This window comes from Pseudomonas sp. LjRoot277, from assembly GCF_964253845.1.
Lineage (GTDB): Bacteria > Pseudomonadota > Gammaproteobacteria > Pseudomonadales > Pseudomonadaceae > Aquipseudomonas.
Genome location: NZ_CAXURI020000001.1, coordinates 4,140,352 through 4,196,545, shown reverse-complemented (window position 1 = coordinate 4,196,545; position 56,194 = coordinate 4,140,352). Strand labels below are relative to the sequence as shown.

Annotated in this window: 53 protein-coding genes and 2 pseudogenes (2 of these 55 running past the window's edge); 22 read left to right on the top strand and 33 right to left on the bottom strand. The window is 59.1% G+C overall.

What is annotated here, in order from left to right; all coding sequences use genetic code 11:
* The 3 genes from mqo to yecR form a co-directional block, all read left to right on the top strand.
* A protein-coding gene (gene mqo, locus ACSQ87_RS19715; protein ID WP_436274172.1) for a malate dehydrogenase (quinone) crosses the window boundary here: on the top strand, window positions 1–47 show its end. 1,600 nt of this gene lie to the left of the window's left edge; 47 of the gene's 1,647 nt are visible here — the last part of the coding sequence; its start codon lies beyond the left edge, outside the window; its stop codon occupies window positions 45–47.
* A 372-nt stretch (window positions 48–419) separates the two neighbouring features.
* Window positions 420–851 carry a hypothetical protein gene (locus tag ACSQ87_RS19710; RefSeq protein ID WP_436274171.1) on the top strand — a complete coding sequence of 144 codons (432 nt, stop codon included), beginning with the start codon at window positions 420–422 and terminating at the stop codon, window positions 849–851.
* A gap of 172 nt (window positions 852–1,023) precedes the next feature.
* Window positions 1,024–1,494 (top strand): YecR family lipoprotein, encoded by a 471-nt coding sequence (gene yecR, locus ACSQ87_RS19705; RefSeq protein ID WP_436274170.1) that lies wholly within the window; start codon window positions 1,024–1,026, stop codon window positions 1,492–1,494.
* Window positions 1,495–1,761: 267 nt separating this feature from the next.
* Here the strand turns inward: yecR and ACSQ87_RS19700 are convergent, their stop codons facing one another.
* From ACSQ87_RS19700 to ACSQ87_RS19575, 26 genes are all read right to left on the bottom strand, one after another.
* Window positions 1,762–2,043 (bottom strand): hypothetical protein, encoded by a 282-nt coding sequence (locus ACSQ87_RS19700; protein ID WP_436274169.1) that lies wholly within the window; start codon window positions 2,041–2,043, stop codon window positions 1,762–1,764.
* A gap of 314 nt (window positions 2,044–2,357) precedes the next feature.
* Window positions 2,358–3,176 (bottom strand): diaminopimelate epimerase, encoded by an 819-nt coding sequence (gene dapF, locus ACSQ87_RS19695; protein WP_436274168.1) that lies wholly within the window; start codon window positions 3,174–3,176, stop codon window positions 2,358–2,360.
* A gap of 272 nt (window positions 3,177–3,448) precedes the next feature.
* The gene (locus tag ACSQ87_RS19690; RefSeq protein WP_436274167.1) at window positions 3,449–4,468 is read right to left on the bottom strand and encodes an AbrB family transcriptional regulator; all 1,020 of its coding nucleotides are present in this window, start codon (window positions 4,466–4,468) and stop codon (window positions 3,449–3,451) included.
* A gap of 152 nt (window positions 4,469–4,620) precedes the next feature.
* A complete protein-coding gene (gene katG / locus ACSQ87_RS19685; protein ID WP_436274166.1) occupies window positions 4,621–6,876 on the bottom strand; it encodes a catalase/peroxidase HPI in 2,256 nt (751 codons plus the stop codon).
* Between the two features lie 379 nt (window positions 6,877–7,255).
* Window positions 7,256–9,292 (bottom strand): LTA synthase family protein, encoded by a 2,037-nt coding sequence (locus ACSQ87_RS19680; RefSeq protein WP_436274165.1) that lies wholly within the window; start codon window positions 9,290–9,292, stop codon window positions 7,256–7,258.
* A gap of 32 nt (window positions 9,293–9,324) precedes the next feature.
* On the bottom strand, window positions 9,325–9,939 hold the full coding sequence (locus ACSQ87_RS19675) for a hypothetical protein (protein ID WP_436274164.1): 615 nt from the start codon (window positions 9,937–9,939) through the stop codon (window positions 9,325–9,327).
* A complete protein-coding gene (locus ACSQ87_RS19670; protein ID WP_436274163.1) occupies window positions 9,936–11,234 on the bottom strand; it encodes a sialidase family protein in 1,299 nt (432 codons plus the stop codon). Before ACSQ87_RS19670 ends, ACSQ87_RS19675 begins: the two co-directional genes overlap by 4 nt.
* Before the next feature lie 521 nt (window positions 11,235–11,755).
* The gene (locus tag ACSQ87_RS19665) at window positions 11,756–12,985 is read right to left on the bottom strand and encodes a hypothetical protein (RefSeq protein WP_223431399.1); all 1,230 of its coding nucleotides are present in this window, start codon (window positions 12,983–12,985) and stop codon (window positions 11,756–11,758) included.
* Window positions 12,986–13,374: 389 nt separating this feature from the next.
* Entirely contained in the window at window positions 13,375–14,334 is a 960-nt protein-coding gene (locus ACSQ87_RS19660; protein ID WP_223431400.1) for a PDR/VanB family oxidoreductase, read from the bottom strand.
* Window positions 14,335–14,337: 3 nt separating this feature from the next.
* On the bottom strand, window positions 14,338–14,775 hold the full coding sequence (locus ACSQ87_RS19655) for a Rid family hydrolase (protein ID WP_223431401.1): 438 nt from the start codon (window positions 14,773–14,775) through the stop codon (window positions 14,338–14,340).
* Complete coding sequence (locus ACSQ87_RS19650) at window positions 14,772–15,806, bottom strand: Rieske 2Fe-2S domain-containing protein (protein WP_436274162.1); 1,035 nt, start codon at window positions 15,804–15,806, stop codon at window positions 14,772–14,774. The genes ACSQ87_RS19655 and ACSQ87_RS19650 overlap by 4 nt, the downstream gene beginning before the upstream one ends.
* Window positions 15,807–15,827: 21 nt before the next feature.
* Window positions 15,828–16,055: a recombinase-like helix-turn-helix domain-containing protein gene (locus ACSQ87_RS19645; RefSeq protein WP_027923567.1), complete on the bottom strand. Its 228-nt coding sequence runs from the start codon at window positions 16,053–16,055 to the stop codon at window positions 15,828–15,830.
* A 1-nt stretch (window position 16,056) separates the two neighbouring features.
* A complete protein-coding gene (locus ACSQ87_RS19640) occupies window positions 16,057–16,374 on the bottom strand; it encodes a hypothetical protein (RefSeq protein ID WP_223431403.1) in 318 nt (105 codons plus the stop codon).
* Window positions 16,375–16,388: 14 nt separating this feature from the next.
* A complete protein-coding gene (locus ACSQ87_RS19635; RefSeq protein WP_223431404.1) occupies window positions 16,389–17,531 on the bottom strand; it encodes an FAD-dependent monooxygenase in 1,143 nt (380 codons plus the stop codon).
* A 13-nt stretch (window positions 17,532–17,544) separates the two neighbouring features.
* A complete protein-coding gene (locus ACSQ87_RS19630; protein WP_436274161.1) occupies window positions 17,545–18,510 on the bottom strand; it encodes a VOC family protein in 966 nt (321 codons plus the stop codon).
* The gene (locus ACSQ87_RS19625; protein WP_436274160.1) at window positions 18,507–20,003 is read right to left on the bottom strand and encodes an aldehyde dehydrogenase; all 1,497 of its coding nucleotides are present in this window, start codon (window positions 20,001–20,003) and stop codon (window positions 18,507–18,509) included. The genes ACSQ87_RS19630 and ACSQ87_RS19625 overlap by 4 nt, the downstream gene beginning before the upstream one ends.
* A 10-nt stretch (window positions 20,004–20,013) precedes the next feature.
* Entirely contained in the window at window positions 20,014–20,817 is an 804-nt protein-coding gene (locus tag ACSQ87_RS19620) for an aspartate dehydrogenase (protein ID WP_123368849.1), read from the bottom strand.
* A gap of 10 nt (window positions 20,818–20,827) precedes the next feature.
* Window positions 20,828–22,510: a thiamine pyrophosphate-binding protein gene (locus ACSQ87_RS19615; protein ID WP_436274159.1), complete on the bottom strand. Its 1,683-nt coding sequence runs from the start codon at window positions 22,508–22,510 to the stop codon at window positions 20,828–20,830.
* Complete coding sequence (locus ACSQ87_RS19610; protein WP_436274158.1) at window positions 22,503–23,300, bottom strand: SDR family oxidoreductase; 798 nt, start codon at window positions 23,298–23,300, stop codon at window positions 22,503–22,505. The genes ACSQ87_RS19615 and ACSQ87_RS19610 overlap by 8 nt, the downstream gene beginning before the upstream one ends.
* A gap of 1 nt (window position 23,301) precedes the next feature.
* On the bottom strand, window positions 23,302–24,138 hold the full coding sequence (locus ACSQ87_RS19605; RefSeq protein WP_436274157.1) for an IclR family transcriptional regulator: 837 nt from the start codon (window positions 24,136–24,138) through the stop codon (window positions 23,302–23,304).
* Complete coding sequence (locus tag ACSQ87_RS19600) at window positions 24,135–25,019, bottom strand: alpha/beta fold hydrolase (protein WP_436274156.1); 885 nt, start codon at window positions 25,017–25,019, stop codon at window positions 24,135–24,137. The genes ACSQ87_RS19605 and ACSQ87_RS19600 overlap by 4 nt, the downstream gene beginning before the upstream one ends.
* A gap of 4 nt (window positions 25,020–25,023) precedes the next feature.
* Window positions 25,024–25,575, bottom strand: coding sequence for a cupin domain-containing protein (locus tag ACSQ87_RS19595; RefSeq protein ID WP_436274155.1), 552 nt, complete (start codon window positions 25,573–25,575; stop codon window positions 25,024–25,026).
* Between the two features lie 14 nt (window positions 25,576–25,589).
* Window positions 25,590–26,357: an SDR family oxidoreductase gene (locus ACSQ87_RS19590; protein ID WP_436274154.1), complete on the bottom strand. Its 768-nt coding sequence runs from the start codon at window positions 26,355–26,357 to the stop codon at window positions 25,590–25,592.
* Entirely contained in the window at window positions 26,354–27,130 is a 777-nt protein-coding gene (locus ACSQ87_RS19585) for an ABC transporter permease (RefSeq protein WP_027923579.1), read from the bottom strand. The genes ACSQ87_RS19590 and ACSQ87_RS19585 overlap by 4 nt, the downstream gene beginning before the upstream one ends.
* Window positions 27,131–27,158: 28 nt before the next feature.
* Entirely contained in the window at window positions 27,159–28,160 is a 1,002-nt protein-coding gene (locus tag ACSQ87_RS19580) for an ABC transporter substrate-binding protein (RefSeq protein ID WP_223431411.1), read from the bottom strand.
* A gap of 39 nt (window positions 28,161–28,199) precedes the next feature.
* Window positions 28,200–29,036 carry an ABC transporter ATP-binding protein gene (locus ACSQ87_RS19575; RefSeq protein WP_436275107.1) on the bottom strand — a complete coding sequence of 279 codons (837 nt, stop codon included), beginning with the start codon at window positions 29,034–29,036 and terminating at the stop codon, window positions 28,200–28,202.
* Between the two features lie 396 nt (window positions 29,037–29,432).
* On the opposite strand from ACSQ87_RS19575, the gene ACSQ87_RS19570 reads away from it, so the two are divergent.
* The 3 genes from ACSQ87_RS19570 (at window position 29,433) to ACSQ87_RS19560 (ending at window position 32,060) form a co-directional block, all read left to right on the top strand.
* Entirely contained in the window at window positions 29,433–30,104 is a 672-nt protein-coding gene (locus ACSQ87_RS19570; RefSeq protein ID WP_436274153.1) for a DUF2238 domain-containing protein, read from the top strand.
* Between the two features lie 69 nt (window positions 30,105–30,173).
* Window positions 30,174–31,394: a helix-turn-helix domain-containing protein gene (locus tag ACSQ87_RS19565; RefSeq protein WP_436274152.1), complete on the top strand. Its 1,221-nt coding sequence runs from the start codon at window positions 30,174–30,176 to the stop codon at window positions 31,392–31,394.
* A gap of 36 nt (window positions 31,395–31,430) precedes the next feature.
* Window positions 31,431–32,060 carry a Vgb family protein gene (locus ACSQ87_RS19560; protein WP_436274151.1) on the top strand — a complete coding sequence of 210 codons (630 nt, stop codon included), beginning with the start codon at window positions 31,431–31,433 and terminating at the stop codon, window positions 32,058–32,060.
* Window positions 32,061–32,076: 16 nt separating this feature from the next.
* On the opposite strand, the gene ACSQ87_RS19555 is transcribed toward ACSQ87_RS19560, so the two are convergent.
* Window positions 32,077–32,937: a CAP domain-containing protein gene (locus tag ACSQ87_RS19555; protein WP_436274150.1), complete on the bottom strand. Its 861-nt coding sequence runs from the start codon at window positions 32,935–32,937 to the stop codon at window positions 32,077–32,079.
* A 173-nt stretch (window positions 32,938–33,110) separates the two neighbouring features.
* On the opposite strand from ACSQ87_RS19555, the gene ACSQ87_RS19550 reads away from it, so the two are divergent.
* The gene (locus ACSQ87_RS19550) at window positions 33,111–33,518 is read left to right on the top strand and encodes a hypothetical protein (protein ID WP_223431416.1); all 408 of its coding nucleotides are present in this window, start codon (window positions 33,111–33,113) and stop codon (window positions 33,516–33,518) included.
* Here ACSQ87_RS19550 and ACSQ87_RS19545 read toward each other — a convergent pair.
* Window positions 33,466–34,356, bottom strand: coding sequence for a DMT family transporter (locus tag ACSQ87_RS19545; RefSeq protein WP_436274149.1), 891 nt, complete (start codon window positions 34,354–34,356; stop codon window positions 33,466–33,468). The two genes, ACSQ87_RS19550 and ACSQ87_RS19545, sit on opposite strands and share 53 nt — an antisense overlap.
* 83 nt (window positions 34,357–34,439) lie before the next feature.
* On the opposite strand from ACSQ87_RS19545, the gene ACSQ87_RS19540 reads away from it, so the two are divergent.
* The 7 genes from ACSQ87_RS19540 to ACSQ87_RS19510 all read left to right on the top strand — a co-directional run bounded on the left by ACSQ87_RS19540 (window position 34,440) and on the right by ACSQ87_RS19510 (window position 42,163).
* On the top strand, window positions 34,440–35,771 hold the full coding sequence (locus tag ACSQ87_RS19540) for a PLP-dependent aminotransferase family protein (protein ID WP_436274148.1): 1,332 nt from the start codon (window positions 34,440–34,442) through the stop codon (window positions 35,769–35,771).
* Between the two features lie 256 nt (window positions 35,772–36,027).
* Window positions 36,028–37,050, top strand: a complete 1,023-nt coding sequence (locus ACSQ87_RS19535; protein ID WP_436274147.1) for an amino acid ABC transporter substrate-binding protein — start codon at window positions 36,028–36,030, stop codon at window positions 37,048–37,050.
* Between the two features lie 62 nt (window positions 37,051–37,112).
* Entirely contained in the window at window positions 37,113–38,249 is a 1,137-nt protein-coding gene (locus tag ACSQ87_RS19530) for an amino acid ABC transporter permease (RefSeq protein WP_436275106.1), read from the top strand.
* The gene (locus ACSQ87_RS19525; protein ID WP_436274146.1) at window positions 38,239–39,330 is read left to right on the top strand and encodes an amino acid ABC transporter permease; all 1,092 of its coding nucleotides are present in this window, start codon (window positions 38,239–38,241) and stop codon (window positions 39,328–39,330) included. Before ACSQ87_RS19530 ends, ACSQ87_RS19525 begins: the two co-directional genes overlap by 11 nt.
* An 11-nt stretch (window positions 39,331–39,341) precedes the next feature.
* Entirely contained in the window at window positions 39,342–39,731 is a 390-nt protein-coding gene (locus ACSQ87_RS19520; RefSeq protein ID WP_436274145.1) for a RidA family protein, read from the top strand.
* 159 nt (window positions 39,732–39,890) lie between these two features.
* The gene (locus tag ACSQ87_RS19515; protein ID WP_436274144.1) at window positions 39,891–40,847 is read left to right on the top strand and encodes an ornithine cyclodeaminase family protein; all 957 of its coding nucleotides are present in this window, start codon (window positions 39,891–39,893) and stop codon (window positions 40,845–40,847) included.
* A 203-nt stretch (window positions 40,848–41,050) separates the two neighbouring features.
* Window positions 41,051–42,163: a CapA family protein gene (locus tag ACSQ87_RS19510; protein WP_436274143.1), complete on the top strand. Its 1,113-nt coding sequence runs from the start codon at window positions 41,051–41,053 to the stop codon at window positions 42,161–42,163.
* Between the two features lie 35 nt (window positions 42,164–42,198).
* Here the strand turns inward: ACSQ87_RS19510 and ACSQ87_RS19505 are convergent, their stop codons facing one another.
* Complete coding sequence (locus ACSQ87_RS19505) at window positions 42,199–42,933, bottom strand: amino acid ABC transporter ATP-binding protein (protein ID WP_007991043.1); 735 nt, start codon at window positions 42,931–42,933, stop codon at window positions 42,199–42,201.
* A gap of 327 nt (window positions 42,934–43,260) precedes the next feature.
* Between ACSQ87_RS19505 and ACSQ87_RS19500 the strand changes: the two genes are divergently transcribed.
* Complete coding sequence (locus tag ACSQ87_RS19500) at window positions 43,261–43,953, top strand: GntR family transcriptional regulator (protein WP_008157181.1); 693 nt, start codon at window positions 43,261–43,263, stop codon at window positions 43,951–43,953.
* Window positions 43,954–44,020: 67 nt separating this feature from the next.
* Here the strand turns inward: ACSQ87_RS19500 and alr are convergent, their stop codons facing one another.
* The gene (alr, locus tag ACSQ87_RS19495) at window positions 44,021–45,259 is read right to left on the bottom strand and encodes an alanine racemase (RefSeq protein WP_436274142.1); all 1,239 of its coding nucleotides are present in this window, start codon (window positions 45,257–45,259) and stop codon (window positions 44,021–44,023) included.
* Between the two features lie 374 nt (window positions 45,260–45,633).
* Here alr and ctlX point away from each other — a divergent pair.
* From ctlX to ACSQ87_RS19475, 4 genes and pseudogenes are all read left to right on the top strand, one after another.
* Window positions 45,634–46,521, top strand: a pseudogene (gene ctlX, locus ACSQ87_RS19490) (citrulline utilization hydrolase CtlX); the annotation flags it as partial.
* Entirely contained in the window at window positions 46,516–47,766 is a 1,251-nt protein-coding gene (locus tag ACSQ87_RS19485; protein WP_436275105.1) for an aspartate aminotransferase family protein, read from the top strand. The pseudogene ctlX and the gene ACSQ87_RS19485, both read left to right, overlap by 6 nt.
* 2 nt (window positions 47,767–47,768) lie before the next feature.
* Window positions 47,769–49,658, top strand: a complete 1,890-nt coding sequence (locus tag ACSQ87_RS19480; RefSeq protein WP_436274141.1) for a methyl-accepting chemotaxis protein — start codon at window positions 47,769–47,771, stop codon at window positions 49,656–49,658.
* A gap of 217 nt (window positions 49,659–49,875) precedes the next feature.
* A pseudogene (locus ACSQ87_RS19475) lies at window positions 49,876–51,146 on the top strand (epoxide hydrolase family protein).
* 14 nt (window positions 51,147–51,160) lie between these two features.
* Here the strand turns inward: ACSQ87_RS19475 and ACSQ87_RS19470 are convergent.
* Window positions 51,161–51,949 (bottom strand): alpha/beta hydrolase, encoded by a 789-nt coding sequence (locus tag ACSQ87_RS19470; RefSeq protein WP_436274140.1) that lies wholly within the window; start codon window positions 51,947–51,949, stop codon window positions 51,161–51,163.
* Between the two features lie 428 nt (window positions 51,950–52,377).
* On the opposite strand from ACSQ87_RS19470, the gene ACSQ87_RS19465 reads away from it, so the two are divergent.
* Window positions 52,378–53,322, top strand: coding sequence for an aldo/keto reductase (locus ACSQ87_RS19465; RefSeq protein ID WP_436274139.1), 945 nt, complete (start codon window positions 52,378–52,380; stop codon window positions 53,320–53,322).
* A 5-nt stretch (window positions 53,323–53,327) separates the two neighbouring features.
* Here ACSQ87_RS19465 and ACSQ87_RS19460 read toward each other — a convergent pair whose 3' ends face one another.
* Window positions 53,328–53,990, bottom strand: coding sequence for a glutathione S-transferase family protein (locus ACSQ87_RS19460; RefSeq protein WP_436274138.1), 663 nt, complete (start codon window positions 53,988–53,990; stop codon window positions 53,328–53,330).
* A gap of 147 nt (window positions 53,991–54,137) precedes the next feature.
* On the opposite strand from ACSQ87_RS19460, the gene ACSQ87_RS19455 reads away from it, so the two are divergent.
* Window positions 54,138–54,509 carry a nuclear transport factor 2 family protein gene (locus ACSQ87_RS19455; protein WP_056745311.1) on the top strand — a complete coding sequence of 124 codons (372 nt, stop codon included), beginning with the start codon at window positions 54,138–54,140 and terminating at the stop codon, window positions 54,507–54,509.
* 44 nt (window positions 54,510–54,553) lie between these two features.
* Here ACSQ87_RS19455 and ACSQ87_RS19450 read toward each other — a convergent pair whose 3' ends face one another.
* Window positions 54,554–55,945, bottom strand: a complete 1,392-nt coding sequence (locus ACSQ87_RS19450; protein ID WP_436274137.1) for an aldehyde dehydrogenase family protein — start codon at window positions 55,943–55,945, stop codon at window positions 54,554–54,556.
* A gap of 100 nt (window positions 55,946–56,045) precedes the next feature.
* On the opposite strand from ACSQ87_RS19450, the gene ptrR reads away from it, so the two are divergent.
* Window positions 56,046–56,194 carry the 5' portion of a putrescine utilization regulator PtrR gene (ptrR, locus tag ACSQ87_RS19445; protein WP_046055497.1) on the top strand. It continues 736 nt past the right edge of the window, so the window shows 149 of its 885 coding nt (coding positions 1–149); its start codon is at window positions 56,046–56,048; the stop codon falls past the right edge of the window.

The window sequence follows — 56,194 nt, the reverse complement described above, 5'->3', positions numbered from 1 at the left end:
CGGCTAAGCCGCCGAAGGCTAATGCTGCGACTGATATGGCTCTGTAACCAGAGGCCTAATCAAAAGCCCACTGAGCCGGTGACGGTCAGTGGGCTTTTTTGTGCGTGGGTTTTGAGGACCCTACAGGCTGGCAATTTGCTCTGATCCGTATTTTCTTTAGATATCTGAACCGTATCGAAACCAAACTCCGACCCGCAATGATCCTGGGTATAGCCACGTGATTGGTCGATGGCTGCAATCGCCCCAAAACTGTCGGCCGTGGAGACTAGAAAATCTAGGGCGATTTGAGAGCGCGAATGCGCAGCGGGCGAGTACATTACTGTCGTTGTGGATGCTTGAAAGGACCGCAGTTGTGTGGGTCCGCCATTCATAGGCATAGTTAGTTTCTTTAACATGATAACTAAACAGAAAGGTGAAGCATGAAATGGAAGTCCGTGGCTTTGCTGGTCTTTTCAAGCTTTCTGCTTTCGGGGTGTGCAACTACACCTGCTTCAAGCCAATCAGCCGCCCCAATACCGCAGGAGCGCATTCTCGACCAAAGCTATCTTAAGCCTGATGCTCAGCGGAGCGTACTGGTGACAGTTATACGAGATAACGGGTTTATGGGCAGCGGCCTCCAAGTGATTTTTAAGGTCAATACCAGCCCGATTGCAGCTTTTAAGACCGGAGAGAAGGTTGAAATTTATCTTGCACCGGGGAAGTACGTTTTTGTGGCCGAGGGCAAGCCAAACCCATTCAGTGAGCCTCCGGGCGAATCGGAGGTGGAAATCATTTCTGGTCAAATGAATAAATTTAGATTGCGTTTGGTCCCCGGTGACGGGCCGAGGTATGAAAGGACGATCCAGCCCTAAGTGATCGATCGGCCATTTTTAGACAGGTTTGAACGGCTACTTCTAGCTGCTTCTAGGCCGAAAGCTGTCTTCCCTATTTAAATCGTTCGCCCATTCAATAATCGTTTTTGTAGACAGAGGTAAGGCGCATTGCCATTATCGTGCTTCTAGTAATCTGAAAGGGATTTCCTCCATGCGTAAGCTACTTTTTCTGGTCGTGCTGGCAGTTGTAGTATCAGGCTGCTCCAGCCGTAAAGACTTCTACGCAACCGGCGGGAGCCGGGCGGACGGCTCGATCGATATGGCTTACGACTTCAAAGCCTTTGAAACACCGGTTGTTGACTATAAGCAAGCTGAGTCAATTGCAAATAGTAAATGTGCGGTTTGGGGTTACGACCGTGCTGAACCTTTCGGTGGGCAAACCCAGAACTGCCAGGCCCGCGATGGCTGGGGTAACTGCAATGCCGGCCAGATGATCGTCAAATATCAATGCATCGGAAATATCACGCCAGCTAGCCAGGCTTCAGCTTCTACGCCCACGTCGGTTCCGGTTGGAATGCTGACCCCTGCTCAATACAAGGAGACGCGCGTGAAAGCATTGATGGATCAAAATCTCCCCTATACCGAGTATCAGAAGCAGTATCAGGCGATCATGGCTGAATAGTTCGGTTGATGATGCTTTACGGCGAGCCTCAATTTTTCCAAATCGCTGGCGCAAAAAATGCAATCCGGTATTGGCGGAGTTGACGGTGAATCGTGTGCTGGATCAAATAGATTCGCAGGAGTACGAGAGGGCGTTGTTCAAAATGATGAGAAGTAAAAAGCCCACTGAAACGGTGACGGTCAGTGGGCTTTTTTTGGGGGGCGGTATTTAGGTTCATCGCGAGCAAGGTTTGCATTTACCACTTATTGCGCTTCTTGAAACAGTTTTTTACTTTTTTGAATGGCTGAAGTCGCGGGGCGATGGGCTGGTAGTGTCAGGTGAGAAGCTGAAGCTGAGAAGAATGGTTAACAAAGCCTCTGCCTCTGCCTGTTCCTCTTGGGAGTAATCCTTCAGCAAGATACGAGCACCTTTCTCGTACATACGACGCGCCAAATAAGGTGCGATAGACGAGAGTAGTGGGCCGGTTTGTTCAAAGAGTGCAAATGATTCAAACGTGGCGATCTGGCCATCGCCGAGAGGATGAGGGTTCCTTGATGGATCGCGTCCCACCTAGGTCACCCGGCCATCTATACCATAGCTCCTAGGTTCTGAGCCAATACCACCCACGCCAATCACGGCGTCAAAGCTCCAATTGCGCACACGTCCCATGCAGTTGTTGATGCCAAATTGACCAGTAGGGTCAGGATCGCCGGTATGAGTTCTTTTATAAGTCAGTATTCGCATAGATCACTCATAACCTAAAGAAAAAGGGCGGATTTAATTGTAAAGACTCTAGGAGTCACTTAAAAATAAATCCGCCCCTTTGTCCTTTGTCCACTCCTTTGTCGGAGTAATTAACTCCACTGTTTATCACGATATAGCTGCTATAAAGCTTGCAATAAGCTATCCGTAATTGTTCCCGAAAAAGTTGCCTCTACCGTTCCGATAAGAAAGACAGGCCCCACGCCATCCCATTGAACCGTCACAGTTCCACCATCACATTCAACCTCAACGGAATCGTCTAACAAGCCACGACGAATTCCATTAACAACGGCGCCACAAGAGCAGGATCCTGAGCCGAGCGGAATACCACCCCAGCGCTCCCAAATGCGTAACCGAATGTGCTTTCGGTTAATGATCTGGACGAAATGCACGTTCGTCCTGAGGGGGAATAGGGGGTTGGTTTCAATTGTCGGTCCAACTGTCGCTATATCAATGGCCGTTAGATCATCCACAAAATAGGTGCAGTGCGGGTTTCCCATGCTGCAAGCTGTTGGGTCACCAGCAAGTGGCAAAACAGCAGTGTCCAGTTCCAGAGCCAGGGGAATATCCGACCAGTCGAAAAGCGGCTTTCCCATGTTGACGGAAATTGCGCCGGTCGAAGTTCGTTCGCAAGTGAGTAGGCCACGGTTGGTTCGGAGCGCTATCGAAGTGGTATTTGATTCGCGCATCAGCCTATCTGCGGCACCCCGCGTTGCGCTGCCACAAACATCCAGCGTGGAGCCATCTGCATTCCAAAACATCAAGCGCGCATCTGCATCATCGCAATCGAGCACCACCGCGAGTTGATTGAATCCGATTCCTCGGTGCCGATCACCCATTCGCCGAGCCAGGATACTTGTCATTGGATTGGCCGCGTTTCGCGAGTCGACAATAACGAAGTCATCGCCATTGGCGTGCATTTTATGAAAGCTCAATGGCATAAATAGATCCTGGTGGAATTGACGTTTAAAGGCGATCTAGCCCCGACTCGGTGTTCTGATCCGTATTTTCCTGCGCTATCTGCATCTGTAATGCACACAGCCGCCGGCTCACAATAACGGCACGCTCCGCAGTCGCGGCAACCGCTGCACCGCAAACTCATAATGTAGGAGGCCCAATGGGCAAGATGGCGATTTTCCTGGGTGGATTTCTGGTGTTGACCATTTTGATTGGTGCCTTGGCCACAATTTCTCCCACTTAGTTCTTTCTGCGATCAAACATCTTCCCGCCAGCGCCGCGCCTGAACGAGCAACGCCGGCGCAAAGTGCAGCACGACCATTCGCACCAGATGATGGGTCAGGATGAACACCACGTTCAGCCCGCCACTGAAGGCGACGAGGGCGATGGTTTCGATGGCGCCAGGCATGTACGCCAGCCACAACGACAAGGGATCGCTGCCCAGAACCCGGGCGGCCACTGCGGCAAACGCTGCTGCGATCAGCAGCATCAGGCCGACGGCCATCAGCCCGGCCCGTCCGTGGCGGACAAGTTCTGCGAGGCTGATGTCTTTGAATTTCGAGCCAATCAGCACGCCGAGGAGGACCACGGCGGTGTCGACACTCCATGACGGCAGGTGGAAGGCCTGGAGGTAGCCCAGCTTGAGGTAGACGCCGGTGACGACGATCGCGGTGAGCATGAACGGCGCCGGAACGCCAACGCGCAACAGCAAGCGGCCGAGCAAAAGGCACAAGGCGATCAGCGACAGCAGGGTCAGCGCGGTACTCAGCAGCAGCGGGCTGCTCTCTGCAAGCGCCACGTCGGTCTGTCCGGGAATGCAGAAGCTGACCAGCACGGTGATCGACAGCAGTCGCACCAGGTGCACGACGATCACTTTGCTGGACGCGCGCTCGGACTCGAGTAAATCGAACACGGCGGCGAGTGCGCCCGGATACACGGCTAACAGGGAGTCCTTCGGGTTCCATCCCGAGACCTTGAGCAGCCACACACCGGCCACGGCGCTCTGGACCGTCAGGCCCAGCAGCATGAAGCCCAGGCTCGGTAACATGGCGGCCGCCGTTTGGCTGTTCCACGAGGTGAACATCAGACCGGTCGCGATCCCCAACACGATTTGCACGTAGACAAGACTGAAGGGCAGCGCGGGAGAAAAACGCAAGTTGCTGGCGATCAACGCGGTGGCGAGTATCGAACCCAGCAACAGACCATGGGGGATACCAGCGTACTGCAGCGCGGTGCCGACGCCGGTGGCGATCAGCAAACACAGGAGGGTTTTCATGGTGTTGATGAGTCTTCCTTGATTCATGTTGAACCCAACGCTTGCATCCGGGCCACGCACGTTTTCCCATCTAACGGCGTGGAGCGTCAAGTGACAAAAAGCACAACGCCTCCACAGTGGGAGGCGTTGCAGTTTCAGCGATACCGCTCGTGTTACTTAACGTCGAAGCGATCCAGGTCCATCACTTTGGCCCAGGCGGCTACGAAGTCTTTGACGAACTTCTCCTGCGCATCAGCGGTTGCGTAGACTTCAGCCAACGCACGCAACTGCGCATTTGAGCCGAAGACGAGGTCGACGCGGGTGCCGGTCCACTTCACTTCGCCGGTTTTGCGATCGCGCCCTTCAAACTCCTCATTAGCCTCCGACACCGGTTTCCATTCCACGCCCATGTCCAGCAGGTTCTTGAAGAAGTCGTTGCTCAACGCTTCTGGCTGCTTGGTGAACACACCGTGCTTGGTTTGCCCGACGTTGGTGTTCAGCACGCGCATGCCGCCAATCAGCGCGGTCATTTCTGGCGCGGTGAGTGTCAGCAGTTGCGCCTTGTCGATCAACAGCTGCTCGGCCGCTACGCTGTATCTGCCTTTGAGGTAGTTGCGGAAACCATCGGCGATGGGTTCGAGGAAGCCGAAAGACTCCACGTCCGTCTGCTCTTGGGAGGCGTCCATCCGTCCTGGTGTGAACGGCACTGTCACGGTTTGACCGGCATTTTTCGCCGCCTGTTCGACGCCGGCGTTACCGGCCAGCACGATCAGGTCTGCCAACGAGATTTTGTTGCCGCTGTTATTGAACTCGCTTTGGATGCCTTCGAGCTTCGCCAGCACGTTCGCCAGTTGCTCAGGCTGGTTGGCCTGCCAGAACTTCTGCGGCGCCAGACGCAAACGCCCACCGTTGGCACCACCGCGTTTGTCGGAGCCACGGAAGGTCGAAGCCGCCGCCCAAGCCGTTGATACAAGCTGCGAGACGGTCAGGCCCGAGGCCAGGAGTTTGCTCTTGAGGGCGGTGACGTCACTGTCGTTGACCAGGGCATGGTCAACCGCAGGTATCGGGTCTTGCCACAGCAGCTCTTCGCTCGGCATTTCCGGGCCGAGGTAGCGGGAGAGGGGACCCATGTCGCGGTGGATCAGCTTGAACCAGGCGCGGGCGAACGCGTCGGCCAACTGGTCTGGGTTGGCCAGGAAGCGCCGCGAAATCGGTTCATAGATCGGGTCGAACCGCAGCGACAGGTCAGTGGTCAGCATGGTCGGATTACGACGTTTGGACGGGTCGTGCGCATCCGGAATGATGCCGGCGCCGGCGTTGTTCTTCGGTATCCACTGGTTCGCACCGGCCGGGCTTTTGCTCAGTTCCCACTCGAAGCCGAACAGGTTTTCCAGGTAGTTGTTGCTCCATTTCGTGGGTGTGGTGGTCCAGGTCACTTCCAGGCCGCTGGTGATGGTGTCCGCGCCTTTGCCGGTGCCGAAGCTGTTCTTCCAGCCAAAGCCCTGTGCTTCGAGGCCAGCGGCTTCGGGCTCGGCGCCGACATTGTCGGCCGGTCCGGCGCCGTGGGTCTTGCCGAAGGCGTGGCCGCCGGCGATCAGTGCCACGGTTTCTTCGTCATTCATCGCCATGCGCGCGAAGGTTTCGCGGATGTCTAACCCGGCCGCGACCGGGTCGGGGTTACCTTCCGGGCCTTCCGGGTTGACGTAGATCAGGCCCATTTGCACGGCGGCGAGCGGGTTCTCCAGGAAGCGCCCCTGGTCGGTACGGCTCTCCTCGTTTTCCCCTGGCTCAGCTACGAGTGGGCCTTCGCCAGGCTCTTGCATGGGCTCGTTTTTTTTGCCATAGCGGGTGTCGCCGCCCAGCCACTTGTTTTCCGAGCCCCAGTAGACGTCCTCATCCGGTTCCCAAACGTCCGGACGACCGCCGGAAAAGCCGAAGGTCTTGAAGCCCATGGACTCCAGCGCGACGTTGCCGGTGAGGACGATCAGATCGGCCCAGGAAATTTTACGACCGTACTTTTGCTTGATCGGCCAGAGCAGCCGGCGTGCCTTGTCGAGGCTGACGTTGTCCGGCCAACTGTTGAGCGGCGCGAAGCGTTGCTGGCCGGAACCGGCGCCACCACGACCGTCACCGGTGCGGTACGTACCGGCGGCGTGCCAGGCCATGCGAATGAAGAGTGGCCCGTAGTGACCGAAGTCCGCCGGCCACCAGTCCTGGGAATCGGTCATCAACGCAGTCAGGTCTCTTTTGACCGCTTCAAAGTCCAGGCTTTTGAATGCTTCGGCGTAGTTGAAGCCCTCGTCCATAGGGTCGGACAGGGACGAGTGCTGATGGAGGATCTTCAGATTCAGTTGGTTCGGCCACCAGTCGCGGTTTGTCGTGCCACCGCCAGCGGCGCTAATGAACGGGCATTTCGATTCGTTTGCCATGTGTGAGCTACCTTTGGTCGTATTCATCCGGCTATCCGGCCCAACGTGGGCGTTAAACAGCAACGGGCGAAACCAATGACACAGGCTGCAGGGCCAGCAGTTTGATCAACTGATTGTTTTGATCACACGGGAATTCTGAACAGCGGCAATCGAGTTGCCTGCACGGTGGCCTACGGCAGGTTTAGTCAGGCTTCTGACCCATTCCTATCTCCTTATCAGCTCTTGACCGGCCGGCTTATGGTGCCGGCGCTCGAATAAGGTTAGACCCCAGTTGGGAAGTCAGCTAATAGGGGGAGTATTGGCTCGTGATAGGCAGAGTCTTTTACGGGTATCACGGGCAGGCCCCGCGTCCATTTGAAGCATAGACGCGGGAACGCCGTTACTTGCGCACGTTCTGGTACAGCATCAACCTTGAAGTTTCATGCATGGCACGGGTCAGCTGCGACAGGCGTTTGAACTCTTCTGGGTTTTGCTCGGCGACGTTGTCCAGCGGCGTCGGTGAGGCCAGATCATGGAGACTTGGCGAGCTGCCGTCGTGCTCCATTTGCACCATGTAGTGTTGAGTCACGCCGGCAATCAGCGGGAATGTGCCTTCACGCAACACCAATGGCACTACGCGTTCGCCTTCGGGCGCGGGTTGCTGAATGTCACGGCCCATGCCGCTGTTGCGAAACTCAAGACCGGCCATGCCCGCCACGGTGGGCAGCAAGTCCACCAGACCGACCGCTTCCTTGACCTTACGCGTCCCCAGCAAACCCGGTGCGTGGATGATCATCGGCACCGCGTTGCTTTCCAGGCCCAGTTGCTCGTAGGCCGGTGCCAGGAACGGGATCTGCGCGATTCGGGTGTTGTGGTCGCCAAACAGCACGAAAATGGTGTTGTCGTACCAGCCGCCTGCTTTGGCGATTTCCATCAAGCGACCGATATTGAAGTCCAGCAAACGCACGGCGTTGTACTGCTCGACACTGCGCGACCCTGCGGCCTGAACTTCGGCCAGGGTAGGGTACTTGACCTCGAATCCATCATTGGTCTTGGGAATCGTGAAGGGACGATGGTTGCCGGCCGTCTGCACATAGGCAAAGAACGGTTTGTCCTTGGGCAGTGCCTGCAGGATCTGGTCGGTTTCCTTGAACAGGTCCAGATCGGAAATTCCCCAGACATCCACCACCGGGGACTTCCAGTCCCGCTCTTCGAACAAGCGAACGCCGTCGATGCTTTGCCGGATCAAGGCATTCATGTTGGCCCAGCCGGAGTTACCGCCGATGGTGTAGATCTTCTCGTAACCGGTGAAGGCGTTGATCAGTGTGTTTTGCTTGGTGATCAACGGATTACGCGTCGCGGTTTCCTGACGAGTTACGTCAGGCACACCACTGATGCTGGCCCAGACGGTTTTTGCGGTCCCTGTCACCGGCACATAGAAGTGCTCGAAGAACCAGCTCTGCGTGGCCAGGCGATCGATGTTCGGCGTCGGATTGATCGGGTTACCGTAGGCCCCGACGGCGCTGGTGCCCAGCGATTCGAGCATGACGAACATCACGTTCGGCGGCCGCGAGCCCGGTATTTTGTAGGGTTGTGGCGCCTGGTGACGGACGAAATCAAGGGTTTGCGGATCGGGCTTGTCTACGCCCAGGTAGTTGGCCATCACCGCGTAGTGTTCGCGCACCTGCGCTTCGTCATAGCGCGACTGGCCGACTTTGACCGTGTCGTAGAGGAACAACACCGGGTTCAGGCCCAACGCCGCGATCTGGTTATTGCCCGAGAAGAACGCATCGCTCCAGCGCAATGGGACCGGGTTTTCAAGGTTCATGTTTTCGACACGACCTAAAATGCCCAGCAGCACCGCTACGACCATCAACGCGCCACCCCATGTCGCGGAGAGCCGGCGAATGGCTTTGCGGGGGCGGTCCAGCGTTACGCGTTCCAGACGCACCAGAGCCAGTGTCACCAGCGCGACCGTTGCCAGCCAACCCAGTGAAATCCAGATCACCGGGTAAGTCTGCCAGACCATGTCACGGGATATTTGCGCATCCTCGATGAAGCGCAGCACGGTGGCGTTGATCCTCACGCCCAGGTAGGCGTAATGACCAAAATCGATGATGTAAATCAGCAGCAGGACGCTCAGGGCCGCGACCAGATACACACGTGCGATGCGGCGAAGCAGACGGCTGCCGATCAGGTTCCAGCGAGGAATCCAGGCCAGCAACGCCAACGGCAACATCGCCAGGATGGCCAGGCGCAGATCGAAACGAAAGCCGATCCCCAGGGTTTCCATGACGGTATTTTGGTCAATCAGCGCTCTGGCGTCGAAACCCGAATAGCCGAAAAAGAACATGACCCGAAGCACAGCAAACAGCGCGAACGTAATCGCTGTCGCGCCCAGCCAGTAATGTAAACGTCTCGAGTGCAGCCAACCCATCCCTGTTCCCCTGTTAATAAAGTCGTTAAATCTCAAACGGAACTGGACACATCGCCCACTGCACCACGGCGCTTGGTTGCCCGACGATACGTCCAGCGCACGGCAAGCATCAGCAGGGCCACGCAGCAATACAGACCCAGCAGCGGATCAACCAGGTAATCCCAATAGTTTTGCGAAGGTTTGATCCCGGCGATGAAGGCCAGGGTCGCGCTGGCCAGCATGACAACGGCCAGGCCGTTGCGCAGGTAAAACAGGCCCAGTGTCAGCACAGCGAGGAAAATCAACATGGGGCGCGGGCTGTAGCCAAGCCGATAGGGGTCCAGATCACTCATGCCCAAGGTTGCCGGGTACAGCACCAGGGCCATCGCGGCGAAGAGGATCAGTACGCCAGTCTTCCCCCGCGCAGGTGGCAGGAGGTCCAGCCGACGCAAGCAGCCCCACGCCATGAACACCATGGAGGTGATCGCCAGGTCATCAATGTAGCTACGCAAATAGGCGGCCAGCGATAACCCGTCCAGCGATATGAAGCTGACTGCCAGCAATGCGGCCAACAGTGCGATCCGCCAGGTCCTGGGCAAGCCGAAAGACGGCAGCACCAGGAAGATGATCATTGCGAAACTGACATGGGCTTGCCACAGGCTGATCATTTGCGACGCTCGTTGAGCCAGGCATCGTTGAAGGTGACGTGTTTGATGAAGGTGTTGTTCCAGGAATAAACCAAGTGATACATCCCGTCGGGGCTGCGGATGAAGTACGGGTATTCATATTCAAATTCACACCCTTGGCTTTTACAGACACGGTTGTCGAGGTTATCCAGGAACTGTGCCTCCAGCGGTTGGCGAAGCGCGCCGCTGGAACCGCGGAACTCCCTGCCGATGATTTCCTTGTAGGCCTCGGGAGAAAACGGAGCGCCTTCTGGATCAGGTGACTTGTCCAGGTCCCGCAACGAGCGCCAGTCGTCCATTTTTGCGTCGGTCCCATACAGACTCAGCTTGAAGCGCCCCTCCTGAAGGTCGTTGAGCGCCACCAGCAACCCATGTTCAGGCGTCGCGACGGCGGCCAACGATGAGTTCGGATTCGAGGGGTCGAGCGGATAAGGTTCGCTCCAGGTTTGACCGGCGTCATCGGTGCGGGTCGCCAGCACACGGTGGTGGGTGTCGCCGGCATAGCGCAGCAAGGCGATACCGCGCTGGCCGTCCAGCGGAACCACCGTGGGTTGCAATGAATTCATGCCGTGGCTGATGCGGAATTTGTCGATCACATTGCCGTCTGCGCTCAAGTAGAGGTATTCGGCAAACTTGCCCAGAAACTCGTGGTAGACCGGCAAACCGATGGAGCCGTCGGCATGAAACACCGGTGCCGACCGGACCAGGGTGCTGATGTTCAGAAAGGGTGAAGTGATCAGTTGGCGCGGAGCGGACCAATGTTCACCGAAGTCGTCTGAGACCATCACATTGACCGCGCTGCCGGCCCAGCCGCCCATGGACACCGACACGTAGAACAGCCACACGCGATTATCCGGCGCGAGGGCAACCACCGGATTGCCCAGCTTGCGAATGTATTTTCGCGTGCCCTGTTGGGTCGAATCCCGCGTCGCCAATACCTGTTCAGCACCCCACTCGCCGGTTTTCGGGTCGAAACGGGCGGAGCGCACCTGCACATCGGCCGCGCCTTCGCGGGAGCCGGCGAACCAGACCGTCATCAGGCTGCCGTCGGGCAAGGCGGTCACCGCCGAGGAATGCACGAAATCCACCAGCCCGGAGGAGGCGAAGCGGCTGGTATAAATGGGTTTGGCCACTTGGCCAGCCACTGCCATCACTGGACTGATCAGGGCAAAGGAAGAGTGCGTATTGGCAGGATTGAAGAACCATGCAGCAGCAAACAGGCAAGAGAGTGCAAGGTATGCACCGAGGGCAGGAACGCTGGGAAGTTTGATGCGCATAATTAAGACGTTGGCATCTCATGGCCCGATAAAGCGCTCAAGCTAACACTCGGTAGTTCATGATCGGGTTTTATGAATTTCTACTTTGTAAGCAATTGTTTGTAGCGTGCGGCCAAGTTGACGTGTAATGCTCGATTGAGAGTCGGAGACGACCGGATTAGACGGATTCTGTTGGATTGAGTGGGCGTCTCCGCCATTGGTCGCAAAAGCCGGACATGAGCAATGACTTGGCTGGTCCGGCTTGAAAAAAGAGGCTGTGTTCCTAATGCCGATCAGTTAAGCCGTAATGCAATCTGTAGCAGCTGCCGAAGGCTGCGTTCGGCTGCGCAGCAGTCGTGAATCCGGCTAACGCGGTCCATCTGACGTACCGCAGTTGCTGATTTTACGACTGCTACGCAGCCGAACGCAGCCTTCGGCAGCTGCTACAAGGACGTGCGTCGCAGCTGAATTGCTTATCTGATCAACATTAGGCTGTGTTCCCCGGGCGGCGGCGAGGAATCTGTTTTTGTGATCTTAGTGGGTCAGAAGTAGTACCCGATATTGACGTTGGTCCGGTAATACCACTGATTGCTGCCAACCGAACGGGTATTGGTAAAGCCCGTACCGTTTTCCGCACCGCCATAGGGGTTGGCGTTTTTTGCCCAGGTCAGGTCGACCCACGCCATGATCGGCATGGCCAGGAACTGCGCACCGACGGTGTACATCTGCGAGTCGTCCCAACCGCTCTTGTCTTTCATCATTCGACTGTAGTCGTTGTACAGCTTGATCTTCTTCAACTGACCCAGTTTTGGCGTGGGGATGTCATAGCCGACGTTCAGCGAGGCAATGGTGGCTTTAGAGGCGATCAGGTACGCGGGTGTCAGGCCGTTGCCGCCCATCAGCACCGAGTCGTTGCTGACACCGGCAGGGTTTTTGGGGTCGTACTCGTAGCGAATGCCTTGGGTGGAAACGGTCCACGCGCCGGCGTTGATGATGGCGTGGATACCGCCGGCCCAGTAATCGCCGTCGTCTTTGGTGGTGGCGTTGTACAGCTGGGCGGTGGCCACCGACGCGCCGATTTCGGTTTTCCAGCCGTCATTATTAAAGGTCCGCGCGACCCGGGCGTTGATCTGGTTGTGTTTCTCGTTGTCCTGGCGCGACTGGGTGAAGGGGATCGCATTGTCCTTGAGGTCGGCGTAACGCCCGACTTCCGGCGAGTAGCGAATGTCGGAAGGCAACATGCGCGGGAAGTACCCCAGTTGCAGATCCCAATCCTGATCCTTGTAGCTGTACTTCAAGCCTGTGCCGGCGCTGACGCCATAACCCATGAAGAAGGGCAGGTGATAGCTCCAGCCAAATTGCGGATAGGGTTCCAGGCCAAACGGTTTGAAAGGCGCGCCCAGTTGCAGGTTTGAGTTGCTGTTCAGGCGGTAACCGACGAAGCCGCGGTCGATGGAGTGCTTGCCGTCATCCTGAAACCAGTAGCCGACATCGCTATAGAGTTTTTTGTAAGTCGCCTGTACGTCGATGCGGAAGGTGTCGAAGAGAAAACGCCCGTTGTTTTCGGTGGTGTCCCAATGCTCGTCGCGGTAGTTGGTTCGCAGGGCACCACCGATGTCCAGGCTGCTTTCGCCATCGTCGCTGCGCCAGGCGATATGCGGAAACGGTTTTTTACCGGTAGTCGACGTCACGGGCGCAGCGGGACCGGGTTCACCGGCGAAGCTCACGCAACTGCTCATCATCAGTCCCATACATATAACGTAATGCTTCATGTTGACTCCGCTGCTCAATTGAACGCTACAAAGTGACCGGCAACACTGTTCCGTTCGCCTTGAAACTGGCGATGGGTGAATAACGTCGAGTGTTGCTTTGATTAAGTGCGTTTCTGTTTTTATTGTTTCATGGGTAATACGGCGTATGGCCTATGAACTCAGGGTTACCTGAGCAGAAACTATGCCAACTGTTAAGCGTCTTTAAGGTGCTTAAAAACTCAATAAAAACAATTGTTTATATGGGAAACATAGTTGTTTGTATTGCCCATGAAACAGGCGCGTCGAGGGGTAACGAAACTGCACGTTCACTGTGCGTTTTTTATTTCCCGCGCATAAAAAAGGCCGACATACCTGTCGGCCTGTTTAACCCTGGAAACTTGATACTCGCGTTATAGATCCAGTACCAATCGCCGACTCTTGCAACCCGACACACACACCATCATGGATTTGTTGGCCGCACGTTCGGCTTTGGTCAGCACGCCGTCCCGGTGGTCGACATCACCTTCCAGCACGCGTGTTTCGCACGAACCGCACACCCCTTCGCGACAGCTGTATTCGATGTCGCAACCCGCCTCGAGCAGCACGTCGAGCAAACTCAAGCCGGGCTCGATCGACAGCGTCTTGCCGGTTTTTTTCAACTCGACGCTGTAGCTGCTCTGTGCGTCTTCAGACGGCGGCAGTTCGGCCGCCGCGAAGCGCTCGATATGCGCATGAGGGTAACCGAGGCCTTCGCAGGTGCTTTCGAAAGCATCGAGCATCGGCGTCGGACCGCAGCAATAGAAGTGCGTATCGCTGGGCTGATCGGCCAGATAAGCGCTCAGGTCTGGCGGCATGCCCTTTTCATCGTTGAAGTGATAGACGACTTTGGCACTCAAGCCGCTGAGTTCCTCAACCAGCGCAGCTTCCTGTCGCGAGCGGGCGCAGTAGATCAGCTCGGCGGATTTTCCCAGTGCCAGCAGTTGGCGGAACATGCAGTAAATCGGTGTGATACCGATGCCGCCGGCCACCAGCACGCTGTGTTTCGCACTCAGGTCGAGCTGGAAATTATTGCGCGGCGACGAGATCGGCAGTTGCATGCCGACCCGCAGTTGCGCGTGCACAAATTCCGAGCCGCCGCGGCTGTTGCGATCACGCAGGATGCCGATCACGTAACGGCCTCGATCGCTCGGCGAGTTGAGCAATGAATAGCTGCGCACCAGTCCGTTGGGTAAATGCAGATCGATGTGCGAGCCGGCATCAAATGGGGCGAACACCGTGTCGCCAAACGGCCGCAACTCGACGCTGATGATGCCTTCGGCTTCATAGCGCAGCGTGTGCACGCGAGCGGTGAGGGGGGAGGAATGGGACATCGGTCACCTCTTTTCGACAGTACGCAAATCGAGATCGAGACGCGCACTGGCCTCGATCTCCACCCGCAATTCGGGAAACACCAGTGCGCTGACTTCGACCAGCGTGGAAGTCGGGAAAACCGCCTGACCTTCGAAGAAGTCACGCCGTGCGCGACCCACTTCGTCCTTGTCGGCGATGTCGGTGACATACACCGTCAGCCGGTAAATGTTGCCGACATGCCCACCCGCCGCCTCGACCAGCACCCGGACTTTGTTCAGCGCGACAAGTGTCTGGGCGTAGGCATCGAGCGGCGCGTCAGCCACTACGGCCAGGCGTGTAGCGGGATGTCCGGTCATGCCGGACATCACCACTTCATTGCCGATCAGCAAGGCATTCGACCAGGTGGCGCTGGCCGGCTCGATCAACGAGCCGGCCTGAACACGTTGCACGGCTGCGTTCATGGCAACTGCTTCGCGTCGATCAGCTCCAGTTGGGCCTTGGCTGCGTTTTTCAGGTAGCGACGCAGACGCACCACACCGAGGTCGTGCTGGTAGAGGTTTTCCCGCTGATTGGCGTCCGGTTCCATGAATTCGAGCAGCACCCGGTCCTGTTCCAGCACCGCCCAGTGGCGTGCTTCCAGGCGATTTTTGTAGAGGAAACGCCAGGTGTCGCGCTGCCAGCCGGTCAGTGGGCGGCAGCGCCAGTGGAACACCGCCGACAAGGAACGGCTGCTCGGTGTGTAGCTGCCGATGATGGTGAAGTTGCCGCCGGGGCCACCGGTTTTCGGGTAGGGGATTTCCAGGCGCAGCCAGTGGCAGCCGTTATCCATGAACTCGGTCCAGTCGAAATTCACCCCGCGCTGGCCTTCTTTCTCGAAGAAGAAACCGTTGTCGGTGTCGCGGGTGACGAACTTGGCGGTGGCTTCGCCTTCGCTCATGGAGTGCGACATTTTGTGCAGGTAGGTGCCGTGCATCGGGTCCATGACGTTGTCGATGACGTAGCGGTAATCGCCTTTCCACTCGGTGTAGCAGACGAAGCTGCTCCATTCGGGAGAGGTCAGTTGCTCTGGCAGGACCAGCTCCGGTGGAGTGTCCACGTGCGGTTCGGCGGCGTTGTACAGAAAGATCGCGCCAGCGGCTTCGCGGGTGTGGAACATGCGTGTCGGGCGGCTGCCTTCAAGCTTGCAACCAGGGCTGCCGGGGACTTTGGTGACCGTGCCGTCGCAGCGCACTTCGACGCCGTGATAAGGGCATTGCAGACGGTCACCCAGCACCGGCCCCTGGGACAGCGGCGCGCCGCGATGAGGGCAGTGATCTTCCAGGGCGTGGACGCTGCCGTCATTGTCGCGCCACAGGGCGATCTTGTAGCCCAGGCGGCGAATCGATACCGGTTTTTCGCCCAACTGATCGGAGGGCAGGACCGGGAACCAAAGGTTTTTCAACCCGTTGGCCAAGAGGTGTTCAGCTGGATCGACGGTTGTATTCAGGTTCATTTCTTATTGTCCTCCGGCGGGTCATTCGCCCAGCCGAGCCATCAGGGTTTTATAGGCGTCTGCTGTCCACTCTCCGGTGGTCAGAGGGCAGGGCGGCCCGGCCAGATTCAGGTGCGCGAGCAGGTCGGGCAACTCGGTCACCCCGTTGCCAAAGGCGCGCTCGATGGAGTCGCCGAGCAACTCTTCGAACTGGGTGTTGGGACGTTTGCGGGCCTGATGGGGCTCCAGGTAGGGTTCGGTATTGCTCATCTCATTGACCTCCGTTACGTACCCGTTCGCGGATCATTTCGCGCACGGGAATAAAGTCATACGTCGGGAAAACTTCGGTGCTGAACACACCCCAGGCCGAGCGTTCGAGCTCGACGTTGAGGGTCGGCAGCAGGCTCGGCGGCAAACGCAGAGTGACGATCTGGCCCAGGCCCATGGCCACGGTCCAGGACACCACCTCGACGCCTTGCGGGGGAAACCGTCCCCACCAGTCCTGCTGCTTCATGTGCCGCTGAATCTCTTCCAGGTTCTTTGATTGGTCGTGCTTGAGCAGCACGGTCACCAGCAAGGTCTCGCTCATGGCTACGGTCCTGCTCACGCCACGTTCGGCATCGGCACGGCCCAGGCGTCATAGCCATAAACCCAGTCGGCGTTGCCGCCGTCCTTGAGCCATTGGTTGCCGCGCGAGCCGATCTGGATCTGACTGGTGCGTTGCAGCCGCGCCTGCTGATAAGCCTGCAGGGCATCGGCGATCTGCGCGGTGCTGGTCAGGTCTTGCAAATGGCGAGCGAGCACAACCGCGTCTTCGATCGCCTGGCCGGCGCCTTGCGCCATGAACGGCATCATCGGATGGCAGGCATCGCCCAGCAGCGTCATCGCGCCCTTGGACCAGAACGGCAGCGGATCGCGTTCATACAGCGCGGTCTTGAGCACCTCGTTGCACGCATCCAGCAGAGCGCGAGCATCCGGGTGGAAGTCCTGATAATGGCTGCGCAACTCGTCGGCATCACCGGCGCTGGTCCAGGACTCTTCATGCCAGCTGTCCTGAGCGGTGGTGGCGAAGATGAAAATGTCCCGGCCCTGGTTCAGCGGAAACGTCACGATCTGGCTTTGTGGAGTAGGGCCCCACCATTTAGTGAACGCCTGAATGTTCGGCACATGGGCCACGCGTTCGGCAGGTACGACGGCGCGGTAAGCGACTACTCCGGTAAAGCGCGGTTGCTCATCACCGAACAGCGCATTACGCACCACCGAATGGATGCCATCGGCGCCGATCAACAGATCGGTGACGTGACGGCTGCCATCCTTGAAGCGCAACTCGATGCCGTCGGCGGTTTGCACGACGTGCTCGGCGCGTTTGCCAAACTTCACCTGCTCCTGCGGAAAGACGTCTGCCAGTGCAGCCAGCAGATCGGCGCGGTGAATGGTCAGTTGCGGTGCACCGTATTTCTGTTCGGCGGCATCGGACATTTCCAGGCGCGACGTTTCCTCACCGCTGTCCCACAGACGGCTGATCCGGTGGGTTGGACGAGCGGCCGGGATGCGCACGGCAGCGCCCACTCCGAGACCATCCAGAGCACGCACGGCATTCGGTGTCAGGTTGATATCGGCACCGACCCGCAAAAAGGCTTTCGACTGTTCAAATACGGTGACGTTATGGCCTGCGCGAAGCAGCGCAATGGCGGCGGTCAAGCCACCGATACCGGCACCGGCAATCGCGATATTCAGTGAGGACATGAGTAACTCCTGCTCAAGGTTTCGGTTTGTCGGTGAGGAACTTGCCTTGCGGCGCTTCGACGTTTTGCTGGCGTCGGGTATTGCCGTCGATGCCGCCGGCAATCGCCCATTCAGCGAACATCGTCGGGCCCGGCTCGAAGTCCCGCGGCTGCCATTCGCCAGTCAGTTGGTCTTCGTCGGCGTAGTACTCGACCAGCGCGCCAGCCGGGTTCTTGAAGTACCAGAAGAACGCCGAAGACACCGGGTGCCGACCCGGGCCGATTTCCGTTGCCCAGCCGCGGCGGGAAATGTGCATGCCGCCACCGAACACTTCGTGCACATCGCGCACGGTGAAGGCGACGTGGTTCAGGCCGGCGCGAGGGGCGGGCAGTTGCAGCATGAACAGGTCGTGGTGGCCGCCTTCTTCGGCAGTGCGCAGGAACGCCCCGCGATCCGGATAGCGGTCAGAGGCCTGGAAGCCGAAACGCTCGTGGTAGAAGGCTTCGCAGACGTTGACATCCTTGACGAAAAACACCACATGGCCGACTTCGATCGGCGTGGCGCGGTCGTAGATTGGCGCGGCCTTGTTGATTCGGCCTTTGGTCTGCCAGGTGTTATGGCCGCTGCACTCGATCTCCAGTTCACGCTTGCGGGTCACTTGCAGGCGGATCGCCAGGCCGTTGGGGTCGGTGCAACCGATGCGCCCATCCGCTTCAATGAAGCCCGGATCGTTGGCGATTCGTTCGCTATAAAGCTTCAAGTCAGCGTCGCTTTCGACGCCCCAGACCACTTCGCGCACGGTCGAACCGGCCTCGATGGCGGGTGGCAAACCGGCCTTGTTGATGTCGGCGAGCACCACGCGGCAACCGTTGAGGGTTTCGAAGATCACTTCGTCAGGCTGCTCGCTGACTTTCGTCAGGCCCCAGTCGCTGAAAAAACGCACGCTGGTGTCGAGGTCCTCGACGCCGTAGGTGACTTCATCAATGCCTAAAACGCTCATAACCCAACCTCTCGTTGCACACCGGCCCAGGCCAGTGGCTGTTCATTCATGCCCCAATAAAGGCTTTTCTGTTCCATGTACTGCAGGATGCCGAGGCGACCTTTTTCACGGCCCAGACCGCTGTCGCGCCAGCCGCCGAACGGTGTGGAAATCGAGAACTGTTTGTAGGTGTTGATCCACACCGTACCGGCCTGAATTTTTCGGCCCAGCGCCCAGGCGCGTTTGTAGTCGCGGGTCCAGATGCCGGCGGCGAGGGCGTACAGGCTGTCGTTGGCCTGCTCGAGCAATTGCGCTTCGTCATCGAAGGGCATCGCCACCAAAACGGGGCCGAAGATCTCTTCCTGACAAACCTGTTGGCTGTTGTTCAAGCCTTCGAGGATGGTCGGCGGGTAGTAATAACCCTGGTCGTACACGCCGCCGCTCGGACGCTTGCCGCCGAGCAGCAGGCGTCCACCTTCGGCCAGCCCTAGAGCAACATAACGCTCCACCGAGGCGCGGTGGCCGGCGCTGATCAACGGGCCCATTTGGGTACGTTCATCGGCCGGATCACCGACGCGCAGTTCAGCCGCAGCGGCCACCAGACGCGCCATGAACGGCTCATAAAGCGCGCGGGCGACGAACAGCCGCGAGCCGGCGATGCAGGCTTCACCCGAAGAGCTGAAGATGCCGTACAGCACACCCGCCACCGCGTGGTCGAGGTCCGCGTCGTCAAGAACGATGGTCGGTGATTTTCCGCCCAGTTCCAGCGACACCGGCATCATTTTGTCAGCGGCGATGTGGGCAATGTGTTTGCCGGTTTTGGTGCCGCCGGTGAACGACACGCGCTTGACCAGCGGATGACGGGTCAGCGCATCACCGAGCAGTGAACCTTTGCCCGGCAGCACACTGAGCAGACCTTTCGGCAGCCCGGCGTCCTCGCAGATGCGCGCCAGTTGCAGGGCCATCAACGGGGTGATTTCCGCCGGTTTGATCACCACCGCGTTGCCGGCGGCCAGTGCCGGAGCTACCTTCTGCGCTTCGCTGGCAATCGGCGAGTTCCACGGGGTGATCGCGGCGATCACGCCCATTGGCTCGTACACACTCATGCTGACGAAATCACCACGGGACGGCGTGATGGTTTCTTCGAGGGTTTCGCAGGCCGAGGCGAAAAACTGGAACGTGCCGGCGGCGCTGGCCACCAGGGCTCGGGTTTCGTTGATCGGTTTGCCGTTGTCCTGTCGCTGCAATTGCGCCAGTTCTTCGCTGCGCTCACGGATCAGTTCGGCAATGCGGTACAGCACGCCGGCCCGTTCGTGAGGTTTGCGCTGCGCCCAGCCGCTGTGCAAAAACGCCTGGTGGGCGCCTTGCACGGCGTCTTCAACGTCGTCGACACTGGCCGCGTTCAGCCAGGCGACGGCTTCGCCCGTGGCGGGGTAGCACGTGGCATAACGCTCGCCGCGACCGAGGTGCCAGTCGCCGGCAATGCAGATCGGTAAAGTCTGTTCGAGAGTCATCGACGGTCCCCTAAATCGAAATCGCGTGGGCGTGGTTGCCCAAGGCGCGGACAACGCTGTAAACGGTCAGCGCCGAGGTCTTCGGGTTGGCCAGCAGCGGTTTGCCACGCAAGCTCAGTTCGAAACCGCCAAAAGCGCCGCGGGCTTCGAAGTGATGGACGTTCTCCTCGCTCAGCGGATCGGCGATCAGCGTCACGTGAGTGCGGTCCAGGCCAAGGCCAGCCAGCGACAAGGTCGCCGCAACGTTGGCGTTTTTTGGATAGAGCCGTGCCGCTTCCCGGGCGCTGCCCTGAAAAATCACCGTGGCTTCGGTAATGCTGTCCAGGTCACAGGCCTGTTCAGCGGGGGTGTTTTTCCAGGCTTTAGCCGGTTTGCGGCCGGTGTAATTGACCGAATCCAGCCCGCCGACTTTGGCCGCCGACAAGGCGTCGATGCCGCCGATGGCGCCGGGCAGCAACTCGATGCGGGTCTGGCCGCGTTCGGCTGCCGCTTCCAGGCGCTCGACCAGGCCGACTTCGGACAGCGCGCCGACCGAGACGATCAGGCAGGCAATGCCACGCTCCAGCGCCGGCAACACATGTTCTTCGATGGCGCGGTGGCCGGCGCACTCGACCAACAGGTCCGGGCGGGCGTCGGCCGGCAAGGCGGTCAGCACCTGCGGTGGTTGCTTGAAACTGGCCAGCCGCTGGCGCACCAGTTCTTCAGACCCGGCCGAAGCGATGACGTAGTCAACGCACAACTGCGGGTCCTTCTCCAACAGTTCGAGCACGCCGACGCCAATGGCGCCGCAGCCGATCATGGTGATATGCAACATGACGAAGTCCTCAGGCCGTGGCTTTTTGCGCTTTGGTTTCGCTGTTGGGCGGCCCGGCGAACTGGGTGGCGAAGCTGCCGACAGCGAGCATGTCGACTTCCAGCAGGAACGGCCCGGGTTGAGCCAGTGCGCCGTCAACCACGCGACCGAAATCCTTCAGGTCAGTGACCAGTCCGTGGCGCAGGTTCAGCGATTCCGCCAGCTTGGAATAGTCCGGGGTGTGCAGGTCGACGTAGCAGTGACGGCTGCCGTAAACCGCGTCCTGAATGTTGCGGATCACGCCGTAGCGCTGGTCGTTCATCAGCAGAATCACCACGTTGGCTTTTTCTTGCACCAGCGTCGCCAGTTCGCCGAGGTTGAGGATAAAACCGCCGTCACCGGCCAAGGCGAAGACCTTGCGCTCAGGCGCCGTTTCAGCCGCGGCGACAGCAGCGCCGATGCCCATCGACAGGCCCTGGCCAATGCCGCCGCCCAATGCATGCACGCCGGAACGTGGGTGATACAGCGTCAGCAGGCGGTTGCCCCAGATGCTGTTGGACAGCGTGACGTCGCGCACCCAGGAGAAATTGCGCCCGGTGAGGGCTTGCAGCTGTTCGACCATGGCTGAGTACGGGCCGAGGTCGGCGATCAATTGGGTGCGGGATTTTTCGCGGACGTCCTTGAGTTCGGCGAGGAATGTCGGGTCGATCTGCAGGCGACCTTCCAGACGATCTGCCAGGCCTTCAAGGGCCAGCGCCGAATCACCACAAATGAATAATTCGCTGTTATAGCTGCGACCTTCGATGGCCGGGTTGGCGTCGATGCGCAAGGTGTTGCGTGGCAATTTCAACGCGTACTTGAAGGTTTCGTTGCTGCGCAGACGGGAGCCGGCGATCAGCAAGGCATCGCAGCTTTGCAGGAACTGCTCGACCCGTTTGTTTTGCGAGAACGCGCCCAGGCAACGCTCGTCATCTTCGTTGACCACGCCGCGACCCTGGGTCGAGGTGATCACGCCGACGCCCATGTCCAGCAGGCGTTTGACTTGCGGCCCAGCATGCCGCGCGCCACCGCCGAGCCACAGCAGTGGACGGGTGGCCGTGGCCAGACGCTCGGCCACCAGGTCCAGCGCTTCGGGCGCGGGGACGGCCACTGGAATCGGCAGCGGTGAAAGGTCGGTCGGCATCGTGATAAACGTCGACTGGATGTCGATCGGAATTTCCACGCTGACCGGCCCGGTGGGAGCGGTCAGGGCGGTTTGCACGGCCAGTTTCAGGGTGCTGATGGCGGTTTCGACGCTGCGCACACGGAACGCAGCCTTCGACACCGCCTTGAGCATGGTCAATTGGTCGCGGGCTTCGTGGATGTAGGCGAATTCCTGGTCCAGGTACGGTGTTTCGATCTGCCCGGTGATGTGCAACAGCGGTGTGCCGGCGGTCAACGCTTCGACCATGGCGCCTGCGGCGTTGCCGGCTGCGGTGCCGGTGGACGTCAGGCAGACACCGAGGCCACCGGTGGTGCGGGCATAGGCGTCGGCCATGTTGGTGGCGCCGGCTTCACCGCGAGCCATGACGAAGCGGATATTTCCGCGAACGGCGAAGGCATCGAGGATCGGCATGTTGTGGATCGAGATCACGCCGAACGCGGCCTTGACGTCGCATTGCTCGAGAAACGCGGTGATGGCAGCGCCAACGGTGACAGTATTTTCATTACGCATGGCGGGACAGGCCTCCAGAAACATCGATATGGCTGCCTGTGGTGTAAGCCGACAGAGGCGAGGCCAGAAACAGGATCGCGCGGGCCGCTTCAATCGGCAGGCCCAGACGCCCTAAGGGAATGTGTTTTTGTTGCGCGAGCCGGGCGGTCCATTGGGTCCAGTCCAGATCCCGCTCTTCGCGGGCCTCGAAACGTCGGCGCCATTGCCCGGATTCAACCAGGCCAATGAGGATGCCGTTGACCCGAATGCCCTGAGCGGCAAATTCGGTGGCCATCGAACGCACCAGGTTCATGACCCCGGCGCGAGCGGCCGAGGTGGCGACCATGTGCGGTTCCGGCTGGCTGGCCAGCAGCGAGTTGACGCAGACGATGGCCGCGTTTGGCTGGCGTTGCAGCTGTGCCATGAAAGCGTGGACCGGGTTGATCACCGAGAAGAACTTCAGGTTCAACTCTTCGGTCCAGGCGCTGTCGGTGGTGTCGGCGAAGGTCGACACCCGACCTTGCCCGGCGTTGTTGATCAGCACGCTGGCCGGGCCCAATGCAGCCAGGCTGGCAGCGGCAAACGCCTTGACCGAGTCCGCATCGAGCACGTTGCAAACATGGGCGAGCAGCCGTGCTTCGGGGAAGCGTTGACGCAACTCGGCTTCGGCGCTGCGCAGCCGGTTTTCGTCCCGACCACAAAAGGCCACGGCCGCGCCGGCTTCGAGCAACAACTCGACGCAGGCCAGGCCAATGCCCGAAGAGCCGCCGGTGACAATCGCAGTGCTGTCTTGCAGTTGATAAAGGCTCATTTCAATCCCTCATCAATGCAGTGACGCGGTGCTGACCGTCATGGGCAGCAGCGCTGTTGTAGTTGAGCAGCCGCGACAGTTCGTCGGCGCTACGGCGCACTTGCAGCAGCAACTCGTTGAAGTTGACGTGAGCGATCTGTGCGGTCGGGATCGTGACGCCCAGCGCCGCGACGATCCTGCTTGTCTCATCGCGCACCGGGGCGGCGACGGTCGAGATCGTTGACTCGAAGAAGCCTTCGCTGCTGACGAAACCGCGTTGGCGGTCGGCCTGAACCAGGTCGAACAGTTCCATCACGGTTTTCGGCGTGCATGGCGAGAACTGCTCCAGGTGTTCTTCCGGGTACAGCTCACGCAACTCGGCCAGCGACAGGTCCTCGAGCAGAATTCGCCCGAGGACAGTGGCGTGGGCGGGCAGGCGAGTGCCGACGTTGACCGCAGTGGAGAACACTGACGGCGGCGAGACCTTGGCCACGTAAACGATCGAACGACCATCGCGCACCACCAGGTTGCTCGGGTAGTTGAGGCGGTCGCACAAACGAGCCAGCAGCGGCTGACCCAGTTCGGTCAGCTCCAGCGAAGCCAGGTATTCAAAGCCCAGGCGCAGCACCGACATGCCCAAGCGGTATTCATTGCCGCTGCGGGTGACGAAGCCCATGGTTTCCAGGGTCGTCAGCAGACGGAATATGGTCGAGCGCGGCAGTGCCAGACGCCGGGCCAGTTCCGGCGCGGTCAGCGTGCGATTGCGCCGGCTGAATTCGCAGAGCAGCAGCAGGCCGCGCTCCAGGCCCGGCACGATGTATTTGTCCTGAGCGTCCTTCAGCAGATCTGAATCGTTCATAGAGATGCACCTGTCAGGGATTCTTTAATGGCAAAGGCCAGACGGCCCGCCACGACATAAGGTTGTTCAATAGGGCTGGCATGCCCGGCATCGGCAATCAGGTTGAACGTGGCGCCCAACGCCTTGGCCAGGGTCAGGCAGCTTTCGGGCGCCGTGATGCCGTCGGCTTCGCCGCAATGCACTTCGCAGGGCATCGACAGCGGTGGGTGCCGCAGCAGGTCATCGCTGCACAGCAGCTCAATAGCCTGGCGATAGCCATCGGGATTGAGCCGCGCCATGTTCCACCGCACCCACGCCAGCGCTTTCGGGCTGGCGGCGGGTGAAAGCATGTAGGGACTGCGTTGCTCGGCCATCTGCTGAATGCTCAGTTGTTCCAGGGCACGCAGACGTTTGTTGCGCACTTCCTGACGCTGCGACGCGCGTGATGGATGGCCATAGCCTTGGGCCGGGCTGATCAAGACCAGTCGGCTGATCCGTTGCTGCTGCACGCCGCTGGCGAACGCTGTGGCGGTAATCGCCCCGAGGGAATGACCCACCAGCACACAGCGCTGGATGCCCAGTGCGTCGAGCAGTTGCAGCAGTCGTTCGGCGTAGTCCGAAGCATCGGGGGCCAGCGATCTCAGCGGCGTGGAATCACCGTAGCCGGGAGCGTCCCAGGCAATCACCCGGGCACTCTGGCCAAGCTCCTGCGCCACCTCTAACCACGACGCCGAGCCCGAGCCGATCCCGTGCAACAACACAATGGCCGGCCCGGACCCGCATTCGCGAAAGGCCTGGCGACCGCCGGCGATCTCCAGCGTGCGCACCGCAAAGTTCAGGGCCAGTTGTGCCTGGAGGTCAGCCGTGAGCGGCGAAACGAGATTTTCGATGGCGTACGACATGGGTTTATCCGCGCTTGATCGAGGCCAGAGGGTGTTCTGGCGGGTAGGTCGGGGTCAGCGGTTTTTTCGCGCCGAGCATCACGCACATCAGCGCGTCTTCATCGCCGATGTTGATCTCTTCGCGGTACACGCCGGGCGGTACGGAAATCACGTCGCGGTCGGTGAGGATGGTTTCGAAACGCTCACCGTCCTTCTCGATCACAACCTTGAGTTTGCCGCGCAGCACAAAGAACACTTCTTCAACGTCGGTGTGCAGGTGCGGCGGGCCTTCGTGACCGGCCGGAATCACCATGGTGGAGAACGTGAAGTTCTCCGACGGGATGGTGTTCATGTCGGTGCTCACGCCGGTGCCGCCGGTGCCGATGTAGCGCATTTGCGCACGACGGAATTTCGGGTCGTAGTCGGCCTGGAACTTCAGTGCGTTCCAGTCGTACTTGCGCGTGTCGTAGCGGGCGATGCGGGTTTTCATCCAGCTTTCGAGATCGCTGCCGGTCGGCTGTTCCCAGCTTTTCGGGGTTGGTTGCTGTGAAGATGAGTGTGCAGATAGATCGGTCATGGCAGTCTCCAGATTCAGGGCATGACGAACCCGCCGTTGACCGGCAAGGTTTGTCCAGTGATGAAGCGGGCGAGGTCGGACAGCGCGAACAGCACTGCGCCGCTGACGTCTTCGGGAAGTTGCGGGCGTTGAATGGCCCGGTGGTCGTTGTACAAACGGTGACGTGCTTCGGGCACGTAGGCGGTGGCTTCGACCAACACCAGGCCCGGCGCAATGGCGTTGACCGTGATGTTGTCGCTGCCCAACTCGCGGGCCAGGCTGCGGGTCATTGCGATGATTGCGCCCTTGCTGGCGACATAGGCCAGCAGGTTGGGCGCACCCCACAGCGGCGTGTCCGACGCGAGGTTGACGATGGCGCCATGACCACTGGCGCGCAGGGCCGGCAGACACGCCTTGGTCATCAACCAGGTGCCGCGCACGTTGACTTGCATGACCTGATCCCAGGTATCGAGGCTCAGCTCTTCGCAGGTCTTGCCGCCGGAATTGGTGATTGAAGCGTTGTTCACCAGGCCATCGAGGCCGCCGAGCAAGCGGGTGGCTTCAGCCACGCAGGCATCGATCGAATCGGGTTGCGCCAGATCAACCGTCACGCCATGCACGGTCAGGCCTTCGGCGACGAGTTCAGTGGCCGATTGCTGGACGCGCTCGGCAAGAATGTCGGCGATCACCACGTGGGCACCGGCGCGGCCGATGGCCTGGGCAAAGGCATAACCCAATCCGCGGGCGCCTCCGGTGACCAGGATTCGGCGGCCTTCGAGCAAACGATTGAGGGCCGTCATCATTGCGTACTCAGCATGGCTTTGGGCATGTAATGCAGAACGCGTTTCTCGGCCCAGACCACCGCGCCGTAAGAGAGCACACCGATCAGCGTGAGCATCACAATGGCGACGAATACGCCCGCGGTGTTGCCCTGGCCTTCGGCATCAACCAGCAAGAAGCCCAGGCCCTGGTTGCCGCCGACCAGCTCACCGACGGTGACGCCGATCACCGCCAGTGTCGAGGCAATGCGCAAGCCCGAGAACAGCGCGGCCATGGCCGATGGGAACTCCACCAGGCGGAAGATCTGCCAGCGGCTCGCGTTCATGGTCCGGACCAGGTTGATCATGTCCGGGTCAACGGTGCGGATGGCCGACAGCACGTTGATCATCACCGGGAAGAACACAATCAGGATCGCGATCAGGATCTTCGGGTAGATGGTGTAGCCCAGCCACATCACGAACAGCGGGGCGAAGGCGACTTTGGGGGCGATTTGCAGGGCCAGAATGTAAGGCGACAGCATGGCTTCGGCAGCGGGCGAGAGCCCGAGCGAAACACCGATCGCCACACCGAGAAGGGCACCCAGGCCGAAGCCGACGATGATCTCGAATGCGGTGATCAAGGTGTGTTGCAGCAGGCCGCCGGTTTGCCACATCACCACACTTTCCTGGGCCACGCGGCTCAGGTGCGGCATGACGAATTCGGGCATGCCGAGCAGTCCCGGGCCCCATTGCCAGAGCACCAGGAACAGGATCAGCAGGGCAACGCTGCCGAGCATGGAGTTATTGAGGTTTTTCATCGTGTCGTTACCTTGTTGTCACTCGCCGTTATTGCGCAGCTGTTTGGGTGTCGATGAACTGGTTGGTGTACAGGTCGTCGAGCTTCGGTTCCTGGGTGACGATGCCTTCGCTGACATAGAACGTGCGCACCGCTTCCAGCCGCGCCGGATCGATGCGACCCAGTACGGTTTGGTTGGCGTAGACGTGTTCGACGTAAAGCTTGAAGACCTTCTCCAGCGAATCTTCCTTGCCGGCGTAAGCGGGCACAGCTTTGGCGAAGGTGACCGCAGCGGCGCGCGGGTCCTGGATGATGTCGCGCATGCCTTGCAGGGTGGCCTGGACCACGCCGCGAACAATCTCCGGGTGCGTCTTGATGGCGTCGTCCGACGCGAGGATCGCCTGGGCCATGCTTTCGAAAATTTGCGATTGCGGGATCAGTTTGATCTTCACACCGGCTTCTTCGGCGTTGACCACCCAGTCCGGTACGCCCGCCATCGCCTGGGCTTTGTCAGCCGAGAACAACTGCCAGACGCCCGACGGGCCGGCCGCCTGGATGTTCACGTCGGTTTTGCTCAGCCCTGCTTTGCGAAGGGAGGCGAGCAAGGCGTAGTAGGTGGTGTCCGAGTAGGACATCACCGTCATGGTCTTGCCCTTGAGGTCGGTGATCGAGTTGATATTTTCGGCGGCATTGGTGGCAATCATGGTCACACCGCCAGCGCCCAGCACAGCGACGGAGCGCACCGGAATACCGTTGGCCCGCACCACAATCGGGGTGTCACCGAGGGCACCGCCGAGCATGGCGTTACCGGCACCGATCTGCTTCGCCACGTCCACACCGCCCTTGGCTGCGATGAAGGTCATGTTCAGGTTCTGGGCAGCGTAGTAACCCTTTTGCTGGGCGATGATCCACGGGGCGAACGCCGGCGAGTTCGGCGGCGCCGGCAACAAATAAGTCACGTCGGTTGGCTGTGCCTGCGCGGCGAAGGCCATGCCCAGGCCGAGCGCAATGCCGCTGGCCTGGCTGAAGCGTTGAAACAGAGACTTGAACATGCGTACTCCTGAATCGGTTGATGGCCGCAAGGGCGTTGATCAATGCAGTTCGGTGTCTTCGCCGACTTTCAGCAATTCCATCAGGCGACCGGCCAGCGGACCGATCTCCGGCAGCTTGCGGCGCTCCAGCGGGTTGTCGCGAAACGGCAGGTCGACGGTGATTTCTTCGATGATGGTGCCCGGGCGGGCACTCATGACCAGTAGCCGATCGGACATGGCGATGGCTTCAATCAGGTCATGGGTAATGAACAGGGCGGTTTTCTTTTCATCGAACAGCATCCGCGCCATGTCCTGCTGCAGGATCATCTTGGTCTGCGCATCCAGGGCCGAAAACGGCTCGTCGAGGAACAGCACCTGCGGGTCGATGGCCAAGGTACGAGCCAGGGCCGCACGCTGACGCATGCCGCCCGACAGCTGGAACGGGTAGTGGTCGGCAAAGCCTTGCAGGTGGCAACGATCGAGCAGATCTTTGGCCACGGCCTGACGCTTGGCGGCCGGTACACCTTGAATTTCCAGGCCCAGTTCGACATTGCGACGAATGCTGCGCCATGGCATCAACAGGTCTTTTTGCAACATGAAAGCGACTTGGCGAACCGGACCTGTCACCGCTTCACCGCCGACGAACACTTCACCTTCGGAAGGTCGATAGAGGCCGGAGCCCATGTTGAGGATGGTGCTTTTGCCGCAACCGGAAGGGCCGATGATCGACACCACTTCACCGCGGCGAATCTTGAAATTGACTTCGCGAATGGCAAACGGCGCTTCGGATTTTCCTTTGGCCGGGAAACATTTGCCGACATTGCGAAATTCAATTTCGATGGGCTCCGGATCTTCCTTGGGAGCGGGTTTATTCCATTGAGGGGCGACGGCGTACATCTCGTTCACAGCCATTGGGAAGGGTCTCTGGTCTGTTTTATAGGTGATACGGTGGTTAGTGCATGAACAATGCCACCCCAATGCCAGGTTGAATTTTTGTTAGAAAATCCCTGTTTATTAATGAGTTGCGAAGGTTTTGCAGTTTTTGCCGTGTTTCATATACGAAACATGGTTTCTTGTATGGCACGAAATTTCACATCGAAGGTGCATGCCATGGGAAACGGCGAGGAAGGAGGGCTTGCTGAGGTAACGCGAAGCGGGGCAAAAACAGGGCTTTTGTTTTACATATGAAACGGGCCACCTTTTGTCGGTGTGCCTGAACCGGACTCGCAATCGGTTGATCCATGTAGAAGGACTCAGGAGCTCTCGTCATTCTCCGACTGAGGAATTCAAACCATGCAGCCGAAGGCACACCAGCGATACGACCTGACGCTGCTGATGCTGTTTGTGTTGATCGTCGTGGTGTCGGGTTATTCACCCCGCAGCCGAGTGGATTGGGCACTGGAAAACTTGCTGGTGCTGTTCCTGGTGGGCGCGCTGGTGGCTGTCTCCGGCCGGTTTCGCCTGTCGGCTATATCCATCAGCCTGGTATTCGTTTTCCTGTGCATTCACGAACTGGGTTCTCACTACACCTACGCCAAGGTGCCGTACGACCAATGGTGTTCAGCCTTGACCGGGGTCAGCCTCGATAAAGCGCTGGGGCTGCATCGCAATCATTTTGATCGGCTGGTCCATCTGAGTTACGGGTTGTTGATGGTTTATCCCATTCGAGAAGTGCTGGTGCGACTCACACCGTTGCGGGGTTTCTGGCTGGTGTTTATGGCGTTGAACATCATTCTGTCGACGTCGGCCATTTACGAAATGGTTGAATGGATTGGTGGCGCCTACCTGGGCGACGACACCTCGCGTGCCTTCGTCGGCGCGCAGAACGATCCCTGGGATTCACAGAAAGACATGGCGTTGGCGGTGGCTGGGGCCTTCGTCAGCGAGTGTGTGGTTTTGCTGTGCAAGCAAAAGCGCGCCGTTCCTCACGCCCAACATTCGAATGTCGGGCGGCCTCCTTCGTGATGGATCATCGTGAGATAGACTCAACAGCGAACATCCTACGGTGGGAGTGACAACGGTGGCGGGATTGCGATGGATTCGCTGATCACGGCCGCAGCGCAGGCGCTGGCAGCGGGGGATCCGCTCGGCGCGCTGAACCGGGTCGCGTTGCGCGACGATGCGCCGGCGCTGGCGTTGCGCGGGATTGCGATGGCGCAACTCGGTGATCTGGTGCGAGCCAAGGCGCTGGTGCAGAGGGCGGCGCGGGCCTTCGGGCCGAAGGAGGCCTTGGCTCGGGCGCGATGTGTGGTCGCCGAGGCCGAGATCGCGCTGGCCTCCCGGGAGTTGGGCTGGCCGGTGAAGGCACTCGAGTCGGCGCGGGTGTCGCTTGAGGCGCACGGCGATCGAGTGAACGCTGCTCATGCGCGGTATCTGCAGATTCGGCGTTTGCTGCTGATCGGGCATCTCGAAGAGGCCGACGTGCTGCTCGCCGAGCTTGATCCTGCGCCCTTGCCGCCGGCATTGCGCGCCGCCCACGAACTGGTCGTGGCGGGAATCGCGATGCGGCGACTCGAGACGAACAAGGCGCGGTCTGCACTCACAAGGGCCGAGCACGCCGCGCGCGACGCCGATATTCCTGCGCTGACGGCCGAGGTGGAAAACGCTGCCCTTGTCCTGGACACGCCCGTCGCGCGTTTGATTGCCTATGGCGAAGAACGGCCGCTGTTGCTGGATGAGGTTGAAGCGTTGCTCGCGTCCACGTCGCTGGTCGTGGACGCCTGTCGCTACGTCGTGCGTGGCGCCGGCATGTCGATCTCCCTCGCCACACGCCCGGTCTTGTTCGCCCTCGCTCGGGCACTGGCCGAAGCGTGGCCGGCCGACGTGTCGAGGGAAACGCTGATTGCCCGGGCCTTTCGTTTGAAGCACGCCGATGAGTCCCTTCGCGCGCGGTTGCGAGTCGAAATCGGGCGACTGCGTACGGCGCTTAAACCCTTGGCCGGCGTCACTGCAACCCAACGTGGTTTTGCTCTGGTGGCGCTGGTTGCCTCTGACGTTGTGGTGCTGGCGCCACACGTCGAAGAGAAGCACGGGTCGGTGTTCGCTTTCCTCGTCGACGGTGAGTCGTGGTCGAGCTCGGCCCTGGCCCTGGCCCTCGGCGCCAGCCAGCGCACGGTGCAACGGGCACTCGAGGAACTGGCCCGCGCGGGCAAGGTACAGTCGTTCGGTCGCGGCCGGACGCGTCGCTGGATGACCCCGCCGGTGCCGGGTTTCGCGACGACCTTGTTACTCCCGGTGCCACTGCCGGGTGACTAGGATGAACGTCACCCACCCGTAACGAGGAATGCCAACATGAAACAGTCAGCAGCCAAAATCCTTCGTGAATATGGACCCTTTGCCGGTGTCGACAAAGTGCATGGCGTCACCTGGGACGGCCAACGCGTGTGGTTTGCCACCGGTGACAAACTCAACGCCCTGGACCCTGAAAGTGGCAAGACACTGCGTTCAATCGATGTCGCCGCCCATGCCGGCACCGCCTTCGACGGCCAGCACCTGTTCCAGATCGCCGAGGACCGCATCCAGAAAATTGACCCGCAGACCGGCCGTGTACTCGCGACTATTCCGGCGCCTGGCGGCAGCGACTCAGGGCTGACGTGGGCGGAAGGGACACTGTGGGTCGGCGAGTATCGGGATCGCAAGATTCATCAGATCGATCCCGAGACTGGCGTGATTCTGCGCACCCTTGAATCCAACCGCTTTGTCACCGGGGTGACCTGGGTCGAGGGGCAGCTGTGGCATGGCACCTGGGAAGAAGACGAGAGTGAGTTACGCCATATCGATTCGACCACCGGCGAAGTGCTGGAAAGCGTGAAGCTGCCGGCCGGCGTCGGGGTATCGGGGCTTGAATCGGACGGCGGCGATCAGTTTTTCTGCGGCGGCGGTGGCAGTGGGAAGGTGAGGGCGGTGCAGCGCCCCAAGTAAGGCGCCGCTCAATCACTCAAGGCGCGCCAAACAACATCGTCCAATAAACGCCTCTATCACTGCGTGCGTCCGCCGCATAGGCTGCGCCCATCTGGGTAAACATCGGATTCATCAGGTTGGCGCAATGCCCCGGGCTGGCCAGCCAGCCCGACATGGCCTTGCTCGGTGAACCCTGGCCGGCAGCGATGTTCTCGCCGATCTGCCGGCCACGGAAACCAGCGGCTCTGGCCCGGTCTGCGGGCATGTCACCGTCGGGATCCTGGTGTGCGAAGTAGTTGCCGTAGGCCATCGTCTTGCTATGCCCTTGCGCCGCAGCGCCCAGGGCTGCGTTCCAGGCCAATGGCCGTGCGGCGGCGAAGCGCTGACGACCGCAGAGGCGCGGTTTTGAGCGTGCTGCATTGACCTGTGCCAGCAACGCTTTGCTGACGGCTCGCGTATCGCCCACACGACTGTCCAGCACGGGCTGCGCCAGCACCACCTGCCACTCACTCCGGGCGCGACTGACGCCAATGTCGGCATATTGGGTATCGAGCAAAGCCCCGCAGTAATCGCTCTGGAGCATGTCGAAGGCCTCATCGGCATCCTGCGCACCGACCACGCGAATCGTGCGCACTGTCACCGCTTGATAGCCGGACGCTTTCAATCGATCGCGCAAACCGCCGCCATAGCCGATCGGCAAGGCCAGGTTCGACTTCAATGCCAACGGCGATAACGCTCGACCCGCGCGCCCCAAGCAGCGATCGGGGTGAGCGCGGTAGTCGTTGATGGCTTCCACCAACTGCCTTTCGGCACCGGCGTGGGCGGGGTTGGCGAACAGGGAAAACAGAGGAATGAAACAGAGCGAGGCAACGCGAACGGACAGGAGGGTTTGGCGCATGGATGAATAGCTCTGAGCGGGCAAGTGGAATTCACGGCTCGGCTATGACTGGCGCTTCAACACAAGGTTCACGGGCGCAAGAGACATATTTGCGCTGGGCGCAGGACGTCCGCCAAAGAGGACATGGAGGTGTCGTATGATGGCTTCTTTTTACCCGTCACAAGGACCCAGCCATGCCGTTAAGCAAGCGCGATCAGGCGAACATCGAGCGACGCCTGGTGGCCACCCTGACTGAGGCGTGTGAGACGGCCAAAGCGGAAGTCGTCGGGTTCTGCTGGCTGACCCACGAGGTCGATTACGATCTGTTTCCTTCCAGTCTGCGGGTCATCTGGGTCTTCGATACACAGGCCAACAAGGATCAGGCGCTGGCCAGCGGGCAGGGCGAGCGCATGCTCGAGTTGACCGCCATTGCGTTAAGCGAAGCAGACGTTCTCGTCAGCCCGGTATCGGCCCATGTGCAGTTCGATTCTGAAGAAGAATGTCAGCGCGCCAATGCCGGTAATTGGCAGCAGCGCTTGTCGCGCCCACTCACTTCGAAAACTTTCGCGCCCCGGCCACGCAAAGGATCACCGCGACGGTAACCCCCAGCATGCCGATGCTGACGTGTTCGTGAAGTAACGTGGCCGCCAGCGCCAAACCAAAAAACGGCTGTAGCAGCTGAAGCTGGCCGACGGCGGCAATCCCCCCTTGGGCCAGCCCGCGGTACCAGAATACGAAACCGACCAGCATGCTGAAGATCGATACGTAAGCCAGGCTGAGCCACGCGGATGGGGTAATTCCCGAGAACGAAGCAGGGGCCAGAAACCAGGTCAGCGGGACCATAACGGGCAGCGACAGCAGCAAAGCCCAAGAGATCACCTGCCAGCCTCCCAGTGTTCTTGAAAGTTTTGCGCCTTCCGCATAACCCAGCCCGCAGGCGAGGATGGCCAGCAGCATGAGAATGTCGCCGGTCGGAGAGGCGGTCAGGCCTTGCGAGACGGCAAATCCCACGACCAACGCGCTGCCCAGCACCGAGAAGAACCAGAACACCGGCCGGGGACGCTCCCCGCCGCGCAACACGCCGAACACCGCAGTGGCGAGTGGCAACAAGCCAACGAAGACGATCGAATGAGCCGACGTCACGTACTGCAGCGCCAGCGCCGTCAGCAGCGGAAACCCTACTACAACGCCCATTGCCACGATCACCAAGGGCAAAAGCTGACGCTTGGCGGGACGTTTTTCTTTAAACAGCACCAGCATGCACAGCGCCAGAAGTCCGGCAATCATCGCTCGGGCAACGGTCAGGAAAACCGGGTCGAATTCCAGCACGGCCAACCGTGTGGCCGGCAGCGAGCCGCTGAAAATCAGCACACCGATAAACCCGTTGAGCCAGCCGCTCGCGGTCTTTTCCGTCGTTGGGTTTTGCAGGGTCCGTTCCATCTGAGGGCACTCTCAATTTGCAGAGATCCATCGTATGATCGACGATCACTACAATCAAAAAATTGTCATGGATACATCTCGACATGCCTCGCTCACGGTACAAGTCATTAGTGGATGCTTTTGCGGCTGACATCCGGTCAGGCCGATTGTTGCCAGGCACGCGCTTGCCGACGCATCGTCAACTCGCGGCGACAGAAGGGCTGGCGCTGGTCACCGCCAGTCGGGTCTATGCAGAGCTCGAAGCCATGGGCCTGGTCAGCGGCGAGACGGGGCGAGGCACGTTCGTGCGGGAGACGTCGTTGCCGCCGGGCTTGGGCATCGACCAGAAAAACGTTGCCGTGGGAATGACCGACCTCAACTTCAACTATCCCTCGCTGCCAGGGCAGGCAGAACTCTTGCGAAATGCGCTGCGCCAACTCGCCTCGGGCGGTGATCTGGAGTCCCTGTTGCGCTACCAGCCACACGCCGGGCGTCTGCATGAGCGCGCCTCGGTGGCGCGCCATTTGCTCGCCCGAGGGCTGACGGTGGATGCCGAGCAAGTGCTGATGGTCAGCGGTGCCCAGCATGGACTGGCCGTGACGATGATGGCGCTGCTGCAACCCGGTGACGTGATTGCAGCGGATGCGCTGACCTATTCAGGATTCATCGTGCTGGCCGAAGCCTTGCACCTTGAAATCGTGCCCCTTCCCGTGACCGAACAGGGCCCTGATCTGGAGGCGCTGGACCGTCTGTGCCGGAGTCGCCGCGTGCGGGCGGTGTACTCGATGCCGACGCTGCACAATCCGCTGGGGTGGGTGATGAGTGCCGATCAGCGCGAGTCGCTGGTGACGATCGCGCGCAGGCATGACTTGCTCATCATCGAGGATGCCGCCTATGCTTTCCTTGCCGAGGACCCGCCGGCACCGTTAGCGCAACTCGCACCCGAGCGGACCGTTTACGTTTCAGGGCTCTCCAAGAGTGTGGCCACCGGACTGCGTGTAGGTTTCGTCGCTGCCTCGGCCGAAAAAGTGCCCGCGCTGGAGCGAACGATCAGGGCGACCACCTGGAATACCCCGGGCGTGCTGACGGCGATCGCGAGCACGTGGCTCGACGATGGCACGGTCATGCAGCTGGAAGCTGAAAAACGTCAGGATGCTCAGGCCAGGCAAACCATGGCCGCAGAAGTGCTGGCGGGCCTTCCATGTATTCGCCACCCGTCGTCCTATTTTCTTTGGCTGCCTTTGTCTGAAGATGCGAGGGCAGACCAGATCGCGGCGGCGCTGCTGCGTGAAAAAGTCGCGGTTTCAACCGCTGAGCCTTTTGCCACTTCTGCTCATGTCCCGCATGCGATTCGCTTGGCGCTGGGGTCAGCAGAGATGGGCGCACTGCGTGAGGCGCTTGAAAAAGTTAAGTGGGTGATTGGTGCTTATTCGTAGCTCGAAGTCACTCACCCGCCATCATGTTTTATTGTCTTCTTGCGCGTCGCAGCCTTCCATCATCGCAAGGGTGGACTCAGCGTTTCACCCATGACAGCAAGGAATGCGGTAGCGATCATCGCCCCAATTCCTACCGTCCAGCGGGTTACCGCCTCTAGATCAAAATCATCTTAGATAAGCATCGGCCGTCGCTTGACAGCATCGTTTAAAGTCATATAACTTCAAATCGTATACTTTCTACCGAGTGGAGAAGCTGATGACACGTCTAAGAGTTCTTTTCGCATCTACCGCAGCAGCCCTGGGGCTTTCGTTGGCAATGTCTGCACCGGTACAGGCCGATACCTTGTCGAAAATTCGCGAGCGTGGAGTGCTTGTCTGTGGTGTGCACCCTGGCCTGGTCGGCTTTGGCGCGCCCAACAGCGCGGGTGATTGGCAGGGGTTTGATGCGGATTTCTGCAAAGCTTTTGCGGCAGCGATTTTCGAGAAGCCCAAGGTCAAGTTTGTCCCGCTGTCCGATCAGGCGCGTTTCACGGCACTGCAGAATGGCGAAGTGGATGTCCTCTCGCGGAACAGCACCTGGACCCTGACGCGCGACACCACGATGGGGCTGCAATTTCCGGTGGTGGATTTCTTCGACGGCCAAGGCTTTCTGATCAACAAGAAACTGGGCGTCACCAAGGCGGCAGAGCTTGATGGCGCGACGGTCTGCATTCAGCAGGGCACGACTAGCGAGTATGTGGTTCGCAACTTCTTCGACAAACTGAAGATCTCGTTCAAACCTGTGGTGATCGAAAGCGGGACTGAATTCTTCTCGGCCTTTTTCGCAAGCCGCTGTGATGTGATCACCAGCGATGTATCGCAGCTGGCGGTTATCCGGCTCAACTCGGGCAATCCTGAAAACTACGCCATCCTTCCTGATGTGATCTCGAAATCGCCAATGGGGCCCGTCGTCCGGGGTGATGACAAGCATTTTGCAGACCTCGTCAAGTGGACGGTCTTTGCAACCTTTACAGCAGAAGAACTCGGTATCACCAAAGACAACGTTAAACAAATGCTCACCAGCAACAACGAAGACATCCGGCGCCTTCTGGGTGTAACGCCAGGTGTGGGGGCAGGTCTGGGCCTCAAAGATGACTGGGTTATCAATGTCATCTCCGCGGTAGGCAATTACAAAGAAATCTTCGAGCGCAACGTGGGTGCAAACACGCCGTTGCAGATGAAGCGTGGCCAGAACTCGCTGTGGTCGGACGGTGGTCTGCTGTACGCCCCGCTTTTCTGATCCGTGATGTGAATGGCTCAAACGCCGCATAGACGGCGAATCAGAAACGAGAGGTGAAGGTCATGTCGGCAAGAGAGGGTGCAGTTAAACACCAGCACCGGGCGGTCACGGTGTTGGTCCAGCTTGCAGTACTCACGGTTGTGGTGATTGCGGTCTGGTATTTCGGGCACGTGATCAACGAGCGCCTTACACAAAAAGGGATCAATACCGGGTTCGGCTTTCTGTGGACTCGTGCCGGCTTCGACCTCAGCGAAAGCATGATCGCTTTCAGCGGTGACAAGTCATATGCGTACGCTTTGCTCGCGGGGTTTTCGAACACGCTGAAAGTGGCGCTTTGCTCCATTGTGTTCTCCGTGCTGCTCGGGGTATTGGCGGCGCTGGCCCAGTTGTCCAAATTCGGCCTGGCCAGACGAATGGCCAAAGTGTATGTCTCGACGATCCGCAATACGCCGCTGCTGTTGCAGTTGTTCTTCTGGTTCGCTGTTTTTACTTACGGTTTACCGGTGGTCCGGGAGGCTCTGGAGCCTGTACCAGGCGTGTTCATCAGTAATCGCGGGATCAATTTCCCGTGGCCAACCCCCTTCGCATTGACGGCGATCGTCGCGATCTTTTGCACCCTCGTGGCGTTTCTCTTGAGAAGCGTGAGGACCGGTGGCAGCGCGCTGAAAAACCCGGGAGCCTTGCTGATAGTCCTGAGCGTGATTGCTGTTGTGTCCACCGGTTATGCCCTGTGGTCCGGGCAAATGACATTTGAATGGCCCACTGCAAGCAAGTTCTCAATCGGTGGCGGCGGGCACTTTTCACCCGAGTTCATGAGTATGTTCATCGGGCTCTCTGTGTACACGGGCACTTATATAGCCGAAGCGATCCGTGGGGCCGTGCAGTCCATCGCCCAGGGACAGATTGCAGCGGGTTATGCGCTGGGCCTGACGCACTTTGGCGTGCTGCGTTACATCGTGATGCCACAAGCCTTCCGGATCGCGATGCCGGCGGTGGTCAGTGAACTACTGAACCTGATGAAAAACAGTTCGCTGGGTGTTGCCGTGGGATACCCGGAATTGGTCTCGGCGGGCAATACCGCCATGAATCAAACCGGACAGGCCATCGAGTTGATCAGCATTTTCATGCTGGTTTACGTCACGGTAAACATTATTACGACGCGGGTAATCGGTCTTTGGGAGAAACATTATGTCTGGTGATCTGAATAATGGTGCCCAAGTATCAATTGCCGCACCCTTGACCATCATCCAGCGCCTGAAAGGCCTGGGCTCAGGTTTGCCCAGCCGGATTGTGTTCGGCGCATTGTTTCTCTGGGGCGTGGTTCTGGTAGGCCCAAGTATCTTCAAATGGTTGGTGCTTGATGCAACCTTTAGCGGCGACGCCGCGTTATGCCACCAGAACGGCGGCGCCTGTTGGGCGTTCATCGGCACCAAGCTCAATCTCATCCTGTTCGGGGCCTATCCTCCAGAATCGCTTTGGCGTCCAATCACTTTCGTTGCATTGATCGCTGCAGTTGCGCTCTGGTGTTTGTTTCGGGTCCGTCATCACACCGTGGCCATCGCGCTGTGGGTACTGGCCGCGCTGATTGGTTATCTATTGATGAGTGGCGGGCTGTTCGGTCTTGAGTCCGTGGATCGGGCGCGTTGGGGTGGACTCCCGATCACCTTGCTGATCAGCATTGCTGGCCTTGTGTGTGCCTTCCCTCTGGGGGTGCTGCTGGCGTTGGGTTGTCGGTCGGAGATGCCGCTTATCTCTGTTCCGTGCCGACTTTATGTCGATCTCATTCGCAGTGTTCCGGCGATCACTATTGTCTTCATGACCTTTGCGATCATTCCCTTGATACTTCCGGACGAGCTTATTTTCGACAAGCTTTTTCGGGCAGGTATCGGTCTCTCGCTGTTTACCGCCGCTTACTTTTCCGAAGCCTTGCGCGGTGCCCTGCAAGCACTTTCAGTCGGTCAGCGCCAAGCGTCGGCAAGCCTGGGGTTTGGCTATTGGGGCAGTCATGCCTACGTCATTTTGCCGCAAGTCATCGCCCATTCGCTGCAACCGATTGCCAACATCGCCATCGCGTTCGTCAAGAACAGCTCGCTGTTGATGATCATCGGACTTTTCGATTTGCTTGGGTCGGCAAGATCAAGCCTTTATGACGAAAACTGGCAAGGGTTCTATAAGGAGCTCTATCTGTTTGTCGGCGTCATCTACTTCGTTATTTGCATGTATATCCAACACTACGTCGCGTCGATTGAACGTGAGCGTAGAACCCGCCTGTTTCAATAATGGACGCCTCCATGAAAGAAATCATCGAAGTACCGTTTTTATCTGACGCGCTCAGACGTTTGAATACACCGACCTCTTTGCTGATTCGCTCCGGTTCGATGCTCTATACCTGCGGGCTGCCGCCGCTCGATCCGCGGACCGGGAATATTGTTCGAGGCACGATTATTGAACAGACTCACGCTGTATTGCGGGTGATGAAAGTTGTTCTTGAGTCGGCAGGGTCGTGCCTCGATAACGTGGTGAAAACCACGATCTTTGTCACGGACCCTTCGATGATGGATGACGTGAATGCCGTGTATCGCAAGTATTTCCCTGAAAATCCACCCGTACGGTCTTTTGTTGCAGTCAAACCCTGGCCGTTTCCGTTTGATATTGAAATCGATGTAGTCGCCTGTCTTTAGAAGTTGGTTGTACTGGGTCGTACTTTGTACGAAATAACAGCTCTCCTGGTCGCTTAAGCTATTCACTTCGTTTTTTTAATGTTTATACCCATGAACTCGAATTGAGTCATCTCGACGTTTTAGATTTTCTGTCAGAGGCTCTATGAAGGAATGTATTCGATGAAAAATGACATTGCCGTATTGGATTCAATTCAAGTGGCCAAACTGATTGATCAGATTGATGTACTGTCTGCATTGCGTCGTATGTTCCTGGCGCTGGGACAGGAAAAGGCTGTGCAACCGCCACAACTGCGAAATCCGTTTCCCAACGGGCAAGGCAACTTTATCAGCTACCTCGGAACGCTTGCCGAGGAGCGGGTCTTTGGTGCAAAGCTCTCACCCTATATCCCGCGTCCGGAAGGGGCCTTGGTCACGGCCTGGACGTTGATGATGTCGATGGATGACGGTCAACCTCGCTTGCTCTGTGATTCGGGGCAACTGACGGTTGAGCGAACGGCGGGAACCACAGCGCTCGCCGTCGATTTACTCGCGCCCGCACATGTCAGCAAGCTGGCCGTGGTGGGAGTAGGGCGGTTGGGCCAGGCGCATGTCCGGCATGTTTCGGCACTGCGCGAGTGGGGGGATATCAGGTTGTTTTCACCCAATATTGACGCTCTACCCGCGTCCGAGCAGCAGGGACTACGGGATATCGATCCACGCGTCAGCATTCATACTGAACTCGCCAGTGCGGTTGATGATGCGGATGTCATCCTGCTGTGCACCTCGGCCGGTCGAACGGTGCTTGATCCTGCCGTGCTCAAAAAGCCAGCGCTGATCACGTCCATTTGCACCAATGCTCCACTGGCGCACGAAGTACCGCCTGAATCCCTGCTGAACATGAATGTTTATTGCGATTACCGGGTTACAACGCCCGACAGTGCAGGGGAAATGCGCATGGCAAAAGACCAGCTTGGCTGGTTGCCCGAGAGTATTTGCGGAGACTTGCCCGAACTTCTGACGGGAGTTGCCCGACTGCCCGATCCCGAGCGCCATACATTCTTTCGTTCAATCGGGTTGGGGTTGGAGGATATCGCCATTGCCAATGAGCTTTATCAGTTGCACATGAAGAACAACTGAGAAGAGGTACAGAAGTAGTGCTACGCATTTCAACGTAATAATAAGCCGGCTGATGGAAACATCCCCCGGCTTATTTTTTGGCCATGATCTGAGAGCACCACCTGGCTATAGTTGAGACATGATGATCGTTGTGATGGGGCCGCAGGTGAGCTAATCGGGGACTGTCCCCGGTTTGCGTCATTCGGGATATCCGGGAGGGTGCCATGGCAGCTGTTACCGATACGCTGAAGCTGTTTCTCTCCGGCGACGTGATGACCGCCCGCGGCATCGACTCAGTACTGCCGCATCCTGGCGATCCGCGGCTTTACGAATCTTATGTCAAGAATGCCGGCGACTACGTCCGGCTGGCAGAAAGACTCAGTGGCTCGATTCCATGCCCAGTCGATTTCACCTATGTCTGGGGCGTTGCGCTGGAAGAGTTCGAACTTCGCCGGCCACACGCACGCATCATCAATCTGGAAACTGCGGTGTCCCGCCGCGGACGACCGGAGCCAAAGGGCATCAATTACCGCATGAGCCCGGAGAACTTCCCAGCCATCAGCGCAGCCGGCATCGACTGCTGCGTGCTGGCCAACAACCATGTGCTGGACTGGGGGGCAGCCGGCCTGGCCGATACGTTAGATACCCTGGCGAGAAACGGTATGTGCAGCGCCGGCGCCGGGCACAATCGGCAATCTGCCGAAGCGCCCGCCGTGCTGCCGCAGCCTGGCGGGCGGCGCTTGCTGGTGTTTGGCCTCGGTGCACCCGACAGCGGTATTGCGCCGGACTGGGCCGCCACGGATAGGCGCGCGGGCGTCGCGCGACTGGAGGATTTGTCGATGCAAAGCCTGCGCCCTGTGGCCAAACGGATTCTCGCGGGTAAAAATCCGGGGGATCGGGTGGTCGCCTCCATTCACTGGGGCGGCAACTGGGGGTTCGATATCCCGCGCGAGCAGGTCCGGTTCGCCCATGCCTTGATCGACGAGGCCGGAGTTGACGTGGTGCACGGGCATTCCTCGCACCACGTCAAGGGCATCGAGGTGTACCACGAACGCCTGATTCTCTATGGCTGCGGTGATCTACTGAACGATTACGAAGGCATCGAGGGCCACACAGCCTTTCGCGGCGATCTGGGGCTTCTCTACTTTGCCTCGCTGGACCCGGGCGGGCACCTGCAGTCGCTGGACCTGATACCCACCCGCCTCCATCGATTTAGCATCTGTCGCGCCGAAGGGGATGACCGTCAATGGCTGCACGACACCCTTTCTCGCGAGTGCGCACGCTTGGGCAGCAGCATTCAGCCGGGCGCGAAAAATGCTTTCGAGTTGCGTTGGTAGGAGCGTCTGGACACGCCCCTGGCGACGCCTGGTGATCAATGTTGCAGGATTTTCGACAGGAAATCCTTGGCACGCGGGGAGCGTGCTTCGGGGGTGCCAAAGAACTCTTCTTTTTTACAATCTTCAATGATTTTCCCCGCGTCCATGAAAATCACACGGTCACTGACCTTCCTCGCGAAGCCCATTTCGTGGGTGACGCACATCATGGTCATGCCCTCGTTTGCCAGCTTGATCATGACGTCTAGAACCTCGCCGACCATTTCCGGGTCCAGGGCCGAGGTGGGTTCGTCAAACAGCATCACGATCGGGTCCATCGATAAAGCACGAGCAATTGCCACACGCTGCTGCTGGCCACCTGAGAGTTGTCCTGGAAATTTGTCTTTATGGGCGCTCAGGCCAACACGGTCGAGCATCTTCAGACCCCTTTTAAGTGCCTCGTCCTGGCCACGGCCCAGCACCTTCATCTGGGCGAGCGTCAGGTTTTGCGTCACAGAGAGGTGTGGAAACAATTCGAAGTGCTGAAACACCATGCCAACCCGGCTGCGTAGCTTGGGCAGGTTGGTTTTCGGGTCCGAGAGGCTGATGCCGTCGACGACAATTTCGCCTTTCTGAAAGGGCTCCAGTGCATTGACCGTTTTGATCAGCGTTGATTTGCCAGAGCCGGAAGGGCCGCACACCACGACGACTTCACTCTTTTGTATCGCGGTCGAGCAGTCGCTCAGTACCTGAAAGTTGCCGTACCACTTGGAAACATTTTTTATGTTGATCACGGTGGTTGTCCTGATGTGGTTGCAGATGGCGCAAGAGGGACGAGGACCTGATCGCAAACGGCTTACCAGGGTGTTACCAATCCCTTCCTACTGTAGAAAGTATACGATTACTGATTCGCCAACGACAACAACAAAGCGATGAATGAGGCTTGGATTTCAGATGAATGGGGAGAGGGCTGGAAGACTGCAGGTCGAACGGGGCGAAGCTGAAGATGCCGTCCTTGTTCGTTTTCGTATAATCGTATACGGTTGTGCATAATGCTGTTGTTGCTCGTATCTGCCAAACACAGACACGCCTTTAAATCGCTCCTGGCCACTTAGTGTCATATGTCTAACCCATCACCACTGAAATACATTGCAGGTCTGATCCCGCTGGCCCGTGTGTCCGCGCCTCAATTTGTTGCCGCGGTCATCAGGGAAGCCATCGTTACCGGCGCGCTGTCCGGCAGCGAGCCTCTGCGTCAGGACCTGATCGCAACCGAACTCAACACCAGCAAGGTGCCGGTACGCGAAGCGCTGCGCGAGCTTGAAGGTCAGGGGTTGGTCCAGTTCCTGCCAAACCGCGGCTTCATGGTGACGCAGCCCTCCCGGCATGAAATGAATGAGTGCTTTGAATTACGAGCGGTTTTAGAGCCGCTGGCCGTCCGCCATTCGGTACCGCTTTCGACACCCGAGCAGCTTGATGCAGTCGAACGCATCATCGATGAGTTCGAGAAAGTTCACGATCCGATCTTGAGCAGTCAATGGAACCTCACGCTTCATACGGCGCTGTATGCGCCTGCGCAAATGAAGCATCTGGAAAATATGATCATCCGTGCGCACACCGTCGCGCAGCGTTATACGCATATCTACATGCAGCTACGGTCAGCGGGGATTGATAGCCAGGACGAGCACCGGGCGATCCTCGCGGCGTACCGGGCAAAAGATGTGGAAGCGGCGGTTGCGTTGATGACAAAGCACGTCAAGCAAGCCTCGGATGAAGCGGCTGAATACTTGCGAGACCACTTTGAGCAAAGCTGATCGGGACTTTGACAACGGTTGAGTCAGGGCAAAAAAGAAGGTGCTTGCGCACCTTCTTTTGTTTCCCTTATTTGGTCTTCAATACTTTCGGATTGGAGTTGCCCCAGATCGTGTAAAGGTCCGCCAACAACGCGCCGTTGATGGTCTCAAGCTCAGTTTGGGTAATCTCTTCATCACCTTGCTTGCCGTACAGAACGACTTCATCTCCCGGCTGCACGCCCTTGATGCCACTGACGTCAATCATCAGTGTGTTCATGGTGACCTTGCCGATTACCGGTGCGCGTTGACCGTGAATCAACACTGAAGCCTTGTTGGAGAACGCTCTGCGATACCCGTCGGAGTAGCCGGCCGGGATGTTGGCGATCAGCGAGTCTTTGCTCAGGGTAAAGGTGCGGTCGTAGCTGATCGTACTGCCCGCCGGGTAGGCGTTGACCGCCGCGACCCGCGATTTGAACTGCATCACCCGTTGAAACTCGTTATGCCCACCCACCGGGTAGCCATAGAGCGCTGCCCCCGGGCGAACCATGTCCAGCCAACCTTCCGGCACCTCAAGGGTGGTGAAGGTATTGGCGCAGTGCAGGGTGATCCGGCTGCGGTCCAGTTTGGCGTGTTCGATCAGCCAGCCGGACTGCTCCTTGAATGTGGCCAGCCCCTTCAGAACATCCTCTCGTTCTTCGACCGGGAAGTGGGTCATGATTCCGACGATATTCAGATGATCCAGCCGGGTCAGATCCACCGCCTGTTGTTGCCCCTCAGCCGTGCTCATTTCCAGACCGTTGCGGCTCATGCCCGCGGAATTCAGCGCCAGGTGAACCGGCAGCTTCACGCCCTTGCGGGTGGCCAGTTCATTGAGCTGGCGTGCAACCTCCAGGTTGCCGACCAGTTCTTCGATGTTGTAGCGCAGTGCATGCTCGACTTCTTCAACGGTCGCGCTGCGCAAACGCATCAGACGTCCCTTGAAGCCTTTTGCCCGTGCAACACGCGCCTCCTCGTTGCTCGCCACGCCGATACAGGTGATACCCATCCGAATGGCGGAAGGGATCAGTAATCCAATGCCGTTTCCATAAGCGTCGGCTTTCATCACGGCGCACATCTGGCTTTTACCCGCCAGCCGTTGCTGGAGCTTGGCGATGTTTCCCTCAAAGGCAGCCTGATCAATCTCCAGCCAGGTGTTGGCCTGGCCTGGTTGATTGTCGGCGCGAGGATGTTCAGGTGTGGGATCGAGCAAAGGGGCGGCATTGACCACCGGCATCATTGCCGTCAAGGCCAGGGCGAGCGTCAGCGTACTGAGCATAAAACGTGGCATATCGAGTCTTCCATACTGGATGAGGAAAGGCCCCATGCTGGCGTGGATTTGGCATCAGCCAGGTCCATCAGGCATTGAGCGAACAGCCATGGAATTTTTATGCAAAGGCGTCGTTTGTTTATGTGGTGTTAGGCGGCCCGCGCAGCGGATGACGCTGTAAAAAGGGCTTAAACGACCGAGGGTTTATTTCATCTGCTCAGTGATTTTCGTTTGATGGGCATCGGTAATGAGCGTCCATTTCAGCAAGAGCGGAATCGGCTGCCGAGGTAAAACTTTCAACATTCTGAGTCGAGCGCCAATGGGATAACAGCCGAGTCGGCCGCAGGGGAGGACGGAGAATAACCGCACTCACTTCCTTTTCTTGAAAGGCTCCCATGCAAACGACTAATACCGTGTTGATGATTCGACCTTCGCGCTTCTCCTTTAACGTTGATACCGCCGCGAACAATCGATTTCAGAAGTGCTCATTGCCGCAGGATCAGGCGCAAGCTCAGGCCCTCGAAGAGTTTGATGGCTATGTAGCGGTATTGCGCGAGCAAGGGGTCGAAGTGCTGGTGGCCCAGGACAGTGCGTCCCCTCATACACCCGATTCGATCTTCCCCAACAACTGGTGGAGCAGTCATGCCGATGGCACGCTGGTGCTGTATCCGATGCAGGGACAGAACCGTCGGCTGGAGCGTGACAAGGGCGTTCTGGAAGCGTTGCTGCAGGACTATTCGATTGAACACGTGTTCGACTTTACCGAGCTGGAGCAGCAGGAACTTTTCCTGGAGGGCACCGGCAGCATGGTGCTCGATCGCGTTCAGCGTATCTGTTACGCAGGTTACTCGGCTCGCACTCATGTCGATGCTCTGCGCCAGTTTGTCGAGCATCTCGGGTACCGTTTATGCGCCTTCAGTGCCGTTGACCGCGAAGGCGTGGCGATCTATCACACCAACGTGATGATGAGCGTCGGTACTTGTCTCGCGGTGGTCTGCCTGGAAGCTGTCAGCAATCTTCAGGAGCGCGCCGAACTTGAAACTCAGCTGCGAGCCAGTGGCAAGGAAATCCTGGCACTGACCTGGGAACAGCTCGAGTCGTTTGCAGGCAACATGCTGGAAGTTCACAACCAAAAGGGCGAGCCGATCCTGGTGATGTCGCGCACGGCTTGGTGTTCTTTGAACACCGAGCAACGCCAACTCATTGAGCGACATGCCAAGCCCTTGCCGGTAAACATCGATACGATCGAACTGATTGGCGGCGGCAGCGCCCGCTGCATGTTGGCCGAAGTGCATTTGCCAAAGCACCAGAAGCAAGCGTCGGTCGATCGTGGCGATTTCGATCGTTTCATGGTGCCCAACTACGCACCGGCGCCGTTTATTCCGGTCCGTGGAGAAGGATCACGGGTCTGGGACCAGAGTGGCCGAGAGCTGATCGATTTCTCCGGTGGGATCGCCGTCAATGTGCTCGGCCATGCCCACCCGAAACTGGTCAGTGCGTTGACGGAGCAAGCGAACAAGCTCTGGCATGTCTCCAACGTATTCACCAACGAGCCTGCATTGCGCCTGGCGCGCAAGCTGGTGGAGGCGACCTTCGCCGACCGGGCGTTCTTCTGCAACTCGGGAGCCGAGGCCAATGAAGCGGCATTCAAGCTCGCACGACGGGGCGCCCATGACCGTTATGGCGCGGACAAGTTTGAAATCATCGCCGCGTTGAACAGCTTCCATGGCCGCACCCTGTTTACCGTGTGCGTGGGCGGCCAACCTAAATACTCCGATGGCTTCGGCCCGAGAATTGAAGGGATCAGCCATGTGCCTTTCAATGATCTGGAGGCACTGCAGAACGCGATCTCGGACAGAACCTGCGCGGTGGTCCTTGAGCCGATCCAGGGCGAGGGCGGTGTGCTCCCGGCTGAACGCGCTTACCTGGAAGGTGCCCGCAAGCTCTGCGATCAATTCAATGCGCTGTTGATCTTCGACGAAGTGCAGACCGGCGTGGGACGCACTGGAGAGTTGTTCGCTTATCAGCATTACGGTGTTGAACCGGACATCCTGACCAGTGCCAAGAGTCTGGGAGGCGGGTTCCCGATTGGCGCGATGCTGACCCGCGAAGGGCTGGCGAAACATCTGCTGCCGGGCACTCATGGCACCACCTATGGCGGTAACCCGCTGGGTTGTGCGGTGGCCGAGGCGGTGTTTGACCTGGTCAGCGACCCGGTCCTGCTCGATGGCGTCAAGCAACGCGCAGCACAGTTCAAGTCTCGCCTGGCCCAAATGGCCGAGCAATACGGTGTGTTCAACGAAATCCGCGGGCTGGGGTTGCTCATCGGTTGCGTGCTCACTGACGGCTGGCGCGGGCGAGCGAAGGAAGTGCTGAATGCGGCGGCCGGGCAGGGGTTGATCCTGTTGCAGGCCGGCCCCGATGTACTGCGCTTTGCCCCCAGTTTGATTGTGTCCGAGGCGGACATCGTGGAAGGGCTGGACCGATTCGAGCGCACCCTTGCGCTGCTGACCCGGGCTGCAGATTAACCATGAGTAATAGCCTGAAGTTCAGCCACAAGATCCTGCTGGCCGTTTCTCTGATTGTCATCGCCGCGTTCGGGTTATTCACGGTCTACAACGACTCTCTGCAGCGCAGCGCTATTCGTAAGGACCTGGACAGTTATCTGCACGAAATGGGGGGTGTCACCGCGAGCAATATTGCCAATTGGCTGTATGGCAGGGTGTTGCTGATGGAGAACCTTTCACAGTCGGTGGCGATCAACCCGGCGGCGGAAAACATAACGCTTCTGCTCAAGCAACAAGCCCTGGCATCGACCTTTATCGCCACCTATGTGGGAGATAAGGACGGTAAGTTCATCACTTATCCGGACGCCAAGATGCCGGCGGGCTACGACCCTCGTGCCCGCCCCTGGTACAAGGACGCGGTCAACAGCAGCGGCCCGACCGTCACCGAACCTTACATCGATGCCACCACCGGCAACCTGGTTATCACCGTCGTCAACGCGATCAGCAAGGCCGGGCAGATCCAGGGCGTGACGGGCGGTGATCTGGGCCTGCAGGCGATTGCCGACAGCATCAATGCCCTGGACTTTAACGGCATGGGTTATGCCTTTCTGGTCAGCACCGACGGCAAGATTCTGGTCCACCCGGACAAAGCGTTGGTGATGAAAACGCTCAAGGATGTTTATCCGCAAGAGACCCCGCGCATCAGCAGCGATATCAGTGAAGTCCGGGTCGATGGTAAAACCCGCATCGTCACGTTTGCGCCGATCAAAGGCTTGCCGTCACTGAACTGGTACATCGGATTGTCCGTGGACAAGGACAAGGCGTTTTCGATGCTCAGCGAATTTCGTGATTCAGCCCTGATCGCCACGGTGATCGCGGTGCTGATCATTATTGGCTTGCTCAGCCTGCTGATTCGCTTCCTGATGCAACCCATGCAAGTGATGACCCGGGCGATGCAGGACATCGCCGAAGGTGAGGGCGATCTGACCAAGCGCCTGAGCATCCAGACACAGGACGAATTCGGCATCCTTGGTACGGCGTTCAACCGCTTTGTCGAACGGGTTCATGGTTCGATCCGCGAGGTCTCCTCGGCCACGGAACAGGTCAACGAAGTGGCCCTGCGGGTGGTCAGCGCTTCCAATTCGTCGATGCTCAACTCCGACGAGCAGTCCAGTCGCAGCAACAGCGTGGCGGCCGCGATCAACCAGCTCGGTGCAGCCGCCCAGGAAATTGCCCGCAACGCCGCCCAGGCCTCGCATCAGGCCAGCGATGCCCGTGGCTTGGCGGCAGAGGGGCAGCAGGTCGTCGAAAGAACCATCCAGGCGATGAACACGTTGTCCGGGATGCTCGGCACTTCCAGCGGCAACATCGAGAACCTCAACAGCAAAACGGTGAACATCGGGCAGATCCTGGAAGTGATCACCAGCATCTCCCAGCAAACCAACCTGCTGGCGCTCAACGCCGCCATTGAAGCGGCGCGAGCCGGTGAAGCAGGGCGCGGTTTCGCGGTGGTCGCCGATGAAGTCCGTAACCTGGCCCATCGCACCCAGGAATCGGCGCAGCAGGTGCAGACGATGATCGAAGAACTGCAAATCGGCGCCCGCGAGTCGGTCAGCACCATGAGTCAGAGCCAGCGGCACAGCCTGGAAAGCGTGGAGATCGCCAACCTGGCTGGCGAGCGCTTGAACAGTGTGACCCTGCGAATCGGCGAGATCGATGGCATGAACCAATCGGTTGCCACGGCCACGGAAGAGCAAACCGCTGTGGTCGAGTCGATCAACAGGGACATTAGAGAAATCAACACCCTGAATCAGGACGGCGTGGAGAACCTCCATTCAACCCTGCGGGCCTGTTCCGATCTGGAGCAGCAGGCGGCTCGCTTGAAACAGTTGGTGGGCAGTTTCCGGATCTGATCCATCAACGCCGTTCGCCCTCCCTGCGTCTGCGGCCGGGGAGGGCGTTTTGCTGTCTGGAACGCGGCAAGCGTTCAGTGATCAAGCATGAATGACCAGTTTCAGGCTGTGTGAAAACGTCCGGGATTGTCTAACCTTTTTACGTCGAGATCGTAAAGGGCGCCTTGCACCGCCCGACCTCCGCCCACGCCATTCTCACCTCAGCTGAGGTATGAAGATGAAGCACACATTCGCGGTCGCTATAGCGACCCTCGCGCTTTGCGTCTCGGCCCTCGCCAGCGCCGCTCCCACCGCCGATCCCAAGGCCATTCAGCCCTTCCACGTCAATATTGCGGACAAGGAACTCGCCGATCTGCGCAACCGTATCGCGGCGACCCGCTGGCCGGACAAAGAGACGGTTTCCGATCGATCACAGGGTGCGCAACTGGCACAACTGCAGGAACTGGTTCGCTACTGGGGCACGGACTACGACTGGCGCAAGGCCGAGGCGCAGCTCAATAATCTGGCGCAGTACGTGACCACCCTCGACGGGGTCGAGATCCACTTTATCTGGGTGCGCTCCCCCCACCCGAACGCTCTGCCGATGATCATGACCCACGGTTGGCCAGGCTCGGTGTTCGAGTTCATCAAAGTCGTCGGTCCACTCACTGATCCGACCGCCTACGGGGCAATGCGGCAGATGCATTCGATGTGGTGATTCCGTCCATTCCAGGCTACGGCTTCTCCGGCAAACCGAGTGGTATCGGTTGGGATCCGGACCACATCGCGCGGGTCTGGGCGCAGCTGATGCAGCGCCTCGAATACACCCACTACGTCGCCCAGGGTGGCGACTGGGGCGCCCCCATTACCAGCGCGATGGCGCGCCAGGCGCCAGCCGGATTGCGCGGCATTCACCTTAACCTGCCCGCCACGATACCGGCGGAAGCGAGCGCGGCGCTTGCTGTCGGCGGACCGGCGCCGGCGGGATTTACCGAGAAGGAACGGGCGACCTATGACGCCGTCGCCACGCTCGTCAAACAGGGGAATCTGGCGTACAGCGCGATGATGGCCGCGCGGCCGCAGATGATCGGTTACGGCGCGACGGATTCACCGGCCTTCCTCGCCGCGCTCCTGCTCGTGCATCCAGGCTTTGCCCGGTGGACATACGGCGCCGACCCCCAACAGTCGCCAACGAAGGATGAGGTGCTGGACGACATCACCCTCTACTGGCTGACGAATAGCGCCGCTTCGGCAGCCAGGCTCTACTGGGAGAACATGGGGCGAAGCCCGCTTTCTTCGGCCGCACAGAAGACCACCGAGATTTCGCTGCCGGTGGCTGTCACCGTGTTTCCAGAGGATGTCTACTGCCCGCCAGAAACATGGGCCCGGCGCGCCTATAGCAACCTGATCTACTTCCACCAGGCTGATAAGGGCGGCCACTTCGCGGCCTGGGAACAGCCGCAGCTTTTTACCGAGGAACTTCGCACGGCGTTCCGATCGCTGCGCTAGTCGAACACCGCCACTTACAAACCATCGCCCAACACTTTGAGGTACTCGGGACTCTCGGATATCGAGTTGTGCCCCGTACCCGGTATGACCTTCAGCGACGCCACCCCCTTGGCGAAATGCGTGAAGAGCCGCTCTGTGCTGGAACGCGGTATCACTTCGTCGTGCTCAGCCGCGATCAACAGCGTGGGCACTGTGATATGGGCGGCGTACTTCCATGATTCAAAGGTGTCCTTGAGCAACCACTTCACCGGGAAGATGGGGAACTGCCGGGCGGCGAGTTCTTCAACACTGTTGTAGGGCGTGATCAGCACCAGACGCGCCGCCGGGCGTTGGCTGGCGAGGCGCACGGCAACGCCCGAGCCCAGGCTGCGACCGACCACCGTAATGTGTGGATGGGTGGCGTAGACCAGGTCAAACAAGGTCATGGCGTCGCGCGAAATCATCTCCTCGGAGGGCGATCCAGAGCTGCCACCGTAGCCTCTGTAGTGCAGCAAGTAGACGGCGTGATCGGCAAAGGCTTCGGAAAACGAAGGCAGGCTCCGGGAGACGTCCTCGGCATTCCCACCGAAATAGATCAACGCTTTGGGCCCCTCGTGCGGCCTGACGGATACCAGCACCTGCGCATCGTCGACGGACAACGTGAGCAACGTGGCCGAGGTGCCGACAGCGCGGGGTTGCGGGAAGTAGATGAGGGCGCGCTGGAACACGAACAGCGCAGCGCAAAGCGCCAGGTACACGACGGCGACGATGACGACGATTGACACCAGGATTCGTGGCATTCGGCTAACTTTAGTGGGCGGCATTGACGGCTCTGGCCTGAAGACGGCTATCGCTTGATTGCTGTCAGAGTGTAGTAGACCGAGAGCGCGACGCACCGGGAGGGCACCCATGCCCATCGCTGTTAAATGGCTCAACGTCCCGCCCTGCGAAAAAGCGGCGCTGAGGCTGTTAAGCCGTAACGCGATCTGTAGCAGCTGGCGAAGCCTGCGTCCGGCTGCGAAGCAGTCGTGAAATCAGACGATGCGGTGTTTCAGGAAGACCGCAAACTCAGGTTTTACGACTGCTTCGCAGCCGAACGCAGCCTCGCGGGCTCGGCAGCTGCTACAGATCGCGGTGCTTGTTGAGGGGCGAATGGTCGCCGGTAGCTATGCTGATGTGGCAAGGCTCGTGCGTGCGGCGCGAGACGTGCGGTGGACCGTGGCTGACAGCAAAAATGTGGAAGGGCAATTCCATGAGCCACACTGATGGCTACACGCGTCGAAAAATACTCACGCTGGCTGCCGGTGCTTCGGCGGTTTTCACCTTCGATCCGGCTTTTGCAGCATCCACGCCGTCGAGCGAAACAGGAGGCAAGAACATGCTGACCCGGGCCATTCCATCCAGCGCCGAACTACTACCGATCGTTGGGCTGGGCACGTATCGCGGCTTTGATGTCGAGCCTTCAAGCCCCGCCTACAAGCAGCTGCCTGCTGTGTTGCGCGCGTTGTTCGAGAGAGGCGGGAAGGTGATCGACAGTTCGCCGATGTACGGTCGCGCCGAACAGACGACCGGTGAATTGCTGTCGATTCATGAACCGCGCTCGCCGGCGTTTCTGGCCACCAAGGTGTGGACCCGTGGCCGCGAAGAAGGCATCGCGCAGATGGAACAGTCCTTCAAACTGCTGCAGACCGACCGGATCGACCTGATGCAGATTCACAACCTGCTGGACTGGAAAACCCATCTGCCGACCTTGCGCAAATGGAAGGAAGAAGGGCGCATTCGATACATCGGCATCACCCATTACACCGCGTCGGCGTATGACGAGGTGGAAGCGGTACTCAAGGCCGAGCCATTGGACTTCTTGCAGATCAACTATGCCCTGGACGATCGCGGCGTCGAGAAACGCATCCTGCCACTGTGTCGCGAACGCGGCGTGGCGGTGATCTGCAATCGGCCCTTCGGCGGCGGTGATTTGCTCGCGCGCTTGAAGGGCAAACCGCTACCGGGATGGGCCGCGCAAGTGGGGGTCAACAGCTGGGCGCAGCTGGCGCTCAAGTTCCTGCTGACGCATTCGGCGGTGACCTGCGTCATCCCTGGTACCGGCAACCCGCGTTACATGGCGGAAAATGCCGGTGCCGGTTTCGGTCCGATGCTGACGGGAGCGCAGCGCGAGCAGTTGATCGATATTGTCGGTTAGGCGCGCTAGCGAAACCGCTCCGGGATGGCTTCGGCAAACGGATACATCGAGAAGTAGGGTCTGGCTTCGTCGATGACCCGCTGGACGGACGGTCTGTTCATCAGCCTGTCGAAATAGGCTTTCAAGTGACCGTAGTTGTCGGGAAACGGCTCAAGCGTACTGGCATAAAACAGGGCCGGGGCGGCGGCGCAATCGGCCAGGCTGAAATCTGCACTGGCCAACCAGATTCTGGAGGCCAACTGGCGGTCGAGCATGCCGTACGCCGTCTGCAGTGTGGAACGTTCTCTGGTCAAATCGCCGTGAGCGCCGAGCAGGCGATCCAACACAATCTGTTGCAGCGGCGTCTGTAGATAGTGGTCGCACACACGGTCCCACAGACGGACCTCCAGCGCGGCGTCCCAATCGTTGGGAACGAGCGGATGTTCACCTGGATAAAATTGGTCCAGGTATTCGATGATGATCGTGGTCTCCGCCACGTTGCGCTGGCGAGCGTGGTCGCGGATGACCGGGAACTTGCCGAGCGGCCACAGCGCTTGCAGCTCTGCTCTGTCTGCATCGTTGGCGAGATCGATGATCCGCTTCTCGAATTCGACAACGTTTTCGTAGAGCGCGATGAGCACTTTGTGGCAGAACGACGACAGCGGATGGTAATAAAGAGTCAGCGACATCTCTCAGCTCCTCGAAAGGCAGGTGACCCCCCTCATCATAGTGGCCGTCCAGGACGGTTAAGCGCGCGGTGCTAGACTTTCAGGGTGGGATGGACGACCGATCAACCTGATCCGGCGGTGCGATGGTGAGAACGCTGGAGGTACGACATGACGACTCAACTGCTGGCTAAAGAACACATCAACGTGGTGGTCCGCAATTATGTAGAAGGCATGGTGTTCGCCGATGAAGCCTTGCTGCGACAGGCCTTTCATCCTTCTTGCCGCATCATTGGCCATTACGAAGAAAAGCTTGAATGGGCATCCCTGGAGGAATTTATCAGCGCGATCAAGGCCGAGGGGCCGGCAGCCAAAGAGGTCAAACCGTTTTGGGAAGTGCTCAGCATCGATGTCACGGGTGATGCCGCCGCGGTAAAAGTCACTGATGATTATCTCGGCATGCGATTTACCGATTATCTGTCGCTACTGAACATCAATTACCGCTGGATGATTGTGAACAAGCTGTATTACTTGAACGAATAGCGCGTGAGCCCGGGAGCCAAAAGCTCCCGGGCATCGTTATGCGATCAGTGCCGATCCAGCCACACCGTCTGGGCATTGCAGAATTCACGCACACCGAAATGCGAGAGTTCACGGCCAAACCCGCTTTTCTTCACGCCGCCGAAGGTGACGCGTGGGTCGGAGGCGCAATAGCCATTGATAAACACGCCACCGGTTTCCAGCTCACCGGCCATCTGCTCGGCAAGCTCGACGTTGCGTGTGTAAATGGTTGAGGCCAGGCCGAACTCACTGTCATTCGCCAGTGCCAGTGCATGGGCTGCATCGCGCGCCGTGATGATCGAGGCCACCGGGCCAAACAGTTCCTGTTTGAACGAGGTCATCTGGTCGGTGACATCACCGAAGACCGTGGGCTCGTAAAAATTGCCGGCGCCTTCAGCCTTCTTGCCGCCCATCAACAACGTCGCGCCTTCTTCCAGGGTGTCGCGCACCTGTTGATCCAGTTCATCACGCAGATCAAAGCGGGCCATGGGGCCGATGTAGGTGTTGGCGGCCAGTGGATCGCCGACCACCAGTTTTTGCGTGGCTTCGACGAACTTGCGCGTGAATTCCTCGACGATGCCTCGCTCGACGATCAAGCGTTTGGCGGCCGCGCAGACTTGCCCGGTGTTTTGGTAACGGCCAATCACGGCGGCTTTGACCGCTTCGTCGAGGTCGGCATCGTTGAGCACGATGAACGGATCGGAGCCGCCCAGTTCCAGTACACACTTCTTCAGCGCCGCGCCGGCTTGAGCGCCGATGGCGATGCCGGCTCGCACGCTGCCAGTGAGGGTCACCGCCGCGATGCGGGGATCGGCGATCGCGGTGGAGACGCCGTCGGGCGTGACGTTGATGACCTCGAACACGCCTTCAGGGAAGTCGGCTTGCTTGAAGGCTTCCCGCAACAGATAGGCGCTGCCCATCACGTTCGGAGCATGTTTGAGTACGTAGGTGTTGCCGGCGATCAATGCTGGAACGGCGCCGCGCAGGACCTGCCAGATCGGGAAGTTCCACGGCATCACCGCGAGAATCGGGCCGAGCGGGCGATACTCAATGCGCGCTTTTCCACCTTCAACCAGCGTCGGCTCAGCGCTCAGCATCGCCGGGCCGTGTTCGGCGTACCATTCGCAGAGCTGCGCGCACTTTTCGATTTCGCCGCGCGCCTGAGTGATTGGCTTGCCCATTTCCAGGGTGATCATGTTCGCCATCGCGGCGGCGTTGTTGCGCAATGCCTGCGCCAGGGCGATCAACAACTGCGAACGTTGATCAACCGGTTTGCTGCGCCAGGCGCGGAACCCGGCAGCGGCGCGGGACAAGGCGTCATCCAGTGCCGATGCGGATTCGAAAGGGTAGTGGCCGATCTGCTCGCCATTGGCGGGGTTGATCGAAATGGCATGGGTGAGGCTGGAAACTTGAGTCATGGCACCGTCCTGCGAGGTGGGGATGCGCTCAGGTTACGGTGGCGTTTGTTTTCTGGAAACTGAATAATACTGAGCATATCGTTCACGTTTGGAGAATGCCTTGGATCTGGTTCAGCTGGAAATTTTCAAAGCCGTCGCCGAACACGGCAGCATCAGCGCGGCGGCTCAGCACATCCACCGGGTGCCGTCGAACCTGACGACGCGGATCAAGCAGCTGGAGCTGGATCTGGGCGTGGACCTGTTTATCCG

What these genes read in the sequence shown, in the direction of transcription:
- ACSQ87_RS19510 (WP_436274143.1), top strand. Translation starts at nt 41,051, where the DNA reads ATGGCAGCTGTTACCGATACGCTGAAGCTGTTTCTCTCCGGCGACGTG.
- ACSQ87_RS19555 (WP_436274150.1), bottom strand. Translation starts at nt 32,937, where the DNA reads ATGCGCCAAACCCTCCTGTCCGTTCGCGTTGCCTCGCTCTGTTTCATT.
- ACSQ87_RS19470 (WP_436274140.1), bottom strand. Translation starts at nt 51,949, where the DNA reads ATGCCGCCCACTAAAGTTAGCCGAATGCCACGAATCCTGGTGTCAATC.
- ACSQ87_RS19660 (WP_223431400.1), bottom strand. Translation starts at nt 14,334, where the DNA reads ATGTCCCATTCCTCCCCCCTCACCGCTCGCGTGCACACGCTGCGCTAT.
- ACSQ87_RS19465 (WP_436274139.1), top strand. Translation starts at nt 52,378, where the DNA reads ATGAGCCACACTGATGGCTACACGCGTCGAAAAATACTCACGCTGGCT.
- ACSQ87_RS19620 (WP_123368849.1), bottom strand. Translation starts at nt 20,817, where the DNA reads ATGTTGCATATCACCATGATCGGCTGCGGCGCCATTGGCGTCGGCGTG.
- ACSQ87_RS19590 (WP_436274154.1), bottom strand. Translation starts at nt 26,357, where the DNA reads ATGATGACGGCCCTCAATCGTTTGCTCGAAGGCCGCCGAATCCTGGTC.
- ACSQ87_RS19455 (WP_056745311.1), top strand. Translation starts at nt 54,138, where the DNA reads ATGACGACTCAACTGCTGGCTAAAGAACACATCAACGTGGTGGTCCGC.
- yecR (WP_436274170.1), top strand. Translation starts at nt 1,024, where the DNA reads ATGCGTAAGCTACTTTTTCTGGTCGTGCTGGCAGTTGTAGTATCAGGC.
- dapF (WP_436274168.1), bottom strand. Translation starts at nt 3,176, where the DNA reads ATGCCATTGAGCTTTCATAAAATGCACGCCAATGGCGATGACTTCGTT.
- ACSQ87_RS19615 (WP_436274159.1), bottom strand. Translation starts at nt 22,510, where the DNA reads ATGCGTAATGAAAATACTGTCACCGTTGGCGCTGCCATCACCGCGTTT.
- ACSQ87_RS19710 (WP_436274171.1), top strand. Translation starts at nt 420, where the DNA reads ATGAAATGGAAGTCCGTGGCTTTGCTGGTCTTTTCAAGCTTTCTGCTT.
- ACSQ87_RS19675 (WP_436274164.1), bottom strand. Translation starts at nt 9,939, where the DNA reads ATGATCAGCCTGTGGCAAGCCCATGTCAGTTTCGCAATGATCATCTTC.
- ACSQ87_RS19545 (WP_436274149.1), bottom strand. Translation starts at nt 34,356, where the DNA reads ATGGAACGGACCCTGCAAAACCCAACGACGGAAAAGACCGCGAGCGGC.
- ACSQ87_RS19520 (WP_436274145.1), top strand. Translation starts at nt 39,342, where the DNA reads ATGAAAGAAATCATCGAAGTACCGTTTTTATCTGACGCGCTCAGACGT.
- ACSQ87_RS19640 (WP_223431403.1), bottom strand. Translation starts at nt 16,374, where the DNA reads ATGAGCGAGACCTTGCTGGTGACCGTGCTGCTCAAGCACGACCAATCA.
- ACSQ87_RS19595 (WP_436274155.1), bottom strand. Translation starts at nt 25,575, where the DNA reads ATGACCGATCTATCTGCACACTCATCTTCACAGCAACCAACCCCGAAA.
- ACSQ87_RS19570 (WP_436274153.1), top strand. Translation starts at nt 29,433, where the DNA reads ATGCAGCCGAAGGCACACCAGCGATACGACCTGACGCTGCTGATGCTG.
- ACSQ87_RS19460 (WP_436274138.1), bottom strand. Translation starts at nt 53,990, where the DNA reads ATGTCGCTGACTCTTTATTACCATCCGCTGTCGTCGTTCTGCCACAAA.
- ACSQ87_RS19535 (WP_436274147.1), top strand. Translation starts at nt 36,028, where the DNA reads ATGACACGTCTAAGAGTTCTTTTCGCATCTACCGCAGCAGCCCTGGGG.
- ACSQ87_RS19540 (WP_436274148.1), top strand. Translation starts at nt 34,440, where the DNA reads ATGCCTCGCTCACGGTACAAGTCATTAGTGGATGCTTTTGCGGCTGAC.
- ACSQ87_RS19550 (WP_223431416.1), top strand. Translation starts at nt 33,111, where the DNA reads ATGCCGTTAAGCAAGCGCGATCAGGCGAACATCGAGCGACGCCTGGTG.
- ACSQ87_RS19485 (WP_436275105.1), top strand. Translation starts at nt 46,516, where the DNA reads ATGTTGGCCGAAGTGCATTTGCCAAAGCACCAGAAGCAAGCGTCGGTC.
- ACSQ87_RS19625 (WP_436274160.1), bottom strand. Translation starts at nt 20,003, where the DNA reads ATGACTCTCGAACAGACTTTACCGATCTGCATTGCCGGCGACTGGCAC.
- ACSQ87_RS19635 (WP_223431404.1), bottom strand. Translation starts at nt 17,531, where the DNA reads ATGTCCTCACTGAATATCGCGATTGCCGGTGCCGGTATCGGTGGCTTG.
- ACSQ87_RS19500 (WP_008157181.1), top strand. Translation starts at nt 43,261, where the DNA reads ATGTCTAACCCATCACCACTGAAATACATTGCAGGTCTGATCCCGCTG.
- ACSQ87_RS19650 (WP_436274162.1), bottom strand. Translation starts at nt 15,806, where the DNA reads ATGAACCTGAATACAACCGTCGATCCAGCTGAACACCTCTTGGCCAAC.
- ACSQ87_RS19670 (WP_436274163.1), bottom strand. Translation starts at nt 11,234, where the DNA reads ATGCGCATCAAACTTCCCAGCGTTCCTGCCCTCGGTGCATACCTTGCA.
- ACSQ87_RS19565 (WP_436274152.1), top strand. Translation starts at nt 30,174, where the DNA reads ATGGATTCGCTGATCACGGCCGCAGCGCAGGCGCTGGCAGCGGGGGAT.
- ACSQ87_RS19525 (WP_436274146.1), top strand. Translation starts at nt 38,239, where the DNA reads ATGTCTGGTGATCTGAATAATGGTGCCCAAGTATCAATTGCCGCACCC.
- ACSQ87_RS19665 (WP_223431399.1), bottom strand. Translation starts at nt 12,985, where the DNA reads ATGAAGCATTACGTTATATGTATGGGACTGATGATGAGCAGTTGCGTG.
- ACSQ87_RS19580 (WP_223431411.1), bottom strand. Translation starts at nt 28,160, where the DNA reads ATGTTCAAGTCTCTGTTTCAACGCTTCAGCCAGGCCAGCGGCATTGCG.
- ACSQ87_RS19655 (WP_223431401.1), bottom strand. Translation starts at nt 14,775, where the DNA reads ATGAACGCAGCCGTGCAACGTGTTCAGGCCGGCTCGTTGATCGAGCCG.
- ACSQ87_RS19610 (WP_436274158.1), bottom strand. Translation starts at nt 23,300, where the DNA reads ATGAGCCTTTATCAACTGCAAGACAGCACTGCGATTGTCACCGGCGGC.
- ACSQ87_RS19630 (WP_436274161.1), bottom strand. Translation starts at nt 18,510, where the DNA reads ATGAGCGTTTTAGGCATTGATGAAGTCACCTACGGCGTCGAGGACCTC.
- ACSQ87_RS19450 (WP_436274137.1), bottom strand. Translation starts at nt 55,945, where the DNA reads ATGACTCAAGTTTCCAGCCTCACCCATGCCATTTCGATCAACCCCGCC.
- ACSQ87_RS19575 (WP_436275107.1), bottom strand. Translation starts at nt 29,036, where the DNA reads ATGTACGCCGTCGCCCCTCAATGGAATAAACCCGCTCCCAAGGAAGAT.
- ACSQ87_RS19515 (WP_436274144.1), top strand. Translation starts at nt 39,891, where the DNA reads ATGAAAAATGACATTGCCGTATTGGATTCAATTCAAGTGGCCAAACTG.
- ACSQ87_RS19600 (WP_436274156.1), bottom strand. Translation starts at nt 25,019, where the DNA reads ATGTCGTACGCCATCGAAAATCTCGTTTCGCCGCTCACGGCTGACCTC.
- ACSQ87_RS19530 (WP_436275106.1), top strand. Translation starts at nt 37,113, where the DNA reads ATGTCGGCAAGAGAGGGTGCAGTTAAACACCAGCACCGGGCGGTCACG.
- ACSQ87_RS19645 (WP_027923567.1), bottom strand. Translation starts at nt 16,055, where the DNA reads ATGAGCAATACCGAACCCTACCTGGAGCCCCATCAGGCCCGCAAACGT.
- katG (WP_436274166.1), bottom strand. Translation starts at nt 6,876, where the DNA reads ATGGCAAACGAATCGAAATGCCCGTTCATTAGCGCCGCTGGCGGTGGC.
- ACSQ87_RS19680 (WP_436274165.1), bottom strand. Translation starts at nt 9,292, where the DNA reads ATGGGTTGGCTGCACTCGAGACGTTTACATTACTGGCTGGGCGCGACA.
- ACSQ87_RS19605 (WP_436274157.1), bottom strand. Translation starts at nt 24,138, where the DNA reads ATGAACGATTCAGATCTGCTGAAGGACGCTCAGGACAAATACATCGTG.
- ACSQ87_RS19560 (WP_436274151.1), top strand. Translation starts at nt 31,431, where the DNA reads ATGAAACAGTCAGCAGCCAAAATCCTTCGTGAATATGGACCCTTTGCC.
- alr (WP_436274142.1), bottom strand. Translation starts at nt 45,259, where the DNA reads ATGCCACGTTTTATGCTCAGTACGCTGACGCTCGCCCTGGCCTTGACG.
- ACSQ87_RS19585 (WP_027923579.1), bottom strand. Translation starts at nt 27,130, where the DNA reads ATGAAAAACCTCAATAACTCCATGCTCGGCAGCGTTGCCCTGCTGATC.
- ACSQ87_RS19690 (WP_436274167.1), bottom strand. Translation starts at nt 4,468, where the DNA reads ATGAAAACCCTCCTGTGTTTGCTGATCGCCACCGGCGTCGGCACCGCG.
- ACSQ87_RS19480 (WP_436274141.1), top strand. Translation starts at nt 47,769, where the DNA reads ATGAGTAATAGCCTGAAGTTCAGCCACAAGATCCTGCTGGCCGTTTCT.